This is a genomic window from Bradyrhizobium arachidis (assembly GCF_024758505.1).
Lineage (GTDB): Bacteria > Pseudomonadota > Alphaproteobacteria > Rhizobiales > Xanthobacteraceae > Bradyrhizobium > Bradyrhizobium manausense_C.
The window spans coordinates 57,672-113,127 of record NZ_CP077970.1; the positions used below are offsets into that span (position 1 = coordinate 57,672).

Here is a 55,456-nt window from a genome sequence, read left to right on the forward strand (position 1 = left end):
GGAAGCCGAGAACGCGCGGGCGCAGCAGCGGAAGTAGTCCTCGTCATTGCGAGGAGCCCGCGACAAAATTGCGTAGCAATTTTTCGCTGGTGCGACGAAGCAATCCAGACTGTGACCGTGGATACATCTCTGGATTGCTTCGCTTCGCTCGCAATGACAGCGATGTGTGGCTGAACTCGCCCTTACTCCGCCGCTTCCTCCACGCCGCGCTTCAGCGCGGCGCGGGCGGCTTCGCGGTGCTCTGACGTGATGTTGCTGGCGACGAGTTTTATCGCGGTGGCCAGAATCGCGGCGTCGTCGGTGAAGCCGAGCACCGGCAGCACGTCGGGAACGAAGTCGAACGGCAGGATGAAATAGGCGATTGCCCCTAACAGCGATGCCTGCACATGGCGCGGCGTCTGCTTGTCGAAGGCGCAGTAATAGGCCGCGAGCAGGTCCTCGGCGAACGGCAGGTGCGCCGCGACGCGCTTCGCCTTCCGCCAGAAGCGGCGGCGCACGCTGTCGCGATCTTCCGCGAGCCGGTCGGCCGGCTCGAAGCCGACACCGTGTTCGGCAGCCATGGTCGAAAACTCCCCGTTCAGTCCGGCGCGGCCGATGGCCGCATCCGTCGTCGTTCACAAGATGGGGATTGGCCGACGCCCTGCAAGATACCGGCCCGTCAGGCCTTGGTCAGGCTTTGGCGATCGCGTTCATCGCCTTGGCAAGCTCGACGTCGAGCGCGGTGACGCCGCCGGCGTCGTGGGTGGCCAGCACCACCTCCACCGTCTTGTAGACGTTGCGCCATTCCGGGTGGTGATCCATTTTCTCGGCGACAAGGGCCGCGCGCGTCATGAAGCCGAAGGCTTCGTTGAAATCCTTGAACGTGAAGGTCTTGCCGATCGCTTCGCGTCCCGGGGTCTCATTCCAGCCCGCCAGCCCACCCAAGGCCTGCTTGCGTGCTTCCGACGACAACCGCTCCGCCATGACCGCCTCCGTTCTTCAGGGGAACTTTACCCTAACAACTTTACCCCAACACCTGGCTTACGCCCGGGTTCATAGGGATTTCGGCCATCCGCTAACCATGACGTAGAAGTAACCCCGGCGGGCAAGAAATTTGCTACAATTATGGGCGTAGCTACCAGGCCAGGATGAAACCAGGCCTGAAACGCATGTTTGGGAGATCGATGACCGGGGGCACCGACCGGACCGACATACCCACGCCGACGTCGCCGCGATCGGCGGCGCGGAAAACCATGCTTGCGTCGCTCGCGCTCGTGCTCGCCGTCATCGGCACGCTCGTCGGCGGCTATTACTTTGCGATGCGTCCGGTGACGCTGAAGATCGCGGTCGGCCCGGCCAACAGCGATGACGTCAAGGTCGTGCAGACGCTAACCCAGGCCTTCGCGCAGAGCAAAGGCTATGTACGGCTGCGCCCGATCCAGACCGACGGCGCGACCGCCAGCGCCCAGGCGCTCGCGGAAAACAAGGTCGATCTCGCCATCGTGCGCGGCGACGTCGACGTTCCCAAGAACGCGCAGGCCGTCGCCACGCTGCGCAAGAACGTCGTCGTGCTCTGGGTGCCGCCGCCCGGCAAGGGCAAGAAGAAGGGTCCCAAGATCACCAAGATCGCGCAGCTCGCCGGCCATCGCGTCGGCGTGGTCGGTCGCACGCAGGCCAACGTCAACCTGCTGAAGGTGATCCTGCAACAATATGGCGTCGATCCCGCCAAGGTGGAGATCGTGCAATTCCCGGCGAACGAAGCCGCGGAGATGATCCGCGGCCAGAAGGCCGATGCCTATCTCGCCGCCGGCCCCGTCAACAGCAAGATCACCGCCGACGCCATTGCAGCCTCGACCAAGGACGGCGGCGTTCCGACCTTCCTTGCGATCGACTCGGCAGATGCGATCGCGCAGAACCATCCGGTGTACGAGTCGGCCGAGATCCCCGCCGGCACCTATGGCGGCGCGCCCGACCGCCCCGACGATGAGGTCAAGACGATCAGCTTCGCGCACCACATCGTCGCGCGCAAAGGCCTGTCGGAAACCACGGTTGCGATGTTCACCCGGCAGCTCTTCGCCGTGCGCCAGCAATTGGTGACGGAGTTCCCGCTGGCCGCGAAGATCGAAACGCCTGACACCGACAAGGACGCCGTGATTCCCGTGCATCCGGGCGCCGCCGCCTTCGTCGACGGCGAAGAAAAGACCTTCCTCGACAAATACAGCGATTACATCTGGTGGGGCCTGATGGCGCTCTCCGCCATGGGCTCGATCGGCGCGTGGTTCGCGGGCTATCTGAAGAAGGACGAGCGCGACAACAACAGCCATCTGCGCGAACGGCTGATGGACATGATCGTCGCGGCCAGGAAGAGCGAGACGGCCGAAGAGCTCGACCAGATGCAGACCGAGGCCGACGACATCCTGCGCGACACGCTGCGCTGCTTCGATCACGGCGCGATCGAGGAAGGCGGCCTCACGGCATTCAACATCGCGCTCGATCAATTCCATGCGGCGGTTGCCGACCGCAAGGCAGTGCTCTTGAGCCTGCCGCAAAACCTGCAGCGCGCCGGCGCGCAATTTCGCGCGGCAGGTAACGCATAAGCACTTGCCGGCGTAATCGCCGCGTCACATTGTCTCAATATAGCTGCGCCGTCATTCCGGGGCGCGCGCCAGCGCGAACCCGGAATCTCGAGATTCCGGGTCTCGTCCTTCGGACCCGGAATGACGTTGCCTCAGCCAGCGAATCCTCCATGAAAATCAAACTCTCCCGCCGTCGTTTCCTCTCCACCGGCGCCGGTGCGCTCGGCGCACTCGCGATGCCGCATCTGTCGCGCGCCGGCGACCGGCCGCTGATCACTCACGGCGTGCAATCCGGCGACGTTACCGTCGACGGCGGCGTGGTCTGGGCGCGTGCCGACCGGCCCTCGCAAATACTGGTCGAGGTGGCGACGACCGAATCCTTCCGCAATGCCCGTGCGCTGCCGCCGATCGCGGCGCTGCCCGAGAGCGATTTCACCGCCAAGATGCTGCTGGAGAACCTCCCCGGAGGGCAGGACATCTTCTACCGCGTCCGCTTCCGCGATCTCTCCTTTACGGCCGCCGAGAGCGAGCCGGTGGTCGGCCGCTTCCGCACCGCGCCTGCCGATCGCCGCGACGTCAGCTTCGTCTGGGGCGGCGACGTCGCCGGCCAGGGCTGGGGCATCAATCCCGATGACGGCGGCATGTTCACCTTCGCGACCATGCGCAAGCACCGCCCGGACTTCTTCCTGCATTCCGGCGACACGATCTACGCCGACGGCCCGATCCAGCCGGAGGTGAAACTCGCGGACGGCAAGCTCTGGAAGAACGTCACCATTGCCGAGAAGGCCAAGGTCGCCGAAACGCTCGACGAATTCCGCGCCGCGCATAAGTACAATTTCTCCGACGACAATGTCCGCGCCTTCAATGCCGAAGTCCCGATCTTCGTGCAGTGGGACGACCATGAGGTGACCAACAACTGGTCGCTGTCGAAGGAGCTGCCGGCCGCCTACAAGGAGCGCAACATCACGCTGCTGGCGGCGCGCGGGGCGCGCGCCTTCCGCGAGATGTATCCGATGCGCGAGAGCATCGTGGAGCCGGGCCGGGTTTATCGCCAGATCTCCTACGGCCCGCATCTCGACGTCTTCATGCTCGACGAGCGCAGCTATCGCGGCGCCAACGGTCCCAACCAGGAGACCGCGTACGGGCCCGCCAGCTACTTCCTCGGCCCGGACCAGATTGCCTGGCTGAAGCGCGGCCTGCTCAACTCGCGCGCGACCTGGAAGGTGATCGCCTCCGACATGCCGCTCAGCCTCATCGTGGCCGACACCGCAAAGGGGGGCTCGGAAGCTTTTGCGCAAGGCGACGGTCCGCCGCGCGGCCGCGAGCTGGAGATCGCCGACCTCCTGCGCTTCATCAAGATGGCGCCGATCAGGAACACCGTCTGGCTCACGGCCGACGTGCACTACGCCGCGGCGCATTACTACGATCCGAACAAGGCGCAGTTCCAGGAATTCGACCCGTTCTGGGAGTTCGTCTCCGGTCCGCTGCATGCGGGCACGTTTGGACCCAACACGCTCGACAACACCTTTGGTCCGGAGGTGCGCTTCATCAAGGCGCCGGAGCCGGGCCAAGCCAACCTGCCGCCGTCAGCCGGCATGCAGTTCTTCGGCCACGTCAAGATCGACGGCGCGAGCGGGCAGATGACGGTGACGCTACGCGACCGCGCCGACGTCGCGCTGTGGGCGACCACACTCGACCCGAAGCTCGCCTAAGCCGAACCCGGCGTCCGGATGGCCGTGAACCAACCGGCCGGCTCAGACGACCATTGCAGGCCCATCCCGTCTTCGACGTGGGCCTGATTTCGTTTGAGCCGTTTTCGAGTTGAAGCCGTGCACTCTAGCCGCCGATTGATCGTCATCGCGCTCCTGCTAACCCAAACGCCGTTCGCCTCGGCACAGGCGCCGGAAAAGGACAAGGCCACGCGGGTCCGCGAGGCCTTTGCCTCGCCTTACGGCAAGGCGATGACAGCAGAGCTCGGAAAATCGCTGCGTAGCAGTGCCGATCCGGCGTGCCTCGCGGACAAGGGCATCAACGCCGACCAGCTCGAGCCGCGTGGCCGCGACATCGTCATCAAATGGGGCACGCGGCTTGTGGAAGGCTTGTTGGCGCCCATCGACCGGCAGATCTCCGCCAAGCCATTTGCGGGCACGGCGGAACTCGAACGCCTGAAGGGCAATGCGGACGTTAAGCGCTATCTGGCCATGGAAGAACCGATGCGCCAGGCGAAGGTTCTTGACGTGGTCTTTGAGAATTTCGATCGCTACAATCTGGTTCGCCGCGTCAGGCTTCGCGCGGTATATCCCTTGGGTACCGGCAATGAAGACTTGCTTCGTCTCAATCCGAGCGATGCCACGGAAGAGGCGCTGGACAAGTTCGCGGGTGACAGCCGGTCGAAGGCGCTGAAGCGCTTCCTGCAATTGTCCGAACAGGCAGCGACTGCGGAAGCGGCGATCATCAAGGCATCTCAGACCCCGTCAATGACTCCGCTCAACTTCTTCGAGGGCGTCGAAGCCGATCTCGCCGAGCTCTGCATTCGCACTGGAAAATAGACGTCAGAGCTTGCGCGTCCGCAGCGCCGCTTCCAGCGCATCGCTCGGACACGGCTTTTGCAGCCGCGGTACTTTGGCGAATTGCGCCGGGATGCTCACCTCGGCGCCATAGCCGGTGACGAACACGAGCGGAATCTTCAACGCCGTCAGCCGTTCGGCAATCGCAAAGCTCTTCTCGCGAACCAGCTCGACATCGAGCAGTGCGAAATCGGGCTCACGCCTCTCGATCTCCTGAAGCGCGCGTGCGACGGACGCAACCGTGCGGACGTGCTTCACGCCGAAGCTCAGCAAGCGGTCTTCGAAATCGATGGCGATGATCGGGTCGTCCTCGGCGATCAAGACGTCGGCGGGATGGTCGGGGTCGTCAGGCAAAGTGGCTATGATCTCGTTGACATAGGGCTGCATGTTTCTTCCTATCCGGAAGCCTCAACACGACACCTGCGCCCAACATGTCGGAGAGTTCCAGGAACGAAACTCAGCACATCGTCGTTGGTCCGTCTGTCCACTTGTGCACACAAGTCCTGGACGAACCTCGCTAAACACGAAGGGGGGAGAAGGGGACCGACGATGGACGTGTTGACTGGCAAGGCGGCGGAGACGACCAGCCGGCCCTACAACAATCTGCTGCGGCGATTGAACGAGGCGGACTACGCGCTGATCGCACCGCATGTCGCGCTCGAGACCGCAGATGCCAACGATCTGCTCTACAATCCCGGCGACGACGTCCAGGTCGTGCATTTTCCGTGCGGGCCCGCGCTCGCAACCTTCCTCGTTGCCAACGAGGACGGGCGCGACGTCGAGACCATTCTCGTCGGCCGCGAGGGTGCGGTTGGCGGCATCGTCAGCGAGGGTTTTCTGCCGGCCTACACCCGCATCGTCGTAAAATTCGGCGGACCCTTTGCGCGCATTCACGTCGCCAAGCTGGAAGCGGCGAAGGCGAAATCGAAAATACTGAGCAACATTTTTGCACGCTATGCCGACTGCATGCTGGCGCAGATCTTTCAGTCGACCGCATGCAACGCCATCCACTCGATCGAGCAGCGCACCGCCAAATGGATTTTGGCCGCGATGGAGCGGACCGATGGCAACGACAGCGTGCCGCTGACACACGAGCAGCTCGCGACCCTGCTTGGCGTCGGGCGCAGCTATGCCAGCCGGGTGATCCAGTCGTTCAAGGCCGACGGCGTGATCGAGACGCGGCGGGGATCGATCCTGGTCCGCAATCGCGACGGACTGCGTCTGCGCGCCTGCCTGTGCAACGACGCGGTAAAGGCCCATTTCGAGGACGTGCTGCGCGGCGTCTATCCGACGGAGGAGACGAACAACAGCTCGGCGTGACGCACTGGTCCCTGCACTTCGCCCCCCGAAGTGCGGGAAGAGTGTTCGGAATGCGTATCGCTCCTGAACGAACTCACGCTAATATCCCCCCATGAGCGGGGCTGGGCTTCACATCGTCTTCGATATCGCGGCATGGCTCGCGGCGGGCGCCGCGGTGTACTGGCTGTCGCGCCGCGGGCTGAAATTCCCCTCGCAGTCGTTCGAGGTGCCCTACATCGCCGCCCTGGTGTTCGGCGCGGGCCTCGGCGCCTATCTGTTCGGATCGCTGAACCTGTGGCTATCGGGCCAGGCCGGCATCGCGCGCTCGGTCGAGGGCGCGCTTGCGGGTGGCATTGTCGGAATCGAACTCTACAAATGGTCCGCCGGCATTTCCCTGCGTACCGGTGCGCGGTTTGCGCTGCCGCTGGCGCTCGGCATCGCGATCGGACGGCTCGGCTGCTACTTCGCGGGTCTCGACGATTTTACCTACGGCACGCCGACGGCGCTGCCCTGGGGCCATGATTTCGGTGACGGAATAAGCCGTCATCCCGTGCAGCTTTATGAGAGCACCGCAATGGCGGCTTTCGCGGTCGCTTACGTGCTGGCGGTCTTGAACCGAAGCGACTTTATCGTCACTAATGGTTTCTACCTGGCGCTCGCCTATTACGGGTTGCAGCGGTTCTTGTGGGAATTCCTCAAGCCTTACGGCGCGCTGATCGGCCCCTTCACGCTGTTTCACCTGCTGTCGCTCTTCATCCTGCTCTACGCCGCCTTCATGCTGGCGACGGCATCAAAAGCGAGACCCTTACATGAACGCGCCGCTGCGTAGGTCCCGTCCCTATGTTTTCTGGGGTCAGACCCAATCGCTCTGCGAGACCTGCCTGAAGCTGGTGCCGGCCAAGATCCAGATCGTCGGCAACGAGGTCTGGTACGAGAAGCGCTGCAAGGAGCACGGCGTGCAGTCGACGCTGATCTCGACCGATGCCGCCTATTGGCGCTTGTGCAAGGATTTCATCAAGCCCGGCGACAGGCCGCTGCAATTCCAGCAACGCACCGAGTTCGGCTGTCCCTATGATTGCGGCCTATGCTCCGACCATGAGCAGCACTCCTGCCTGGCGCTGATCGAGATCACCGAGCACTGTAACCTCACCTGCCCGGTCTGCTTCGCGGAATCCTCGCCCGCGCGGACGCAGTTCACGCCGCTGCCCAAGATCGAGAAAATGCTCGATGCGCTGGTCGCAAGCGAGGGCGAACCGGACCTGGTGCAGATCTCCGGCGGCGAGCCGACGCTGCATCCGGACTTCTTCGAGATCCTGGACGCCGTGCGCGCTCGCCCGATCCGCCACGTCATGATCAACACCAACGGCCTGCGTATCGCCCGCGAAAAGGATTTCGTGGCGCGGCTCGCCGAGAACAGGCGTGGGCTCGAGGTCTACCTCCAGTTCGATTCGCTGGAGCGTGAGGCGCTGATCAATTTGCGCGGCGCGGATCTGCGCAAGATCCGCCAGCAGGCGCTGGAAAATCTCGAGCATTATGGCGTGTCGACGACCCTCGTTGCCACCATCAAACGCGGCGTCAACGACGGCGAGATCGGCGACATCGTTCGCCACGCATTGACATGGAAATGCGTGCGCGGCGTCACCCTCCAGCCGGTGCAGGATGCCGGCCGCAACGAAGCCTTCAACAAGGAGACCGACCGCATCATGCTGTCGGAGATCCGCAAGCGCGTGATCGAGACCGGTGTGTTCGGCGACAAGGACATGATCCCGCTGCCCTGCAACCCCGAAAGCATTTCGATCGGTTACGGCCTGCGCAATGGCGACAAGGTTTTGCCGTTGACCTCGCTGATCCCGCAGGAGCAGCTTCTGGCCGTGATGCCAAACACCATCAGTCCGGAAAAATATCCGGTGCTGCGGGAAAAATTTGTTGATCTGTTTTCGCTGTCATCTGGGCCGCTGAACACCAGCGAGCGGGTCTGCGAATTGCTGTGCTGCCTGCCGAGCTTCCAGGTGCCCGAAGGCCTCAGTTACGAGAATGTCTTCCGCGTCACCATCGTGCAGTTTCTCGACCGCTTCAATTTCTGCGTCGGCAACGTCAAGCGGTCCTGCATCCATTTCGTGACGGAGCAAGGAGCGATCATCCCGTTCGACACCTACAACCTGTTCTACCGCAACGGCGCCATCACCCGCATCCGCGCCGAGCTTGCCGGACAGACCTCTCGCGAGGCAAGGCAGAGCGAGGAGGCATCACAGTGAGCGATACACCGCCGCCGGTCTTGCCACCCGTCCCAACGCCCGATCGGGCACGCAGCGGCTGCCTGACCGCGCTCATGGTGATTTTCGGGATCATCATGCTGCTGCCGGGCCTCTGCGCGCTGTTGTTCGGCGGCATGTCCGTGTTCGAGGGAGGACGGATCGATACCGACATCGCGCCGCTGGTGTTCCTGGGCCTGGTCGTGGGCGCTGTCGGAGTCGCTCTGATCTGGGCGGCCATCAGGGGACGGCGGAGCTAGGCAACGATGAGCAGCACCGACAGTCCACCCCCTCCGGCGGGCCCACCGGCCAGGCGCAGCGGCTGGCGGACCGCGCTCATGATCGTGGTCGGCGTCATCCTGTTGTTCCCGGGCCTCTGCGCGCTGGCTTTCGGGGCCGGAGGCGGCCGCGACCCCATGGTGATCATGATCGTCCTGGTCTGCCTGCTGGTGAGCGCCGGAGGAATCTGGCTGATCGCGGCGGCGATTGGCGGGCGGAACGCCAAACGACCCCCGGCCGGCCCCTAACCCCCGGAAATCCCCGGGCAAAATTCAGTCAACCAACCGGCAAAGAACACATTGTTTTTTGACGGTTTTTGCATATATTGCGCCGCAAACGCGCAAGGTGTGCCCGGTCGATCTGGCCGGGCTTCCTTTTTGGGCGAAGCAGGCCCCGTTTTTCACGTTTTCAGCGTTGTCCGAGAAGAGGTCCCGGTCTGACCGGCGAGATCGCGCTTAACCCATTGTTCGAACGCAAAGAAGCTCTACCCATGAACCTCCGCAACGTCGCCATCATCGCCCACGTCGACCACGGCAAGACGACCCTGGTCGACCGCCTCCTCCAGCAGTCCGGCACGTTCCGTGAGAATCAGAAGGTTGCCGAACGCGCCATGGACTCCAACGATTTGGAGCGTGAGCGCGGCATCACCATTCTGGCCAAGGCGGCTTCGGTGCAGTGGAAGGACACCCGCATCAACATCGTCGACACCCCAGGCCACGCCGATTTCGGCGGCGAGGTCGAGCGCATCCTCAACATGGTGGATGGCGCGCTGGTGCTGGTGGACGCTGCCGAAGGTCCGCTGCCGCAGACCAAGTTCGTGGTCTCCAAGGCGCTCAAGGTCGGGTTGAAGCCGATCGTCGTCATCAACAAGGTGGACCGCCCCGACGCCCGTCCGACCGAAGTCATCAACGAGGTGTTCGACCTGTTCGCGGCGCTCGACGCCAGCGAGGAGCAGCTCGACTTCCCGATCCTCTACGGGTCGGCCAAGCAGGGCTGGATGGCCGACAGCCCCGAGGGTCCGAAGGATCAGGGCATGGAGCCGCTGTTCGACCTGATTCTGCGCCACGTCGCGCCGCCCCAGGTCGAAGAGGGTCCGTTCCGCATGATCGGCACCATTCTGGAGGCCAATCCCTATCTCGGCCGTATCATCACCGGCCGCATCACCTCCGGCATCCTCAAGCCGAACCAGACGGTCAAGGTGCTCTCCGCCGACGGCAAGCAGATCGAGCAGGGCCGCATCAGCAAGATCCTCGCCTTCCGCGGCATCGAACGGACGCCGCTGGATGAAGCCGAAGCGGGTGACATCGTCGCCATCGCCGGCCTGACCAAGGGGACAGTTGCCGACACCTTCTGCGATCCGTCCGTCGAGACGCCGCTGGTGGCGCAGCCGATCGATCCGCCGACCGTGTCGATGTCGTTCATCGTCAACAACTCCCCGCTCGCGGGCACCGAGGGCGACAAGGTGACGAGCCGCATGATTCGCGACCGCCTGCTGCGCGAGGCCGAAGGCAACGTCGCGCTGCGCGTCACCGAGGCCACCGACAAGGATTCGATGGAAGTTTCAGGCCGCGGCGAATTGCAGCTCGCGATCCTGATCGAGACCATGCGCCGCGAGGGTTTTGAGCTCTCGGTGTCGCGTCCGCGCGTCGTCTACCAGAAGGACGAGGCCACCGGCGCGACGATGGAGCCGATCGAGGAAGTCGTCATCGACGTCGACGAGGAGCATTCCGGCGTCGTCGTGCAGAAGATGAGCGAACGCAAGGCCGAGCTGATCGAGATGAAGCCCTCGGGCGGCAACCGCCTGCGTCTGGTGTTCTACGCGCCGACCCGCGGCCTGATCGGCTATCAGGGCGAGCTTTTGACCGACACCCGCGGCACCGCGATCATGAACCGCCTGTTCCACGGCTATGCGCCGTACAAGGGCGAGATCCAGGGCCGCCGGAACGGCGTGCTGATCTCCAACGAGCAGGGCGAGGCTGTTGCCTACGCCATGTTCAAGCTGGAAGACCGCGGCCCGATGATGATCGAGCCGGGCTGGAAGGTGTATCGCGGCATGATCGTCGGCGAGCACACCCGCGACAACGACCTCGAGATCAACGTGCTGAAGGGCAAGCAGCTCACCAACATCCGCACGACCTCGAAGGACGAAGCGGTGCGCCTGACCCCGCCGATCCGCATGACGCTGGAAAAGGCGCTCGCCTATATCGAGGACGACGAGCTCGTCGAGGTGACGCCGAAATCGATCCGCCTGCGCAAGAAGCACCTCGACCCGAACGAGCGCAAGCGCGCGGAAAAGGCCCGGGAAGCGGTGGCGTAAGCCTACTAGCCAAGCCAAATCGTCATGGCCGGGCTTGTCCCGGCCATCCACGTCTTCGATACTGGGTGGGAACTACGTGGATGCCCGGGACGTAGGCGAGCGCGGAAGCGACGCCGTCCTTCAGACGGCAATGCCCGGGCATGACGAAGAAATAGACGGCGCAATGTCCCTCCCCTCCTCCGTCGACGTCGCGATCATTGGCGCGGGCGCGGCCGGCCTCGGCGCCGCGCATGTGCTGAATGGCTCCGGCCTTTCCGTGATCGTGCTTGAAGCGCGCGACCGGCTCGGAGGGCGAGCCTGGACGGTACAAGCCTCGCCTGACGTGACCTTCGACGTCGGCTGCGGCTGGCTGCACTCCGCAGAGCAAAATTCCTTCGTCGCAATTGCCGAGCAGCTCGGCTTCGAACTCAACAAAGACCTGCCACCCTGGCGCGAGCGCGCCTATGGCAACGCCTTTCCGCAAAGCGAGCGTGACGATTTTATGCGCGCGCTCGACGAATTTTACGATCGTCTTAGCGAAGCGGCCGAGACCGGCGAGGATCGCCCTGCTGCCACCTGCCTCGCGCCCGGCAACCGCTGGAATCCGATGATCGATGCGATCTCGACCTATGTGAACGGCTGCGAGCTCGACGAGGTCTCGATCCTCGACTGGGACGCCTACGAGGACACCAACACCAATTGGCGCGTGCGCCGCGGCTATGGCGCGCTGATCGCAGCCTATGGCGCGCCCTGTCCGGTGGCGTTCAATTGCAACGTCACGCTGATCGATCATTCCGGCAAGCGCGTGCGGCTCGAAACGTCGCTGGGTACGCTTGCGGCAGACAAGGTGATCGTCACCGTGCCGACCAATCTGATCGCCGACGAAGCGATCCGTTTCTCGCCGGCGCTGCGAGCCAAGGTCGATGCGGCGCGCGGCCTGCCGCTCGGTGCCGACGACAAGGTGACGCTGGCGCTGGAGGACGCAGAGGTCTTTCCAAAGGAAGCGAACCTCCGCGGCGCCACTATGCGGACCAAGATGGGCACCTATCACATCCGCCCGTTCGGCCAGCCCTGCATCGAAGGCTTTTTCGGCGGTACGTTTGCGCAGGAACTGGAACGCGCGGGCGACGGCGCCATTGCCGCGCACAGCATTGACGAGATATCAGGCTTCCTCGGCAACGACATCCGCCGCAAGCTAAAGCCCCTGCGCGAGTCGCGCTGGACCCTCGACCCCTTCGCCCGCGGCTCCTATTCGCACGCAATGCCGGGCCATGCGGGTGACCGTGCGGTTCTGGCGGAGCCGGTCGACGGCCGGCTGTTCTTTGCAGGCGAAGCGACCTCGGCGAACTTCTTCTCGACGGCGCACGGGGCAAGGGACAGCGGCGAGCGAGCGGCGAAGGAAGTGCTGGCGCTTATGGCGAAGCGCTAACCGCGTTCTCTGTCGTTGCGAGCGGAGCGAAGCAATCCAGACTGCTGCCGCGGAAGCATTTCTGGATTGCTTCGCTTCGCTCGCAACGACAGCTACTCAATCACCCGCGCCCGCAACTCCGCGTCCGGCACGAAGCACGCGTCGTACTTGCCAAAAATGCGGTAGCGGTTGCGCGCGACGAGATTGTAGACCGCGTTGCGCAGCGATTTTGGGACGGCGAACAGCACGCGCACCCAAGCCCAGCCGGGCAATTGCGACAGCACCGTCAACGCAGCATCCGACTTGAGAAACGCTTTGCCGCCGTGGATCACGGTATTGGTATCGGGGTCATCAGGGTCGATCCCAAACGTCTGCGCGAGCCGCGTGCCGTAGCCCGACTGGATCGGCGTGAAGCGAAACCGCCGCGCAGTGTCGCGCTTGGCGACGAAGCGGACCCAGCGTGAGCAGAAGATGCAGACGCCGTCGAACAGGATCACGTCGTCGTCGGGCCATTCGGGCATCAGCGGTTATCCAGCATCAAAAGCGCGACCAGCATCAGCACGATCGCCGGGCCCGTCTTCACGAGTGCGCCGAGCGGCTCGATCCAGAGATCGGGCGTCAGGATCGCTGCACCGAACATGTAACCGAGCGAGGCGACGATACCGGCGATGAGCCCGATCGCGCAGGTCCGGCGGAAGGCGATCAAGACACCGATGCTCATGTCCATCAGGCTGGTACCAACAGTGATCGGGTCAACCAGCACCGGCGAAAAGCCGTGTGCGGTCAAAATGCCGGCGGCGGCGCGGTAGGAAACGAACAGTGCGATGAAGCCGGAGACGAGCCAGAACGCCACCAGACTCGCGATGATCAGCGCCTTCACCAGGAACAGCCGGGCGAACCATTTGTCCTGAACGGTCGCGGGATGGCGGCCGATCGTGTCGGACAGCGTCTTGGGCGTGATGCCGGTCGCGGCCATCCAGGACGCGGGATCGCCGGTGACACCGCGGCGCAGTTCGGCGATCGCGGTGGAGCGCATCGGCGGCGTCCAGCCGAGGCGATTGACGAAATCGCCGAGCCTTGCACCGCAATCGAGCAGGAACATCGGCATTGCGACATGCGGCCAGCCGGCGGTGCCGAAGCCAACGCGGAACTGCTTGATGACGCCGGCCATGGTGATCGGCTGCGCCTGCATCAGATCCCAGGTCACGGCCCTCACGGATGCATCGTCGATGTCGCAAGCGGCGAGCCACGCAATCGTGGCGGCGATATCCTCGACCGCGACCGGCTGGAATGGCGTCGCCATTTCCTTCTCCGGCAGATCGAGCGGAAACGCCGCGAGCGCGCGCAGCATGGCGCTGCCGCCATAGGCCGCCGGCGCCACCACGAAGCCGGGCCGCAGGATAGCGTGGGGAATGCCTGAGGCAGCGATCAGGCGTTCGGCCTCGCGCTTGGTCGCTGCGAAAGCGGTACGGTCTTCATCGGCCGCGCCGGGAATCGAGATGTGCACCAGCCGGATCGTGCGACCGCTGTCGCCGATCGCCTGCAACAGGCGCGCGACGAAATCGCGATGCACGGCGTTGGTATCGCTGCCCGGACCATCCTGGAGCACGCCGAGACAGTTCACGACCATGTCGACCGCGTGCTCGCGCATGAGGTGCGCCAATGCCGCCGCGTCCAGCGACAGGATCGGCAATTCCAGATCGAGCGCGCTCATCTTCTGCGCCGCTGACAATGTGCGGGCGACGCCGACGACGCGAAAACCTCGCGCCCGCAGATCATCGGTGACGAAGCGGCCGATCAGGCCGGAGGCGCCGAGCAGGAGAATATTTTGCGAAACCTCGCCCATCACTCCCTCAGAACGGTTTTGCGATCATCAACCACAGGATCAGCATCGTCGCCCCAAAGCCGGGGAAGCCGAATATGAACCAGCGGCGAAACAGCACGAAATAGCGCGGCGGAAGCGGCTCATGCATCTCCGCCGCCTTGCGCGCGAGGTCGCGCATCTCGATTTGCATGAAGACCACGGGCACCCAGAACAGGCCAGCCACGACATACAGCGCGAGCGAGGCCGCCAGCCAGCGGTCCGCGATCGATGTCGCCGACAGCAGCATCAAGACGCCACCCGTGACCGGCTGGAGGATCACGGCCGACAGCGTGAACAGCGCATCCGCAATGACCACGACCGATGCCGTACGGGCGATGAACGCGACATCGCGGCTCTGATGCGCCATCAGCATGAAGAAGGCGATGCCACTTCCGGTGCCCAGGATGACGATGGCGCCGAGTACGTGCAGAAATTTGACCAGGAAATACAGCGTCATGGTTTTTTGGCCGCCACCGGTGGCGTCGCTCTCAGCGCCCGGTCAAGCTCGGCGCTGACCGCTTTGACGCCGGCCTCGGTCTCGATCATCCAGTGCCCCTCGCTGCCGACAGCCGGCAGCGCACGGAAATCGACCTTGTCGCCGCCGCTGCGAAACGCGGCCACCAATTGCTGCGAGAATGCGGGCGCGAAATAGGTGTCGTTGGCGGCCACGAGCCATGTCACGGTAATGCGCGCCGCCTTGCCGAATTCGGCCGCAGCCGCAACGAGCGTGTGCGGCGCGCAGATGCGGTTCGGGAAGTCATTGGCGTGCCCGCCGCGCCCCGGCGCAAAGGCCACGATGGCCGACAGGCCCTTCGGATCCACTTTTGCCAACGCGAGCGCACCCCACCCTCCGGCGGAATGGCCGAGCACGACCGCGCCATCCTTGCGGACAAAGCTTTGGCCGCGCAAAAATTCCAGCGCGAGCGAGATCTGATCGGCGGTGGCGCGGCCGGAGCTGACATAGTCGGCCTCGTCGCAGCCGCCCTGATCCTCGGCGTAGCGGCCGCCGGTCGCACCATGGCCGAGGCGCTCCGGCACCAGCACGGCAAAGCCGCGCGCGACCAGGAATGCCGCAAGCGCGCGATATTCGGGCTGCGGCATTTGCACGCGACGCAGGACGTTCTGCGTCGTGGCATGGGCGATCAAAGCCAGGCGGAACGGCCCGTCGCCGGGCGGCCGAAACAGCAGGCCCCGCGCAGGATGGTCCGCGTCTGAAGACGGCAGGCGCCATTGCTGCCTTCGATAGGGCCCGTCCTCGCCGCCCTGCGGCCCGAGCCCGTTTTGCGCCCGCGTCGGCGCGCTTGCGAACGCGGCAAGCACGAGGATGGCGACGACGACCTTGAAGCAGCGCATGAATTGCCGGGGCGGGGTGCGGAGATCGCGGGCAGAGTAGCGGGCGCGAATCAACTTGGCCGCTGTTTTCTGCATGGGCTCACCATCGCTTGAAACCATCGCCGCCACGGCAGGTTTTGCACTGGTGCATGGCCGCCCGTGCCATCAAATGCGGCGTCCTGTCCTCTTTCGGTACAACATGGTTAAGATACTGATGCAGAAAATCCACACGTTAACCGATAATTAACGATAGCTCTTGCCGCCGGCGCGGCGACTTGGTTTGATCCTATCCATGAGCACAACCCTGATCGAGGTCCGGCCGGCCAAGCCTGCAGATGCAACTGCGGTGGCGTCTACCCATGACGAAGCCTGGCGCTCCGCATATCAGGGCATCATCCCCGGCGCCGAGCTGGAAAAGCTGATCAACCGCCGCGGTCCGCAGTGGTGGGACAGCGCGATCCGCAAGGGCAGCCGCGTCAGCGTGCTGGTGTTCGGCGACAAGATCGCGGGCTACGCCAATTACGGCCGCAACCGCGCCCGCAGCCTGCATTTCGACGGCGAGATCTACGAGCTTTATCTGCGTCCGGAATTCCAGGGGCTTGGCTTCGGCCGCCGCCTGTTCGCCGCCGCCCGCCGCGACCTGATGCAGAGCAACCTCAAGAGCATGGTAGTCTGGGCACTGTCCGACAACGATCCGGCGACCGAGTTCTATCGGGCACTGGGCGGCCGCATGGTTGCGCGCTCCTCCGAGCGATTCGGGCCGAAGTCGCTCGACAAGGTTGCCTTCGCCTGGACTAATTGATCTCGGGAAGCTCTGCCCTTCCGTTGATACCGTTGCGCTTTTTGCGTAGGCCGGAAGCGGAATTCATTATTTCGCGAAAGTTCGGTGGATAGCTGCAGCAAGCCCGCGTATGACAGGGCCAAATCGCTGCCGGGCGATTGAACGACCTCGGCATTAACGGAGCTTTGCATGCGTATCGACGCGGTCTCGATCGGGACCAAACCGCCACATGAAGTCAACGTCCTCATCGAAGTGCCGGTGGGCGGCGAGCCGATCAAATATGAAATGGACAAGGAGGCCGGCACGCTGGTGGTCGACCGCTTCCTCTATACGCCGATGCGCTACCCCGGCAATTACGGCTTCATCCCGCACACGCTGTCCGACGACGGCGATCCCTGCGACGTCCTGATCGTCAACACCCGCGCGATCATCCCCGGCGCCGTCATGAGCGTGCGCCCGGTCGGCGTGCTGTTCATGGAAGACGAGGCCGGCGGCGACGAGAAGATTCTCGCGGTGCCGTCCTCGAAGCTGACGCAGCGCTACGACAAGGTGAAGTCGTATTCCGACCTGCCCGATATCACGCTGCAGCAGATCCAGCACTTCTTCGAGCACTACAAGGACCTCGAGCCGGGCAAGTGGGTGAAGATCCTGCGCTGGGGCGGCCCGGAAGACGCGCACAAGCTGATCACCGAAGGCATCGAGCGCGCCAAAAAGAAGAAGTGACGGCACCGTCGTCATTCCACATTGCGCAGTTGCGCAATGGGGATGGTCCGAAGGACCAGACCCGGAATCTCGAGATTCCGGGTTCGATGCTACGCATCGCCCCGGAATGACGGAGGTCTAGGCACGCACGCAGGCCCATGCGCCGCTTTCTCAAGATCATTCGCAACATGGTTTTGCTTGTTGTCGCCGGCATCGTCATTCTCGCCGGCGTGCTCGCTTTCAACGTCATGACCCGCGGCTCGCGCCAGGTCCAGGTCGCCGCCGTTCCGCGTGCAACGGTCGATACAGAGGGCGCGGCAAAACGGCTGTCGGAGGCGATCCGCTTCCAGACCATCTCGAACTTCCTCAATCCGGAGCAGGACGCCGAAGCGCTACGCGGCCTGGAGGCCCATATCAAGGCGAGCTTCCCGACCTTCCATGGAGCGGCGAAACGCGAGGTGATCGGCGGCCACAGCCTGCTCTACATCTGGGAAGGATCTGATCCCAAGGCGCAGCCGATCGCGCTGCTAGCGCACCAGGACGTCGTGCCGATCGCGTCCGGCACCGAGAAGGACTGGCAGCAAAAGCCGTTTGAGGGCGCCATCGCCGACGGCTACATCTGGGGCCGCGGCTCCTGGGACGACAAGGGCAACCTCTATTCGATGCTTGAGGCCGCCGAGCAGATGGCGAAGGAGGGCTTTCGCCCGAAACGCACGATCTATTTCGCCTTCGGCCATGACGAGGAAGTGGCCGGTACACGCGGTGCCAAGTCGATCGCGGCGGCGCTCGCCGCGCGCGGCGTGCGGTTCGACTTCGTGCTCGACGAAGGCCTGCTGATTGTCGAGGGCGTGATGAAGGGCCTCGACAAGCCGGCGGCGCTGATCGGGCTGTCGGAAAAGGGCTATGCCACGCTGGTACTTACGGCGCATTCGACGCCCGGCCATTCCTCGATGCCGCCGCGCGAGACCGCGATCGGCATGATGAGCGCTGCGCTGGCGCGGCTCGAGGACAACCGCCTGCCGATGCAAATTCGCGGCACCGTCGCCGAGATGTTCGACACGCTGGCGCCGGAGATGAGCGGGTTCAACCGCGTGGTGCTGTCGAACCTCTGGCTGTTCAGGCCGCTGGTGCTGCGCGAGTTCGAGAAGACCGGCCCGGCGGAGGCGACGGTCCGCACCACGACGGCGCTGACGATCTTCAACGCCGGCGACAAGGACAACGTGCTGCCCGGCAATGCGGAGGCCACCGTCAATTTCCGCCTGCTGCCCGGCGACACCCAGGACAGCGTCACCGATCACGTCCGCACCACGATCAAGAACGAAAAAATCTCGATCGCGCCGTTTCCCGGCAACACCAATCCGCCGCCGGTCACGGGCACGTCGAGCAAATCCTATCAGGCGCTGACCCGGACCATCCGCGAGATCTTCCCCGACGTCGTCGTCGCGCCCGGTCTGATGGTGGCCGCGACCGACTCGCGTCACTATGCCGATATCACCGACAACATCTTCCGCTTCTCGCCGGTGCGCGCCAATTCGGAAGACCTCAAGCGCTTCCACGGCACCAATGAGCGCCTCAGCATCGAAGGCTATGCCGACATGATCCGGTTCTACCGGCGGCTGATCGAGAATACGGCGGGGTGAGTGTCTGTCGTTCCGGGGCGCGAAGCGAACCCCAATGCGCAATTGCGCATTGTGGAACCTCGAGATTCCGGGTTCGATGTTGCGCATCGCCCGGAATGACAACCGGTTACACCCCCGGCTTCGGCAAGCCTGCGATCGCGCAGGCGGCGCGCAGCGTGTTCACGAGCAGGCAGGCCACCGTCATCTGGCCGACGCCGCCGGGCACCGGCGTGACCGCGCCGGCGACGTTGAGCGCTTCCTGATAGGCGACGTCGCCGACGAGCCTGGTCTTGCCGTCGTCCCTGGGGATGCGGTTGATGCCGACATCGATCACGGTCGCACCCGGCTTCAGCCAGTCGCCGCGCACCATCTCCGGCTTGCCGACGGCGGCGTAGACGAGATCGGCTTGCCTTACCAGACCCGGCAGATCGCGTGAGCGCGAATGCGCGATCGTCACCGTCGCGTTCTCGTTCAGCAACAACTGCACCAGCGGACGGCCGACCAGATTGGAGCGGCCGATGACGATGGCGTTCATGCCTTCGAGCGAGGCATGCACGCTCTTGGTCAGGATGATGCAGCCGAGCGGCGTGCACGGCGACAGCGCCTGAAAGCCGCCGGCGAGCCGGCCGGCATTGTTCGGATGCAGGCCGTCGACATCCTTGGCGGGATCGATCGCATTGATGACGGCCTCGGTGTTGAGCCCCTTCGGCAGCGGCAATTGCACGAGGATGCCGTGCACGGCGGGATCGCGGTTGAGCTTTGCAACGAGCGCCAGCAGATCCGCCTGCGAGACATCGGCCGGCAGCTTGTGCTCGAACGAGGCCATGCCGGCGCCTTGCGTCTGGGTGTGCTTGGAGCGGACGTAGACCTCGGAGGCGGGATCATTGCCGACCAGGACAACTGCGAGACCCGGCACCAGATTGTGCTCGCGCTTGACCCGGGCGACCTCGTCGGCGACGCGAGCGCGCAGCTCGGCGGCAATGACTTTCCCATCGATGATCTTGGCCGTCATTTCGATTCCTTTGGTTCGGACGAGGTGAGCCGGCGCAGGGCCTCGCCCAGACGCACCGGATCGCCATCCACCGCAATCTGCTTCAATCGCGACGTGGCCCCGGACACAAGCCGCACGCTGGCCTTGGGCACGCCGAGCGACTTTGCCAACAGACCCAAGACCGCGCGGTTGGCCTCGCCGCCATCGGCGATGGCCCGCACCCGCACCTTGAGCACGCTGCGGCCGTCGGCAAGCTGCTCGATCCCGTCGATATCGTCGCGGCCACCGCGCGGCGTCACTCGAATCGCAACGCTGATGCCTGTCGCTGAATAGCGCCAGGGCTCCTTCAACGATAAGGCTCCTTCAACGACGAGGCTCCTTCAGCGACAACGCGGAGACTCCGCTCGACTGGGCTAAATCACGTTCGGGTAGATGTAGTACATGATCACCCGCTCCAGGAACATGATGATCAGGATCAGGATGATCGGCGAGATGTCGATGCCGCCGAGGCTGGGCAGGAAGTTGCGGATCGGCGCCAGCACCGGCTCGGTAATGCGGTACAGGAATTCCGCGACCGCCGAGACGAACTGGTTGCGGGTGTTCACAACGTTGAACGCGATCAGCCAGGACAGGATCGCCGAGGCGATCAACAGCCAGACGTAGAGGTCGAGCACGATAATGACGATGTCGAGAACGGCACGCATGGCGGTCAAAACTCTGGCTTCGGGGCGGGGGGCAGTGGACTTTTGCTAGATATCGGTTCCCCCCGGCTCAAACAAGGGAAGTTCCGGCGAAGTTGAGGCTAAAACCCCGTCACGCCCGTCCTTGACTTGACCTTGGCGGCGACTTAAATGGCGGCCGATTGTTGGCCGCATTCCACCAGAGCGGCCACGACGGGGCCATAGCTCAGCTGGGAGAGCGCGTCGTTCGCAATGACGAGGTCGGCGGTTCGATCCCGCCTGGCTCCACCAGCCTTCGCTCGCTTCGCGAGCTACGGCTCGGCAAGCCTGGGAAGTCCCTCGTAGCGAAGTGAGCGAAGGCTGCCACGCCATAGCCCGAAGGGCGACGGCGGGCTTCCTCCCAAATCCCCCTATTTCCCCGTAAACCGCGGCGGCCGCTTCTCCATAAAACTCGCCACGCCTTCCCGGAAATCGCTGCCGTTCAGCGCGACCATCATTTCCCGGTTGGCCTCGATCGTGGCTTCCCCGAGCGTCTGGAACGGCACCTCGTAGAGCTGCCGCTTGATCACGGCCATGGCGCTGGGCGAGACGAAATCGGCGAGGTCGCGGGCATAGGCATAGGTTTCTTCGCGCAGCTTCTCGGGTGGGCAGAGTCGGTTGACGAGACCGATCCGCAGCGCCTCCTCGCTGGAGACGCGGCGCGCCGACATCAGGAGGTCCAGCGCATTGGCATGGCCGACGATGCGCGGCAGCATCCAGGAGATTCCATGTTCGGCAATAAGTCCGCGCCGTGCGAAGGCGGTGGTGAAGACGGTATTATCGGCCGCAAAACGCAGGTCGCAATAGAGCGCGTGGACGAGGCCGATCCCGGCGGTGGCGCCATTGAGCATGGCGATGACCGGCTTGCCAATCGAAGGGTAGTAGCCGTAGCGGGTCTGCCAGTCCGGTCGGCGGTTCATGTCGAAGGACGGCAGGCTCGAGGCGCGCCTGATGTCATTGGGATCAAGCCCCATCAACGCGTCCATGTCGGCGCCGGCGCAGAAGGCGCGGCCTGCGCCCGTGATGATGATGACGCGGACATTGTCGTCGCTGGCTGCCGCCTCCATCGCGCGGCGGACGTCGCGCTCCATGATCGGCGTCCACGCATTCATGCGGTCGGGACGGTTCAGCGTGATGGTCGCGATCTTCTCGTCGACGTCATAGAGGATGTGTTCGTAGCTCACGGCGGTTTTCTCCCTTCTTGTTAGCTTAGCTTCCTATTAGCTTAGCTTCTTGCGCGCGAGCCTTTTGGCCGCGCGAGATAGGCCTGCGTTTCCGGCTGCTCGTTCAGCCAGCCGCTCCAGCGTGAAAACACTTTTGCCATGCGTGCCGGCTCGACACCGAGCTGCGCCATCGCAACGCCGCCATTGACGGATTCGCGGTACTCCGCGATCAGACCGTCGCGGATGACAAAGCGGCTCATGCCGTCGCTGTCGATGCGCTTGCCGGCAAATTGCGGGATGGTCGAGGTGAAGCTCGACAGCGACCAGGCATAGCCCTGATGGCCGTCGAAGACGGGATCGAACATCTCCCAGCGATAGTCAGTGGCGTCACGGTGAAACAGGCCTTGCATCATGTGCGCGATATCTGCGCGTCCGCGATGCGGACCGTAGATGTAATCGTAGTAGACGCCGTCCTCGGTGAAGTGCTGAGCAAACCGGGCGCCGTCGCCGGATTCCGCCGCGTGCGTGAACGCATCGAGCAGTGTTGCAAAATCCTCGCCGGTCATGGGGGCCTCCCTCGCGCATGCCTCTTGGGGGCTGCTTATGAGGACGACCCTAACACATCTGCCGATTTGGCGAGGACTGTGGCAAGCGGCGAGGTGCCGCGACTATTCTGCGGCCTGCGCCAGCACCGGCCGGCACGCAAGCCAGCCGTCGACAAACTGCTTCAACCAGGCGCGTTCCACGACGTCGTAGACGGCACGGTCTGCAAAGTGATGGTGACGCGCCCGCGCACCGGGTGCGCCAAAACCGTCATATCCGCGCGTGGTCCAGCAATGCATCATCGCGTAGGTCACGTCGGGATGAAACTGGAAGCCGAAGGCATGGCCGGCGCGAAACGCCTGCACCGGAAAGTCATCGCCCTCGGCGAGCAGCTCGGCGCCAGTCGGCAACTCAAAGCCTTCGCGGTGCCAGTGATAGACCTGATCCGGCCAATCCGGACACAGCGTGTGGCCCGCGGCGGTCGGACGGATCGGATAGTAGCCGATCTGGGTCAGCGCATCCGGATGGGGCGCAACGCGCGCGCCAAGCTGTTTTGCGAGCATCTGCGCGCCCAGGCAAATGCCGAGGAAGGGCCGTTGTTCACGGAGCGGAATTTCGATCCAGTCGATCTCGCGGCGGACATAGTCATCGGAATCGTTGGCGCTCATCGGCCCGCCAAAAATCACGGCGCCGGCGTGCCGGTCGAGCGTGTCGGGCAAGGGATCGCCGAAGCGCGGACGACGGATGTCGAGCCGGTGGCCGAGCGCACGCAGCGCATTGCCGACGCGGCCGGGTGTCGAGGATTCCTGATGCAGAACGATGAGAACGGGCAAGGGATCGCGGTGAGCGGCGGTCGCGCCTGGCGTCCTTCCCGGGAAGGGCACCAGATTTGCGCCACCAACGCTGAGGGACCGGAACGACATTGCCTTTCCGAAAAACTGAGTTCAGACCGCCAGCATAACTAAGCGATCGTTAATTTCGTGTGAGTTCGCGCACACAGGGTTCGCAAAGCAAACCACGGGCCAGTACGGGGATTTTGGCGCCAGAGCGTTTTCGAGCGAAGTGGGGACCGGTTCGCGTTCAAGAAAACGCGTCAAAACTGGGAGTCTAGCGCTTGCGCATCTGGAACCGGCCGACCGCGGCGAGGATGAAGCCGCGCGGAAAGAAGCGCAGCAGGAACGGCACGATCTTGATGCCGAGACCGGGCAGCACGGCCCGTTTATTGGCCATCAGGCCGCGATAGGCATCCCGCGCGACATCAGCAGCCGAGACATTGAGAACCGCCGAATCGACACCGGGCATAAAGCCTGCGCGCGCCTGAAATTCCGACGGGACCGGACCCGGGCAAAGCACGGTGACGCGGACGCCGCGCGGCCCAAGCTCGCCGCGCAAGGCTTCCGTGAACGAGATCACATAGGCCTTGGAGGCATAGTAGACGGCCATGCCGGGGCCCGGCAAAAAGCCCGCGACCGAGCCGACATTGAGGATGCCGCCGCGATTTTTGACGAGCTGATCGGCAAAGCGCAGACAGAGATCGGTGAGCGCGCGGATATTGACGTCGATGATGCCGAGCTGCTCCGCACGGTCGCGCTTGCAGGCTTCGCCGAACACGCCGAAGCCGGCATTGTTGACGAGATGGTCGAGCTCGACGCCTTCGGCGGCGAGGGTCGCGGCGATCTTGTCGCCGGCATTGGCCTCCTCGAGATCGCAGGCGATCACGATTGGCTTGGTACCGCCCTTGGCGGCAATCTCGCTCGCCAGCCCTTCCAGTCGATCGACACGGCGCGCGGCCAGGGCCAGACGATGGCCATTCGCAGCGAACACACGCGCCAGCTCCGCGCCGATACCCGCCGAGGCACCGGTAATCAGCGTCACACGCTCAGTCACGATGAAGTCTCTTGAATGCAAGCAAATTGGAAGAAAACAAAACTGACGAGAGCATAGGCTTAGCGAGCGGCGCAAGCCGTCTCAGCGCATGGCGTCGTGAGCACCGGATAGCGTACGCAGGAAAATGCCAAGTTTTGCAGGGCTCTTCGAGAGCCCGGCAATCATCTGAAACATTAAAGTTTCGTCATGTCGGCGATACACGCGCCGGTCGCAGGCGCGATCGGTCAGCCGCCGGCGACGGTTTCCTTGACCTGGCCGGTGCGACGGTTGGCAACGATGTGCTTCAGATCGATCCGGTCCCGCTGCGATACGGCGAGAAGATCCGACGCGCGCCAGAGCACGTTGTCCTCGAACTCGGTAACGTGGCCGTCGGCATAGACCAGCTCCCACATCATCTCGACGATGCGCTTGCGGCCTTCCTCGTCGAGCGCGCGCATGATGACGCTGGTGAAGCGATAGAGATCGACGGCTTCGCCTTCGACTTCCGTTGCAGATGCAATCAGGCGGTCGGCGGTACCGCGATCCAGACCGAAATGACTTTCGATCAGGCCGTGCAGCTTGCGCTTTTCGGTCGGTGTCGGCTCGCCGTCCAGCGAGATCACGTGGATGAGCAATGCGGTGGCGGCCAGGCGATAATCGCTATCGCCGAAGGCGCGATCCTGCGCCTGAGGGGAAACGATGTCAGAGATGAATTGGCGCAATCCGTCGAGCATTACGTCCTGCCGTATCATGATTGGGGCGCCGCGGGGGCGGCTTCGACTAGCTCTTATATGAGCGTGAAAACCAACAGGCGCAACGTGCGTCAGGTCCCCGCATTGCATTACGTTTCGGCAATCTGGGACGACACACCTAAATGGACTTACGGTATTTCGTACACCACCATCTTGTCGGCGATGCCGCGCAGCGCGGCCTGTTTTTGAATCGGCCTGATCGAGCGCTGCTCGAGAATCTCGGCCACGGCCGGCGCGTCGAGCACGGGACCGGTGATGTGGATCTCCTGGGCCGTCGACAGGCTCTGCACACGCGCCGCGATGTTGACGGTCTGGCCAAAATAGTCCTGCCGCTCGTTGAGCATCACGGCGAGGCACGGGCCTTCGTGGATGCCGATCTTGACGATGAGATCGTCCGTGCCGCGCCGCTTGTTCAACTCGTCCATGGCCGCCCGCATCTTTAGGCCCGCGACGATCGCGTGCTCGGGGCGGATGAACGTCGCCATCACGGCGTCGCCGATGGTCTTGACGACGGCGCCCTTCTCGGACGCGATGATTTCCAGGAGCGCGTGGAAATGCGCGCGCACGAGGTCGAAGGCGGCGAGATCGCCGACGCGCTCGTAGAGCGCGGTCGAGCCCTTCAAATCCGTGAACAGGAAGGTCAGCGAAGTGATCTTCAGCCGCTGGTCGACGCTGAGATTGTCGGCCTTGAACACGTCGCGAAACGTCTGGTTGGACAGCATCCGCTTCGCGGTGAGGAACGGTTTGCGCTTGCCGATCAGATGATGCATCGCCTCACCCGCGACGAACACGGACGGCAGTACGCGCTGGTCAGCCTGATTGTCGAGCGACAGCCGCAGCGGTCCGGGACGCATGGTCCGCGTGCCGCCGGTCGGCGTCGGCGTCTTGGTGTAGACCAGCGATAGCTGCTGCCGCTCCTTGATCGGCTCGCCCTGCACGTCGATGAATTGCGCCGAATGCGTCACCGGCTCGAAGATGATGATGAACTCCTTCGGCAGTTGCAGCGACAGCACCGCCTTCTCGCCCGCCGGCAGCTCGAGCGTATCGAGCGTCACCTCGTCGGCCAGCGTCGAAAAGCCTTCCACGTTGAAGTCGACGCCCGAGCTCCAGAAGATCTGCTTGTAATAATCCCAGACCGGCAGTGTGTTGGGATCATGCGCTGCGATGCGGCGCACCCGCGGGCTGACGGTGAAGGCGACCTCGACCTGCTCGTCGACAGAGGCCTCGTAGCCGCAGGCGCACAGGCCGCAATGGTAGTCGTCGGGCTTCAGCGACTTCAGCGTCGAATGCGCGCCCAGCACGCCTCCGCAGCCGGGACACAGCACGTTCCAGGTCAGGTCGAACAGCCCCAGCCTCGACGAGTGAAGAAAGCCGGAGATGACCTTCTCCTCGTCGAGCCCGCCCTGCTTGGCGAAGTCGATCGCGTTGATGCGATTGAGCTCGGGATCGGCACCCTTCTCCACCAGATGCTCGATCGCGTCGGCCACCGTCGCATCCGCGGTCTGTCTCAGCAGCGCAAACTGAGCCTTGATGTCACTCATTGCGGTACCTCTCGAGGTAAGGATCGAGCGAATGCCCGACCGGGCCTTCCGTCAGCGAGGCGTGATCGAAAACATCGGCGAATAGTCTGGCTGCGTCGTCACGACACCAATCGCCATCACCGGCTTCTTGTCGATCAGGGCGAAGCGGAACGCACCGATCAGTTTTGCGAGCGCAAGCGTCGCCTCGACCAGCGCAAATTGCGCGCCGATGCAGACGCGCGGCCCGACGCCGAACGGCAGATAAGCGAATCGGTCCGGCTGCGGTGCGCCCGGCATGAAGCGCGCGGGGATGAAGGCGTCCGGATCGGTCCAGAGCTTTTCGTGCCGATGCAGCAGCCAGGGCGAGATGAGGATGACGTCGCCCTTGCGCACCTGTTTGTCGCCGATGGTGTCGGGCGCTGCGGCCGCGCGCGCGATCAGAAACACCGACGGATAGAGCCGCATGGTCTCGTCGATGACCGCGCGGGTGAATTTTAGCCGGTCGAGCTCGAGCGCACCGGCAGCCATTGCGTTCTTCACCTCAGCGGCGACCTCATCCTGCGTCGCCGGATCAAGCGACAGCAGGTACAGCGCCCAGAACAGCGCGGTGGCGGTCGTCTCGTGGCCGGCGAGGATCATGGTCGCGGCCTCGTCGCGCAACTGTTCCTCGGTGAACGCCGCGCCGGTCTCGGGATCGCGCGCAGCGTCAAGCAGGTCGAACAGATCGCGCGGCGGCGCACCCTCCTGCTTGCCGATGGCACGGCGCTCGGTCATGACCGTCGTCATGAACTCCATCCAGCGCTTGCTGAAGCGCGCGCGGGCGAAATCCTGCGGGCTCGGCCAGCTCAACGGCAACAACAGGTCGAGCGGATGCGGCCGCGCGAGGTTCTCGCCATACTCCATGATGAGCTCGCGCAGCGTGGTGCCGTGGCGCCCCATCTCGAAAGAGAACATGGTGCGGCCAGCGATCTCCAAGGTCATGCGCTGCATGGCGTCGCGGATGTCGACCGGCTGGTTGCTATTCGCTTTCAGCTTTTCGATCGCCTCGTCGACGCCGGCGATCATGTGCGGCACCAAAGTGGTGACGGCACGCGGCACGAATGCCGGCGCCAGCGTGCGCCGCTGGTGCTTCCATTTGCGCCCTTCAGCGATCAGCACGCCCTCGCCGAGAATTGGGCGCAGCACACGGATGCCGGGTGCCGTCCGCGTGTAGTTCTCGTAATTGTCGACCAGCACATGCTTGATGGCGTCGGGCCGGTTGACGATGAAATTGCTGCGCAGGAAGAAGCGCGCCTGGATCAGATCCTCCTGATAGGCGCGCGGTCCCCAGGTGGAGATGACGCTGTCGCGCATCGCCATGATGCGGCCGATCGTCCCCATGCCTTCGGGCGCACGGGGCGGGCTCGGCGGGACCAGGGGCCGACGTGCCACCGGAACGTCAAAGGCTTCGGCGATGCTCATGGCTCTCTCCGCGGCAGACGCGCTGCAAGAAAATAGCTAGTAAGTCAGTTCGGCAACCGCAATCCTGTTCTCCTGGGCAGGCCAGGCCCGTGCCACAATCCGTTCTTCGTTGAACTCTGCCACGATGTTACGTCCAACGTCCGAGGCCGGGAGCCGCAGGGTGGCGTCTGAGTTCGTGGGTACGCCCGGCTTGACGTCGGCCGGCTCCTTGCCGTCGAACAGCACGACGTCCCGCGGCAAGCCGAAATAGCCCCGCGGCCGGGACATGATCACGACCGCGCCCGCGCCGGCATCGGCCGGCCCGAGCGGGCGTGCAGCCCGAAGATGCACGACGGCTGACGAGCGCGCGAAGGGCGAGCGATAGATATGGGTCGTCGGCGCGTCGGGCGACGTCAGGACGAATTCGAGGAACGCGGTGGGATCGACCTGCAACGGCCCCCAGCGGCCGTCGGCCGCCGTCTTGATGCTGTACAGTGGATCGCCCCTGCGCTCACCGCTTTCTGGATCGACGCGGAAGACTTCGACGGAGGCACCGGCCACCGGGCGATTGGTCGGCGTGGCGCCAGCCATCCCCGTCACCAGGCCGCTCAGCTTGACGCTCGCTTCGGGCACGATCGCGATGCGCGTCGGCTCGCGGCCGGCGATGAACTTGTAGATCTCGCGAAAAGCGCGCGGATGCAATGCGACCTCGCGATGATCGAGCACACCAAGCACAAGATTGGTGGCGCCCTTGAGCTCCGGGCCCTCTACGGTGACGCCCGTCGGCACGCCCGGTTTGCCGATGAAGCGGCCATCGGCCTGCGCATATTTGTCCATGCCGTCGCTGCGCAGCGTGAGGAACGCCGGCCCGGGCGTCACCTCGCTTTCGCCTTCGTTCAGGCCGCGCAGGAACGCGCCGCGTCCGTTGAATTCGCTGCCGATCAGATCGTCGATGGCAAAGACCCCATGATTGGGCGTGCCGCCAAGCACCGCATGACTGACGTCGCCAGCGCCGCCATTCTTGATGACGTTGCGGATGGCGTAGCCGCCGCGGGAGAGGCCGACCAGCGCGACGCGGTCTGCTCCGGTGCGGCGCTTCAGCTCGGCAATGGCCGCAGCCAGTTCGCGGCGTTGATCTTCCGCCGAGGAACGATTGGCCTGTTCCACCCGGTCATCGTCGCGCGCGTTGGGATTCGTGAAATTGATGGCCGACATGCGATCCCGCGCGACGCCATTGGACTCCATCCGCCATAACGTCGTCATCCAGACTGCATCGCAGTCGCCATTGCCATGGACGAACAGGATCGGCGGCACTTCAGCTGTCGGGGCCGCAGGCGCAGTCTGCGCCCACGCCATTGTTCCGAATTTCGCAGTCGCGAAAGGCAGCGCGCTCGCGCCCAGCAGAATCGTCCGTCGCGACAGTTTCATTCTCGTCCCTCCCTGAACTTTCAAGCGTTCAAAACCTGTCCGCTGGGTCGCTTATAACCGCCTAAACACTGGACAGCGAAGGACTTTCGCAGGCATCAGTGGAGGGGCAGGAATCGTCCGACGTCGCTCACCATGCAGGTGGAAGGGGATATGACCGAGCAGCCGAAACGTCAGAGAAGTACCGGCGACGGCATCACCGCCCCGCTGCGATATACTGTGTTCCGGCGCATCTGGCTCGCCAGCCTGCTCTCCAATCTCGGGCTCTTGATCCAGGGCGTGGGCGCGGCCTGGGCGATGACGCAGATGGCGGCCTCGGCGGACAAGGTGGCGCTGGTGCAAACCGCCCTGATGCTGCCGATCATGCTGATCTCGATGCCGGCCGGCGCCATCGCCGACATGTATGACCGGCGCATCGTGACGCTGGTCTCGCTCTCGATCGCGCTGATCGGCGCGACCGCGCTCACCGTGCTCGCCTGGCTCAAGCTGATCACCCCGGAAACCCTGCTCGCCTTCTGCTTCATCGTCGGCAGCGGCAATGCGCTGTTCGGTCCGGCATGGCAGTCCTCGGTCAGTGAGCAGGTGCCACCGGACGCGCTACCTTCGGCAGTGGCGCTGAACGGCATCAGCTACAACATCGCGCGCAGCTTTGGTCCCGCGATCGGCGGCGTCATCGTCGCGTCCCTCGGTGCCGTGGCGGCCTTTGCCTGCAACGCGATTCTTTATCTGCCGCTGTTCGTGGTGCTGATCCTGTGGCGGCGCACCACCGAGCCCTCGCGCCTGCCGCGGGAAAAGCTCAACCGTGCCATGGTCTCCGGCTTTCGCTACATCACCAACTCGCCGCCGATCAAGATCGTGCTGTTGCGCACACTGGTGATGGGTCTGATCGGCGGTGCTGTCATGGCGCTGATGCCGCTGATCGCACGCGACCTCCTGCATGGCGGCGCGCAGACCTACGGCATCTTATTGGGTGCGTTCGGCATGGGCGCGGTGGTCGGCGCGCTCAACATCCACGAGCTGCGCAAGCGCATGAGCGGCGAGTCGGCGATCCGTGCCTGCACGATCTCGATGGCCTTTGCGATGGCCGCGCTCGCGATCAGTACGGAGCCGGTGCTCACGGCGGCAGCCCTGGTGCTAGCCGGCGCCGTCTGGATGGCTGCGGTGGCGCTGTTCAACATCGGCGTGCAGCTCTCGGCGCCACGCTGGGTCGCGGGGCGCTCGCTCGCGGCGTTTCAGGCCGCGATCGCTGGCGGCATCGCGATCGGCGCCTGGGGCTGGGGTCACCTTACCGACTTTGCCGGCGTCGAGGTCGCGCTGCTGGTGGCCGCGAGCCTGATGCTGGTCTCACCGCTGCTCGGATTCTGGCTCGCGATGCCGCGTGTCGGCGCGCGCAATGAAGACGCGGACGTGCTGGCCGATCCCGAGGTGAAACTGTCGCTCACGGCGCGCAGCGGGCCGCTGGTGGTCGAGATCGAGTATCGGGTCAGCCAAGAGAACGCGCGCGCCTTCCACAATGTGATGCAGGACGTGCAGCTCTCCAGGCAACGCAACGGCGCCTATGGCTGGTCGATCGCGCGCGACATCGCCGATCCGGAATTGTGGACCGAGCGCTATCACTGTCCGACCTGGCTCGATTACCTGCGCCAGCGCAACCGCTCGACGCAGTCCGAGCGCGCGCTGCATCAGCAGGCGATCGATTTCCATATGGGGCCGGAGCCGGTGCGCATCCGCCGCATGCTGGAGCGTCCGTTCGGCTCGGTGCGCTGGAAAGAGGAGACGCCGGACCGCGCCGCAAGCGAGGTGCTGCCTGTCGTCGCGAGCGCGGCGGGAAGCAGCACGTAAATCATCACAACGTCATTCCGGGGCATCGCGCAGCGATGAACCCGGAATCCAGAGATTGTGGCGCGAGATTCCAGGTTCGCGATGACGAGAAGACTTCTACTGCCCGTGCTCGGTCAGCACCTTGTCGCATGCCTTGCTCAGGCGGGAGCGATTCTGCTTGAGGCACGACAGCACGGCCATATCGCCATTGTTCATCACGGCGCGGCAGAAGCGCGAGACATCGCGCGCGCAGGCATCGTGCCCCTGCTGCGCTGATGCGCCCGATGCAACGAGAATAAAGGGAATAACAAAAAGAAACCTGGTCATCGCGTGACGCCTCTTACCCGGACAATAGGCGGGCGAAGCTAGTGCGACGGTTCCATCACCGCAACGACTTTGTGAAGCGATGATCTTGGAGATGATCTTGGACAAGTCACCCCGGCTTGCGCCGGGGCACTTGCACGACGGTAGGGAGCTCAAGGACGTGATGGCTGCGTCGCCACCACGAAGGACCGATGTCTTACTTGGCGCTCTCCTTGGCGCTCTCGTTCGCGTCGGCGACCTTGCGGGTCGCGCTCTTGGCGAGATCCTTGTCCATCACGGCGCGGCAGCCGGGGCTGAGGTCGGCGCGGTGCTTCATCATGCAGGCGGTGATCTTCGGGATGTTGGGGATTTCCGACGAGCACAGGCGGAAGGCGTCGCCGGTGCACATCTGCTGCGCCTCGGCGGTGTAGGCGAAGCTGGAGGTCGACGAGATGATCGAGACGAGGGCGGCAAAGCCCAGGGCCAGGCTGGAGTCGCGGATCTTGGCAATCAGAGACGTATTCATTTGAAGCTCCCATTGGCACCGCATCTGCGGGGCCCGTTGTTAATGGGAACTACGATGCTCCACGAAAACCGTTTCCACTGTGATGACGGTCACGAGCGACCCGCTGACTGTGACGTCGGTCACGCTAGGAATCCACCTGAAATTCCTCCGCAATCGCCGTCGTGTTGGTGTCACGTTAACTGTTCCTTCGCATTAATGGCTGGGCGCGAGGGAAAAGCGCTTGTTTGGTTGCGTATTTGGAAAGAGCAGCGATGCGTAATGCGTTGGGCCTGATGGTGGCCAGTGTGATTGCGGCGGTCGTGATCGCCGGAGGTTGGTTTTTCTATTCCTCGCGCGCCGAAACGGCCGCTCCCCAGACCACAGCCGCGCGCAAGCCCGATACTGCGCCGGCAAAACTCACCGCAAAGGACGACGTCGAGATCACGGCGGCACTGTCCGGCAAGCAGGTCGCTGCGGCCGCGCCACCCCCGCAGCCAGCGCCTCCCCCGGCCCCCGTTGCGCAAAAGCCGGCCTGCGCCAATCCGAACGCGCTCGGCGTTGCCCGCGTGGTCGAGATCGACACCACAGGCGGCCCCGGCTTCGGCTTCGATCATTTCAAGCAGTTCGACTTCCTCACCGAGAAGGAAGTCGTGCTGACCTTCGACGACGGCCCGTGGCCGAACAACACGCCTGCGGTGCTGAAGGCGCTCGCCGATGAATGCACGAAAGGCCTGTTCTTCTCGGTCGGCAAGCATGCGACCTATCATCCGGAAATCCTGCGCCAGGTGCTGGCACAGGGCCACACCGTCGGCACGCACACCTGGTCGCACGTCAATCTGAACGGCAAGAAGATGACGGAGCAGCAGGCCAAGGATGAGGTCGAGAAGGGGTTTAGCGCGGTAAAGTACGCGCTCGGCACCAACCCGGCGCCGTTCTTCCGCTTCCCGCAGCTTCAGCACAATCCGGCGATCGTGAATTATTTCGGCACCCGCAACGTCGCGATGTTCTCGACCGACATCGACTCCTTCGACTTCAGAAAGGGCGCCACGCCGGAAAAGATCGTCGAGACTGTCATGACCAGGCTCGACAAGCTCGGCAAGGGCATCATCCTGATGCACGATTTCCAGAAGCACACCGGCGAAGCGCTGCCGACTCTGCTCGCGCGCCTCAAGGCCGGCGGCTACAAGGTCGTGCAGATGAAGGCCAAGACGACCTTCCAGACGCTGCCGGAATATGACGAGGCGCTGATGAAGGATCTCAAGGTGCCGACTGCTGCGTCGAACGCGCGCCCGATCTCGAGCGTGGTGCAAACGGTCTCGCAGTAGCGCGTCAAATCAGCGCACAGATGCGTCATGGCCGGGCTCGCGCCCGGCCATTGTCGTTTCTGGGAGAGCGCGTTTAGCTCTTACTTACCAGTAGATGCCGTGGCGATGCAGCTCGCTGATGATCCGGCCTTCGGTCCAATAGGCCTTGTGCTTCGGCTTGCTCGCCTTTGCAGTCGTCTTGGTCGGGGTTTGGGTGATCGGCTGCGCCGTCGTGGTGGTGGCAGCCTGGGTTTGCGTGGTCGCAGGCGCTGAATTTGTGGTCGGGGCCGCGGCGGGCGCCGGGGTGGAGACGGCGGAGGGCCGCTCGACATAGGCCGGCGTCTCGGCAGGCTTGGCCGCATCGGTCGACTGCGCCACCGTCATGTTGGTCGTGGTCGGCGGCGTGGCGGCCGGCTCATTGCTTGCCAGCGACAGGCTGCGGGGACCGGCAGCCTGGGCGGACGCCGAGGCGAGAACCAGGGCGGCAATCAGAAGGATTTTGCGCATGTTGTGTCTCCCGTTTTTGGCGTGGTGGCAAACTAGGAGATGCGCGCGCGGGGTTATGTGACGCGCGTCACGCAAATGCGCGGCCCCATTGAACCGACTCGAGATGAGCCTCAGCAGCCACGCCGATATCCGATCGGCCGCGCAACGCGTCGTCACGACCGCGCTATGCGCAGGACGTGACAGCCAACTCGTCGCAAACAGCCTGTGAAGAGGGGATTCAAGGCGCTGGTGCCGCAAGAGGGATTCGAACCCCCGACCCCGTCATTACGAATGACGTGCTCTACCGACTGAGCTATTGCGGCGGACCATGAGCAGGGCCGGTGCCGGCCCCCTACGCGCGCCCCTGATATCGGGCATGGCCCGAATTGGCAAGGAGAAGCGGGCCCGGGACGCCGATCAGGCGCCCCAGCGGGACCAGAATCCGCGCCAGCCACCGGCCTGGGCCTTTGGCGTGCCGATTTGTTCCGTAAATTCGTCGGCCGGACCCTCGTCATCGATGCCGGGATCGTCTGGCGCACGGACAATCGGGATGACGGCGGGAATCGGCACTGGCGCTGGCTTGCCGAGATCGGGTCGGGCCCGGAACACGGGCGTAGCCGCCACCGGCGCTGATTCGACCGGCTCCGGGGCCGGTTTGGCCGGCTCGGCGGGCGCAGGCTCGATGACCTTGGTCTCGGAAGCCCTGGTTTCGGAAACCTTTGGCTCGGAAGGCTTGGTCTCGGACGGCTTGGTCTCGGTCTCAGGCGCCTTTGCTGCGGGCGGAGAATTGTCCTGGGGTGCCGGCGCTGGAGCCGGGTCTGCCACGGATGCCTCGTGAATCGGTTCCGGGTTCGCGGCGCCAGCCGTGACCCGTTTCGGCGGCGGGGCGGCCAGCATGGCCTCCTCGAACGGGGAGGATTCGATCGTGGTGCCCTTGTCTGACGGCAGGCTCGCCACTGGCGTCTGCCACTGGAAGGCGTCGAGGCGGCCCGTGACCGGGGAGACCGGACGCCAGCGGTCGCTGACATAGCCGTCCGCGGTCCAGGCGGGGTCGTGGCGGGCGCGCACGGCGCGCAAGGTCCAGGCGCGGGCACGGCCGCTGTCGCCATGCTCGGTGCGCTCGACCTCGGCCATCAGCAGCGCGACGCGCTGGGTCGGATCGGCCACGAACGGCGCCAGTGCCTCGCGAGCGCGGGCGAACTCGGACGCATCGATCGCGGCGCGCGCGATCGCCAGCGCGCCCTCGATATGGCCAGGCGTCTTCGCGGCAAGCGTCTCGACGCGCTGCAAGCGCTGGCGGGCGGAGTCGCCGAGCTTCACATGCGCATAGGCGTCCGCGAGATCGGGATGCGGATGCGCGAGCCACGCCGCCTCCACCATCTTCATGGCACGGCGTACCTGGTGCGCCTCGCTCTCGAATTTTGCGGCGAGCACAGCCGCCGGCACCAGGGTCGGCGCGAGTTTTACCGCCTCCATCACGCTCTCGCGCGCGACGTCGCGGTCCATCGTTTCCAGTTCGAGCGCGCGCGCCGTGAGCAGCACGCCACGCTGACGGCGATAGGTCGCCCTGTCGATCAGCCCCGCGGACAGGTTGGAGCTGAGGATCGCAAGCGCGCCGCTCCAGTCGCTGCGCGCGCAACGGAAGCCGAGCACCGCATGCGACGCCCAGGTCGACGACGGTGACAGCTTGATCGCCTCTTCGGCGATCATCACGGCCGAGACCGCATCGTCGGCGCGCTGCGCCTCGATGAAGAGGCCGCGCAGACCGAGCAGGCGCGTGTCCTCGCGCTCGGCCATGGCGCGGAAGGCGCGCTGCGCCTCTTCGCGGTTGCCTTCGAGCTGCGCCGATTGCGCGTGCAGCAACAGCGCGAGCGGATCGCTCGGCGTGTGGCGGCGCGCCGCGGCCGCGTGACGGCGCGCGGCCGCCGTGTCGCCGTGTCCGATCGCGAGCAGGCCGTGGGTGATGGCGTGACGGCCGCGCGCGTGGCGCTTCTCGTGACGCCGGCGGCGCAACCGACCCGGCATGCGCCAGATCACGGTCAGGATGCTCCAGAGGAAGACGACTGCTACGGCGAACAGGCCGAGGCCGAGCGCGAACACCGGAATGCTTGGTGATGCCCGAAAAACGCCCCAGGTCATCACGACATCGCCGGGCTGGTCGGCGACCCAGGCTGCGCCGGCCCCAGCCAGAGCGATCAGGATGAGAAACAGAACGACGCGAAGCATGAAAATCCTATTGCGCAGCTTTGGCGAGATCCGCCATGGCATCGTCGGCGAATTTGCGGGAGGCGGCGAGGGCCGCATCGCGCGCATCGGTCTTGTCGAGCCATGCTTTTGCCGGCTCGCGCTCGGCCTCGGGCAAGGTCTTCAATTCGCGGCGCGCTTCGTTGAAGTCATTGCGCAGCGCTGCGGCGGTCACCCGCGCGACGATGGCGCCGCGGTCGTTGCCGACGGCATCGGTGCGCTCGATGCGGACGAGCTTTGACGCGCCGGCCTGAAGGCGTTCGACGATACCGGTGCCGCTGGTCTGCGCCTCCGCGGGCGGTGACAGCTTTGGCACGATGTTGAGCAGCTCCCGGCTCAGCGCGACCGGGGTCGGAATGCCCGACGCCGCGAAGGCGTCGAGCGGCTTCAGTGCGGCGGGATCGGCAGAGAACGAACGTGCCGCCGCAAGCTGCGCGGCATAGCCGTCGCCGTGACGAACGGCGACATCGAGCAGCGACGCCGCCACGACGCGGCGCAGCGGCTTGTCATCGGCAGGCTTTGCGTCGGCGATTTTTTCGCCCTGCTGTGCGAGCTCGGCGCGCTCGGCCTTGATGCTCTTTTCGAGCTGGGCGATGCGATCGTTGACAGCGGAGATATCCGGCGCGGCCGCCGCATCGCGCGGCGCCGCCTTCACCGCGTCCACGGTGCTCGCGAGCTTGTCCGACTGCGTACGGACCGCGGAGATATCGCTGCGCAGACCCGCAACGGTTTTCTCAAGCGCATCGACGCGCGCGGCCGCGGCTGGATCCGCGGCGGGCTTGCTGACCTTGGCCTCGACGCTGGCGACGCGGCCGCTCAACGCGTCGACGGCGGCTGACGTGACCTGCGGCGCAGCGGGCGGCGCCTGCACCGCGGGCCAGCCCAGCATCCAGCCGACCGCAATGACGAGTGCGGCCGCCACTGCGCCCGACAGCGGCGCGATCACCCAGGGCGACACTGGTGCCGGCGGAACGGCCGTCGTGGCTTCGCGCCGCTCCGGTTCGGATTCAGCCTTGACCTGCTCGCTTGCAGCCTCCGCATTTGTCTCAACGTGCTCGGGCTGCGGCTCCGGCGGCGCCTCACCCGCCTGCTGCGGTTGGGTGGAAACTTCCGTGGCTTCGAGATCGATGGTGGGCGGCGTGCGCTTGGCACGGCCGGATTCGGGGGCCAATCCTGCGTCTTCAGGCTTGTCATCGGCCATCGCCACGTTTCCCTCAACTGCAAAGCGTACTGATCCGGACCCTTTTTCGTCGGATTCGGCCCGTTCTCTTACGCCAAACGGGTCCGCAAAGCACGCTCCAAGGTTTCAAACAGGGCATTTTCGTCCGGCGACGCCGCGACGGTGACCTGTGTCGCACCCGCCTCGCGCAGGACGGCGGCGACATTCTCGGACAGGCAGCATTGCGGGATGGCCAGTGCGGAGATTTCGACGCCCTCTCCGCGCGCCGCCTCAAGGAAGGCCCGCGCGGTGCGGCGGGAATAATGCAGGACGGCCTCGATGCCGTGGGCGGCAAAGCCGTCGCAGACCTCGCGGGGCAGATGCCTGACCGGCGCCATGCGGTAGGTCGTCTGCGTGACCACATCAAAACCGTCGGCGCCGAGCTCGCCGGCGAGATCGCGCGACAGGTCAGCCCCGGCGAGATAGAGCAGCGTGCTTTTCTTCTTCAACCGCTTGTCGCGCGCGCTCGTCAGCACCGTGTCACGCAAGGCGGCCGCATCGCCGCCGGCGACGATCACCTCGACGAACCCGGCCTCGCGGGCGACCGAAGCGGTGTGTTCGCCGACCGCGAACAGCGGCAGTTTCAACAGCTTCAGTTCCGCCAATTGCGGCACGATGGCGCGGATCGCGTTGGCCGAGGAGACGATGACACCGCCATATTTGGTCTCGCCCGAATCGTGGAACGCGACGGGCTCGAACTTCAGGAGCGGCGCAAGGTGCACGTCGAAACCACGCGCGCGCAAGGCGACCGCGGTGGTCTCATTGTCAGGATGCGGCCGTGTCACAAGAATGGCCATGGTCTATATTCCCGGGCATGTCGTGGTGAAGCTTCAAGGGATAAAGACAAAGCGTGACAATTGCGCTTGGCGACCCCGGAATGCTACCGGACGTACCAGAACTCTGCTTTACGGATGAGCGCAAGGCCGCAAATTGGATAACGATTCGCCAATGCTGGTGCTGGGTATCGAAACCACCTGCGACGAGACCGCCGCGGCGGTGATCGAGCGCGCGGCTGACGGCAGCGGAACGATCCGCTCCAACATCGTGCGCTCGCAGGTGGACGAGCACGCCCGCTTCGGCGGCGTGGTGCCGGAAATCGCCGCGCGCGCGCATGTCGACCTGCTCGACGGTATCATCGAACGCGCCATGAAAGAGGCCGGGGTCGGGTTTGCCGAGCTGTCCGGCGTCGCCGCCGCCGCGGGTCCGGGGCTGATCGGTGGCGTCATCGTAGGGCTCACCACGGCAAAAGCCATCGCGATGGTGCACGGCACGCCGCTCGTCGCCGTGAACCATCTCGAGGCGCATGCGCTGACGCCGCGCCTGACCGACCGGCTCGATTTTCCCTACTGCCTGTTCCTTGCCTCCGGCGGTCACACGCAGATCGTCGCTGTCGTGGGCGTCGGCCAATATGTGCGGCTCGGTACCACCGTCGACGACGCCATCGGCGAAGCCTTCGACAAGGTCGCGAAGATGCTGGGGCTGCCTTACCCGGGCGGACCGCAAGTCGAACGCGCGGCTGGCAACGGCGATGCCGCGCGCTTTGCGTTGCCGCGGCCGATGCTGGGACGCGCGGACGCAAATTTCTCGCTGTCAGGCCTCAAGACCGCCGTGCGTAACGAAGCGAGTCGCATTGTGCCGCTGGAGCCACAGGACATCAGCGATCTCTGCGCGAGCTTTCAGGCCGCGGTGCTGGAATCGACCGCCGACCGGCTGAGCGTCGGCCTCAAACTCTTCCGCGAGCAGTTCGGTGCGCCGCACGCGCTCGTCGCCGCCGGCGGCGTCGCCGCCAACCAAGCGATCCGCAGCGCATTGCAGGACGTCGCCGACAAGGCACAGACGCAGCTCATCATGCCGCCGCCGGCGCTCTGCACCGACAATGGCGCCATGATCGCCTGGGCCGGCGCCGAGCGCCTCGCGCTCGGCCTGACCGATACGATGGAAGCGCAGCCGAGGGCGCGCTGGCTGCTCGACGCGAACGCCACGGCGCCCGCCGGCTACAGCAACACGCGCGCGGGATACTAGCCATGCCGGCATTCCAATCCGTCGCGGTGATCGGCGCCGGCGCCTGGGGAACGGCGCTGGCAACCGTCGCGGCGCGCGCAGGGCGCAGCGTCACGCTCTGGGCGCGCAACGCGGAGCACGCCGCGCGCATCGCCTCGACACGCGACAATCCGCGGCTGCCGGGCGTGATGCTCACGCCAGACATCGTGGTGACGAGCGAGCTGGCCTTGGCGGCGCGCGCCGACATGATCCTGATCGCAACGCCCGCGCAGCATCTGCGCGGCGCGGTCAACGCGCTTGCATCGCATCTGACAGGGCCCGTGCCGATCATCGCCTGCGCCAAGGGCATCGAGCACGGCACGCACAAGTTCATGACCGACGTGATCGCGGAAGCCGCGCCCGCCGCGCAGCCCGCGATCCTGTCCGGCCCGAGCTTTGCCGACGACGTCGCGCGCGGCCTGCCGACCGCAGTCACGCTCGCCGCGAAGGATGAGCAGCTCGCAAGCGCCCTGGTGCAGGCGCTGGGTTCGCCGACCTTCCGGCCCTATCACTCCACGGACGTGCGCGGTGTCGAGATCGGCGGCGCGGCGAAGAACGTGCTGGCGATCGCGGTGGGCATCGCGGTTGGACGCAAGCTCGGCGCGTCGGCACAGGCCGCACTCACCACGCGCGGCTTTGCCGAGCTCGCCAGGTTCGGCCGCACGCTTGGCGCGCGCGGCGAAACCTTGGGCGGCCTGTCGGGCCTCGGCGACCTGATCCTGACCTGCTCGAGCCCGCAATCGCGCAACTTTGCGCTCGGGCTCGCGCTCGGTCGCGGCGAGAAGGCGCCGGCCGGCAAGCTTGCCGAGGGCGAGTCGACCGCACCGGTGCTGATTGAACTTGCGGCTTCGCAAAATATCGAGATGCCGGTATCACAGGCGGTGGCGGCGATCCTCGATGGCAAGACCACGATCGACGCCGCGATTTCAGGACTTTTGACGCGCCCCTTCAAGGCTGAGGAATGAGCATGGCGTACTGGCTGGTGAAATCCGAACCGTCCGTCTGGTCCTGGGACCAGCAGGTCGCCAAGGGCGCAAAGGGCGAGGCATGGACCGGCGTGCGCAATTTTACCGCGCGCCAAAATCTCGTGGCCATGAAGAAGGGCGACAAGGCGTTCTTCTATCATTCCAACGAAGGCAAGGAGATCGTCGGCATCGCCGAGATCATCAAGGAGGCCTATCCGGATCCGACCGACAAGACCGAAAAATTCGTCTGCGTCGACATCAAGGCCGACAAGCCCTTGAAGACGCCGGTGACGATGGCCGCGATCAAGGCGGACAGGAAGCTCGCCGACATGGCGCTGGTGAAATATTCGCGGCTGTCGGTGCAGCCGGTGACGGCGGACGAGTGGAAACTCGTCTGCAAAATGGGCGGGCTGTAGTTGCTGCCGTAGACGCAGATCACGCGTCCGGCAGCGCAAACACCGCACATGGCGATGCGATCCCGCGCAGCGCATGCGTTCCGAGATCAATCAACTGCGCGTCGGTCTCGGCGGCGAGCGCGCCTGAGACGAGCACGGTCTTGCCGAGCGGCCGGCACAATCCCTCGAGCCGGCTTGCCAGATTGACGGCGGATCCGATCGCGGTGAAGTCCAGGCGGTTGGCGGCGCCGATATTGCCCCAGAGCATTTCGCCGAGATGCAGCGCCGCACCGAAGGACAAAAGCGGCAGCCCCTGCCGATGACGCTCCTCGTTCAGATGCGCCATGCCGGCTTGCGCAGCGGCCGCCGCGCGCAAGGCTGCCTGGCAGGCACGACGCGGCGGCTCATCGACTACCGGAAAGATCGCAAGCACGCCGTCACCGATGAATTTCAAGACCTCGCCGCCGAAGGCGTGAACCGCACCGGCGATGCGGTCGAACCAGGCGTCGAGTGCCGCGATGACGGCGGCAGGCGGGTTGCTTTCCGACAGCGCCGTAAAGCTGCGCAGATCGGCATAGAGCAGCGCGGCCTGAATGGTCTCGCCGAGGTCGCGGCGCAGAGGTGCTGCCAGCACGCGCGCGGCACTGCGCCGGCCGAGATAGGCTTCGAGCGTTGCAAACAGCGTGGCACGCGCGGCGAGGACGGCCAAGGGTGCAGCGGCGAAACGCGCGGCTTGCTTCAATTCGTCGATCTCGTCCGACGTGAAGGCACGTGGTCCGATCCAGCCGAGCGACGGGCCATCTTGCCGCGCCCCGATCACGTCTTCGTGCACGATGCCGCCTGCGATATCGCCGAGCCAGCGGCGGCCGGCATCACCGGGCGCTTGCGGCGCAAACGCTGCTGCGCCCGAGGCAAAGCCCAGAGCTTCGATGACCGCGCCGCTGTCGGCGCGCCACAGCCAGGTTCGTCGCGCGATCAGGGGATGCGGCACGTCGAGGGTCAGCGCACCGGCTGCGAGCGGCAGTCCGTCCGCGACCAGATGCGCACCAAGTTCCGCGAGCAGACGGTCCGCGCTCCCGGTCTCCGCTCCGGAATCGACGAGCCAGGCGAGCGTGGAGGAAAGTTTCATGACGCGATCATGGCGTCCGCCCGCCCTCTTTGTCACGGCCTATCCTTGACGATACGGGTTGGCGCCGCCATCTCCGAGAGCGCAACGGAGAACGCAGCTGCAATGACCGAGCCGTTCATAGTTCGACGCGAAACCCAGATCGCGGCCCCGCGTGCCACCGTTTTTGCTTTCCTGACGGATCCCGACAAGATTTTGAGCTGGATGGGCACCGAGGCGACGATGGAGCCGCACCCCGACGGGCTCTATCTGCTGAAGGGCATCGGCCCGCGCAGCGGCGTGGCCCGCGGCGCATTCCGCGAGGTCGTGCCGGTGCATCGTCTGGCCTACACCTTCGGCTGGGACGGCGGCCAGGAAGTGCCGCCCGGCTCCAGCCTGGTCGAGATCGATCTCTTTGAGCGCGACGGCGGCACCTTGCTGTGCATGACCCATAGCGGCCTGCCCAACGAAGCGCAGTGCATCAGCCACAGCAAAGGTTGGGCACATTATCTGGGACGGCTGACGAGCGCAGCCGCCGGCCGCAATCCGGGCCCCGACAAGGGCCTGCCGAACGAGAAGATGTAAGCTAGAGCATGATCCGGAAAAGTGTGAAGCGACTTTCCGAAAAGGTCATGCTCAAACTAAAGACCTAAACCGCTGCCGTTGCCACGACCTGCGCCAGAAGCTGCTCGCGTCGCGCCTGCGAGCGCTGGCCCTTCATGGTCGCGGCAAAGCGCTCGAGGATGCCGTCCTCGAAGGCCGTGACGATGGTGTCGTGCACGTAGCTCTTGCGGCAGATCGCCGGCGTGTTGGAGAGCTTGTCGGCCGCGGCGCGGATCGCATCCAGCACCTGCTTCTTGCGGCCGCGCTGACTGGTGGCCGGCGTGATCCGCGACAGCGATTCAACCACCACCGCCGATGCCATCAGCGTGCGAAAATCCTTCAGCGAAATCTTGATGCCGGCGATCTCGCGCAAAAACGCGTTCACCTGCGTGGTGTTCACCGCGCGCACGATGCCGTTCGCGTCGCGATACTGGAACATGCGCTTGCCCGGCACGCCGCGCAGAATGCCGATGGCGCGCACGAGCTTGGCTGCGTCGCACTCCTTCCGCACGGCCTTGCCGCCCTTGGCCTTGAACGTCAGCACGAAGCAATCGTCCTCCAGCGTGACGTTGGACTTGAGCAGCGTGGTGGCGCCGCGGGTGCCGTTGAGGCGCGCATAGGATTCATTACCCGGACGGATCGCGGTGCGAGCGATCAGCTCGATCACCGCCGAAAGCGCGAATTCGCGCGTCGGCTCGTCGCCGGACAGGAACGCCGAAACCTTGCGCCGGATTTTTGGCAGCGCGCCGACGAGCTTCTCCAGGCGATGCGCCTTGCGCTGCTCGCGGACCTTTTCCCAGTCGGCGTGATAGCGATATTGCAGCCGGCCTGCGGCATCGCGACCCACGGCCTGGAGATGCGAGCTGGGATCGGCCGAATAGCGCACCTCGCGATAGGCCGGCGGAACCGCCATGGCGTGCAGACGGCGGATGGTCCGGGCGTCGCGGATGTGCGCGCCGTTGGGGCGGACGAAGGAATAGCCCTTGCCGCGCCTGATGCGGCGGATGGTCAGCTCGTTCTGGTCGCCGAGGCGCAGCCCCAGCTCCCGGGCGAGGGCTTCCACCGTGGCCGGAGGGGTGGCGTCGTAGGTCTTTTTCGGGCTGGGGCGACGAAAAGGGGCCGGTTTGGGCCATTGTCCGAGCGCCTTTGCCAGCGCAATAGCGGCGGGATCGGCCGAAGCGGGCTGAAGAGCCCCCAAATTCTGCTGATCCATCATAGTCTTACGCCTTAGCTCCGCCTGTTACCCGTCAATGCCGTTGTTTTGGCTTTTGTTCCCGCCGGGCTTCGTTGAACCCGGTTTGGCCATTTAGGGGCTTCCGAACCGCATTGCGAGTCCCGAATCGGTGACATACGGTTTCTAAATACCGCCGCTGGCCGCATAGGGGGTTTGCAGCGGCGCTTCCCGATATCTCGGTAAAGAGCCCAGCCTCTCGCGCCAAGCCAGTCTCCGCCCCTGTTTCAGATTTGCGACAGGCCTCGCGCGCAGCTTGATCCTGCGCATGGTGGCGTGCCCGCCGAAGGTCCAGCTTGTCCTCCTTGTCGGGTGCGGTTAGCCCGACGCATACTCACGTCAATGATGATGTCGGCGTTGCGTTAAGCTTGCCGCATGTGGAGGGAAACATGTCCGAGAAGATCTACGATGTGCCGGCTGAGTGGGCGAAGCGCGCCTGGGTGGACCAGGGCAAGTACAAGGACATGTACGCCCGCTCGATCTCGGACCCGAACGGCTTCTGGGCCGAGCAGGCCAAGCGCATCGACTGGATGAAGGCGCCCCACAAGATCGAGAACGTCTCCTTCGCGCCGGGCAACGTCTCCATCAAATGGTTCGAGGACGGCGTCCTCAACGTCGCCTGGAACTGTATCGACCGGCATCTTCACAGCCGAGCAAATCAAACCGCAATCATCTGGGAGGGCGACGATCCCTCGCAATCCCGGCACATCACCTACAAGGAACTGCACGACGAAGTGTGCCGGATGGCCAACATCCTGCGCACGCGCAACGTCAAGAAGGGCGACCGCGTCACCATCTATCTGCCGATGATCCCGGAAGCGGCCTACGCGATGCTCGCCTGCGCGCGGATCGGCGCCATCCACTCCGTGGTGTTCGCGGGCTTCTCGCCGGACAGCCTCGCGCAGCGCATCAACGACTGCAAATCCAAGGTGATCATCACCGCCGACGAAGGCCTGCGCGGCGGCAAGAAGGTGCCGCTGAAGGCCAATGTCGACGCGGCGCTTGCCAAGGCCGACGGCGTCGACTGGGTCGTCGTGGTGAAGCGCACCGGCGGCAAGATCGACATGAACCCGTCGCGCGACCTCTGGTATCACGAGGCGGCCGCGATGGTGACGACGGAATGCCCCGCCGAGCACATGCACGCCGAGGACCCGCTGTTCATCCTCTACACGTCGGGCTCGACCGGCACACCGAAGGGCGTGCTGCACACCTCCGGCGGCTATCTCGTCTATGCCTCGATGACGCATCAATACGTCTTCGACTATCACGATGGCGACATCTACTGGTGCACCGCCGACGTCGGCTGGGTGACCGGCCACAGCTATATTCTCTATGGGCCGCTCGCCAACGGCGCGACCACGCTGATGTTCGAAGGCGTGCCGAACTATCCGGACAATTCCCGGTTCTGGCAGGTCATCGACAAGCACAAGGTCAACATCTTCTACACCGCGCCGACCGCGATCCGCGCGCTGATGCAGGGCGGCGACGAGCCCGTGAAGAAGACCTCGCGCGCCTCGCTCCGCCTGCTCGGCTCGGTCGGCGAGCCCATCAATCCGGAAGCCTGGGAATGGTATCACCGCGTGGTCGGCGAGGACCGCTGCCCGATCGTCGACACCTGGTGGCAGACCGAAACCGGCGGCATCCTGATCACGCCGCTGCCGGGCGCAACCAAACTGAAGCCGGGTTCGGCGACACTGCCGTTCTTCGGCGTCGTGCCTGAAATCGTCGACGCCGACGGCAAGGTGCTGGATGGCGAGACGTCAGGCAATCTCTGCCTCACCCGGTCCTGGCCGGGTATGATGCGCACGGTGTATGGCGACCACGCCCGCTTCGAGCAGACCTATTTCTCGACCTACAAGGGCAAGTATTTTACCGGCGACGGCTGCCGCCGCGATGCCGACGGCTATTACTGGATCACCGGCCGCGTCGACGACGTCATCAACGTCTCCGGCCACCGCATGGGCACGGCCGAGGTCGAGAGCGCGCTGGTCGCACATGAGAAGGTCTCGGAAGCCGCCGTCGTCGGCTTCCCGCACGACATCAAGGGCCAGGGCATCTACGCCTATGTGACCCTGATGGCCGGCGTTGAGCCAACCGAGGATCTGCGCAAGGAGCTCGTGACCTGGGTGCGCAAGGAGATCGGCCCGATCGCCTCGCCCGACCAGATCCAGTTCGCGCCGGGCCTGCCAAAGACCCGCTCCGGCAAGATCATGCGCCGCATCCTGCGCAAGATCGCCGAGGACGAGCCGGGCAGCCTGGGCGACACCTCGACGCTGGCCGATCCCGCCGTGGTCGACGACCTCGTCAAGAACCGGCAGAACAAGAAGAACGCGTCGGCTTGATTTGCAGCCGTCATTCCGGGGCGATGCGCAAGCATCGAACCCGGAATCTCGAGATTCCGGGTTCGCGACTTCGTCGCGCCCCGGAATGACGATCCAAAATTTGCACCCTCACGCACTTGTCAGGGGCGCCTCCCGCGCCGCCTGCCGTTTCCGGCCGAGTGTTGTTTTCAGGTCATTTACTTTAATTCGAACATTTCCTTTGTTCCCCGCCGTAAGGTAGGCCCCACACCGGACGTGGAAACCATCCGGTTAAGACACGCGGTTAAGAATGCGTGGGTGAGAGGCCGGCAGGACCCGGTTCAGGCGGTCTGCGCGACGATTTGAGGCCCCGCGAGGGGCGGCTGGGAAGTGGAGCAGATTATGTCGATGAGGATTGCGGTGGCATTGGCCGCCACCATCGGGGCGGGGGTCTTGATGTCGACGGCGGCCGAGGCGCGGCCGGAAATGGTGGGGATGCGCTCGGCCGAGTATTCGCCAGGCACCATCGTGGTCCGGACCAATGAACGCCGGCTCTATCTCATTCTCGATACCGATCATGCCGTGCGTTATCCGGTCGGCGTCGGCAAGTCCGGCAAGCAATGGGCCGGCACCACCCGCGTCGACGGCAAATACCGCAACCCGGCCTGGTCGCCGCCCGCCGAGGTGAAGCGCGACAAGCCGAGCATTCCCGACGTGATCCCCGGCGGCTCGCCGCGCAACCCGATGGGCGTTGCGGCAATGACGCTCGCCGGCGGCGAATATGCGATTCACGGCACCAACGTCCCGGGCTCGGTCGGCGGCTTCGTCTCCTATGGCTGCATCCGCATGCTCAACGACGACATCACCGATCTCTATTCGCGCGTGTCGGTCGGCACGACCGTGGTCGTGACGCGCTGACAGCTCCGATCAGGTTGAGGGAGAAAAGCCGCGTTGCGACGCGGCTTTTTTATTGCCAGAAGCGCCAGCCTCGCGCGCACCAGCCGTCGCGATGGCCGCCATTGTAGCTGCGGACATGGCCGCTTGCGAGAAGCGCCGCCGACACGCTTGCGGTGCGTTTGGTCGCGACATCGGCGACGACGCGGCCTTCATATTTGTCCGGTCCGATGTTGTAGATGGTAACGCCGCCCTGGCCGAGCAGCGCGCGCAGCGCGTCGGTCGCGGCCTCGGCCTTCGTCAGTTCGTCCTGGCAGGACGCCTTCAATTCAGGCGCGTCGATGCCGCGCAGGCGAACCCGCGTCACGAGATCGCGCCCCTCGCGTTGATGCACGCGCGCAAGAAAGGTGTCGCCATCGATGGTGCGGATGACGTCCACGGCCTGGCGCGTGTCCGGATTGCCGGCGTGCTGCAGGACGATTGCGGCATCCTGCGCCCGGACGTCGTCCGACCGCGACAACGGCCAGTTCAGCCCATGCCGAAAGGTCAGCACCACCGCGAACGCAATGCCGACCACAAACATCCACGGCAGCAGCCCTGCGAAACGGCGGCCGAACGGCGAACCGCGAAACGACGACCGATACGGATTGGGTCGATGCGGGATCTGATCTTGGGGGGACATCAGCCGACGCTGGACTGAGTCGGGCGAGCCGGCAAGGGAAGGTCAAGAGACGGCCTGGACTTTAGAAGTCCGAGGCGATGCCTTTGCGTTCCCAGTCGCCGTAGCGCGTGGGCTCCGGCCCTTTCGGACCCTGCATTTCCTTCGGCCGCGCCTTGTCTCGAGCCTCGGCTTCGGCCGCCGCGGCGGCCTGCCGGCGCGCCTCCGCCTCGGCCAGCGCCCGCTGGGCGGCCGGAGGCAAGGATTTCCGTTCCGGTGAAGAAGAATTGTCGCTCATCAAGAGGCTCTTTACCCCAGGACCGCGCCCCGCGCGATCCCCCAAGAGGTCGTCCAAAAGATCGTCCACGACGGTCGTCACGATCGGATGAAAAAACCAGAGGCGATTCTTACATTTGGCATATTCGCATGCCACTGATGCGGATCATCAGGCATGCGCCCTAGCGGCGGAACTGCCGCTCGCTCAGAACCTTACTTCCGCATGCCGTCTCAACGTTTCGCTCCCCCGACTGAAGTGCCTGGTCTCGCGGCACGACGTATCGCCGCCGACATCGTCGATGGTGTCCTGCACAAGCACCGCACGCTCGACGACCAACTCGACGGTGCCGGTGCCCATCCCGGACTGAAGACGCTGGCCGATCGCGACCGTGCGCTGATGCGCCGCCTGGTCGCGACCATTTTGCGCAAGCTCGGCACGCTCGGCCACGTGCTGTCGCGACTGCTCGACAAGGGCATTCCCTCCGACGCACCGCGCGCGCAGAGCGCGCTTCTCATCGGCGCCGCGCAGATCCTCTGGATGGATGTTCCCGATCACGCCGCGGTCGATCTCTCGGTCCGCCTCGTGCAATCCGATCGCCGCGCGGCGCGCTATGCCGGTCTCGTCAACGCCGTGCTGCGGCGCTGCGCGCGCGAGGGCAAGGCGCTGGTGGAAGAGGTCGCCACGCAATCGCTCGACATGCCGCCATGGCTGCTGGCGCGCTGGACCGCGCATTATGGCGAGGCCTCCGCACGCGACATGGCGCTGGCGCTCGGCCACGAACCCTCGCTCGATCTCACGGTGAAGTCCGACGCCGCGCAATGGGCGAGCCGGCTGCATGGCGAGGTGTTGCCTACGGGGTCGGTACGCACGCTGCTGCACGGCTCGGTGACCATGTTGCCCGGATTCGGCGACGGCCAATGGTGGGTGCAGGACGCCGCCGCCGCATTGCCCGCGCGTCTGTTCGGCGACATCGCCGGCAAATCCATCGCCGACCTCTGCGCGGCACCCGGCGGCAAGACGGCGCAGCTGGCGCAGGCCGGCGCCAAAGTCACCGCCATCGACCGTTCGCCGGCCCGTGTCGCGCGGCTGCGCGAAAATCTCGCGCGCCTGACGCTCCAGGCGGAGACCGTGGTCGCTGATGCCGTGGAATGGCAGGGGCCCGCCGAAGGGTTCGACGGCATTTTGATCGACGCCCCCTGCACCTCGACCGGCACGATTCGCCGCCACCCCGACGTCGCCTGGCTGCGGCAGGAATCCGACATCGCGTCGTTGGCCGCGCTCCAGCAGCGGCTGCTGCGAAAATCCGTCACGCTGCTCAAGTCGGGCGGCATGCTGATCTACTGCACCTGCTCCCTGGAACCCGAGGAGGGCGAGCAGGCGATATCAGCGCTGCTCGCCGCGGAGCCCGCGCTGCGCCGCGTCCCGATCGCCGCGTCCGAGGTCGCAGGCCTTTCCGAGATCATCACCGCCGACGGCGACCTGCGTACCCTGCCCTGCCATCTGCCGCATGCCGACCCGAGGCTCGGCGGGCTCGACGGATTTTTCGCCGCCCGGCTCGTTAAATCCTGATTTTGCACCGGATTTTGCTCCCCCGACACTGATTCGCGCGGTTTCAAGGTGGTGTCTTGCGGCCGATTTTGGGATTAAAAGGATTCGTCGGAATCCTCTCCCCCTTCAAGGCAAGGCGTGTCGGTCGCTCAACGCAGACGCATCTCGACGCTGGTCATGAACCGCTTCGCGCGGAACGTGCTTGCGCGCGCGAGCGGCGGACCGGTTGCGCTGTCGCGGCTCTGGCCCGGCCGCACCGACCGGCTGATCATCGCGCCGCATGATCTGCGCACCGCGGACGCCACCCGCGCCGCCGAGATCTATGCCGGACGCTTCGTCTTCGCCGGCAAGATCGTCAATTGCCACGGCCGCTCGATCTTCGATCTCGAGCCGCCGTCGGAAGACTGGGAGGTCGCGCTCCTCGGCTTCGGCTGGCTGCGCCATCTCCGCGCCGCCGACACCGCCCTGACCCGGGCCAATGCGCGTGCCCTGGTCGAGGACTGGATCTCCAATCCGACCAACAAGCGCCGCCCGGTCGCGCGGCGCGCCGACGTGCTGGCGCGGCGCGTGATCTCGCTGTTGTCGCAGGCGCCACTGGTGCTGGGCGATACCGACAACAAGTTCTATCGCCGTTACTTGCGCGGCCTCGCGCGTGAGATCCGCTATCTCCGCTACACCATGGTCGACATCCCCGACGGGGTGCCGCGCCTGCAAGTGTTGATCGCACTGTGCTACACCGCGCTGTGCCTCGCCAACCAGGCGCGCCACATCCGCAGCGTCTCGCGAAAACTCTCCGACGAGTTGCAGCGTCAGATCCTGCCGGACGGCGGGCACGTCTCCCGCAATCCCGGCGCGCTGATCGAGCTGTTGATCGACCTGCTGCCGCTGCGGCAGACCTTTGCCGCGCGCAACATCGCGCCGCCGCCGGCGCTGCTCAACGCCATCGACCGCATGATGCCGATGCTGCGCTTCTTCCGGCACGGCGACGGCAACTTTGCGCTGTTCAACGGCATGAGCGCGACGGCGTCGGATCTGCTCGCCACGCTGCTCGCCTATGACGACACCCACGGCGCGCCGATGGCGAACATGCCGCATACCGGTTTCCAGCGCCTCGATGCCGGACAGTTGACGCTGATCATGGACACCGGTGCGCCGCCGCCGCCCAATGTCAGCCACGATGCGCATGCCGGTTGTCTGTCGTTCGAATTGTCCTCAGGGATAAGCCGCATCGTAACCAATTGCGGCATGCCGACGACGGGCCGCGACAATTGGCGGCCCTTTGCGCGCGGCACCGCGGCGCATTCGACGCTGACCTATCACGACACGTCGTCGTGCCAGTTCGTCGAATTGTCGGCGATGAAGAAGCTGCTGCACGGCGCGCCCGTCGTCAGCGGGCCGTCCGAGGTCGAGAGCTATCGCGAAATCGTGCAGAACGGCACGCTGCTCACGGCCTCGCATGACGGCTATCTCGCAAAATTCGGCGTGATCCATCGCCGTGTCGTGATGGTCGCCGATGACGGTACGCGGCTCGACGGCGAGGACACGTTGTCGCCGCCGCAGGGCGGGCGCCTCAAGGGCGCCAACGCCGATTTCGCGCTGCGCTTCCATTTGCACCCGGCAGTGAAAGCAAGCCGCTTGTCGGATGCCCGCGGCGTCATGCTGGTGCTGCCGAACCGCGACGTCTGGACGTTTGAAGCGCTCGACGACAAGGTCGACCTCGAGGACAGCGTGTTCCTGGCCGGCAATGATGGCCCCCGCCGCACCGCGCAGATCGTGATCCGGCAGGACGCCCGCCAGGCCCCCTCGATCCGCTGGAGTTTTGTCCGCTCGACGGCCTCGCCGGCGGTCACCAATGCCCGCCGCAACGCGCGGCGGGAGCCGGAACTTCCGCTGTGAACGCGCGCGATTCGCACCGTTCCGCGTTATTGTAGAGATCGCCGAAAGCTGCTAACGAGCCTTCGCTCGCGCGACTGGCGACCTTGGATGGAGCACCATCGGGAAGCGCGGGACATATCTGCCGCGCGCCTGGGCATAGGGACTCCCTGAACAGAGGATCTTGCTCATGACTGACCATCCCCGCCGCGTCACCCGCGCCCTTCTCTCCGTTTCCGACAAGACCGGCCTGATCGAGTTCGCCCAGGCGCTCGCTTCGCACGGCGTCGAGCTGGTTTCGACGGGCGGCACCGCAAAAGCGATCGCCGCCGCCGGCCTCAAGGTGAAGGACGTCTCCGAACTGACCGGCTTCCCTGAGATGATGGACGGCCGCGTCAAGACGCTGCATCCGAAGGTGCATGGCGGGCTGCTCGCGATCCGCGACAATGCCGAGCACGCTTCCGCGATGAAGACGCATGGCATCGCGCCGATCGACCTGCTCGTCGTCAACCTCTATCCGTTCGAGGCAACCGTCGACAAAGGCGCCGGCTTCGAGGAGTGCATCGAGAACATCGATATCGGCGGTCCCGCGATGATCCGCGCCGCCGCGAAGAACCATGACGATGTCGCCGTCGTGGTCGAGGCGCAGGACTATCAGGCCGTACTCGACGAGCTCGCCGCCAACAACGGCGCGACGACGCTGAAGCTGCGCCGGCGCCTCGCCGCCAAGGCCTATGCACGCACCGGCGCCTATGACGCCGCGATCTCGAACTGGTTTTCGCGTCAGCTCGAGATCGATGCGCCCGACTTCCGCGCCTTCGGCGGCCGGCTGATCCAGGCGCTGCGTTACGGCGAGAACCCGCACCAGACCGCGGCGTTCTATGCGCTGCCGGACAAGCGCCCGGGCGTCTCCACCGCGCGGCAGTTGCAGGGCAAGGAGCTGTCCTACAACAACATCAACGACACCGATGCGGCCTATGAGTGCATCGGCGAATTCGATGCCAAGCGCACCGCGGCCTGCGTGATCGTCAAGCACGCCAATCCCTGCGGCGTCGCCGAAGGCCCCGACCTGGTCAGCGCCTATCGCCGGGCGCTCGCCTGCGACTCGACCTCAGCGTTCGGTGGGATCATCGCGATGAACCGCGCGCTGGATGCGGACACTGCGCGCGAGATCACAAAGATCTTCACCGAGGTGATCATCGCACCGGATGCCAGCGAGGAAGCGATCGCCATCATCGGCGCCCGGAAGAATTTGCGCCTGCTGCTCGCAGGCAGCCTGCCCGATCCGCGCGCGGCCGGCTTCACCGCGAAGACGGTCGCGGGCGGTCTGCTGGTGCAGAGCCGCGACAACGCTGTTGTCGACGACATGACTTTCAAGGTGGTGACGAGGCGCGCGCCGACCGACGCTGAAATGCGCGACCTGAAATTTGCGTTCCGGGTCGCAAAGCACGTCAAGTCCAACACCATCATCTACGCCAAGGATCTCGCCACCGTCGGCATCGGCGCGGGCCAGATGAGCCGGGTGGATTCGGCGCGGATCGCGGCACGCAAGGCCCAGGACGCGGCCAACGAATTGAAGCTTGCGGAGCCGCTGACCAAGGGCTCGGTCGTGGCCTCAGATGCGTTCTTCCCGTTCGCCGACGGCATGCTCGCCTGCATCGAAGCCGGCGCCACCGCCGTGGTGCAGCCCGGCGGCTCGATGCGCGACGACGAGGTGATCAAGGCCGCCGACGAGCACGGCATCGCCATGGTGTTCACGGGGACGCGGCATTTCAGGCATTGACCGGTTGTCGTCCCGGACAAGCGCAGTTCCTGACAACGCATGGCGTTGTCAGGAACGAAGCGCAGATCCGGGACCCATAGCCACAGGAAGTGGTTGTGGCACAAGATGCGCGTTACCGAGTCTTCGTCAAACTCGATCCTGTGGTCATGGGTCCCGGATCTGCGCGCGCTTGAGGCGCGCTTGTCCGGGACGACAGGGGAGTTACTTCTCTTTCACCCGCATCAACAACCCGAGCCCCGCGACGAAGAACACCACCAGCACCGCCATGCCGGCTTTCTGGCTGGCGGTGGCCGCAGTGATCATACCGATCAGCAGTGGGCCGACGAAGGACGTCACCTTGCCGGTCAGCGCGAACAAACCGAAATACTGGGCGATGCGGTCCTTCGGCGCGAGGCGGATCAGCATGGTGCGCGAGGCCGCCTGCAAGGGACCTCCGGCGGCGCCGATCAGGCACCCCAGCACGAGATAGGCGCGTTCGGCCGCGCCCGAGAACAGGGGGCCGCCGGGCACGGGCGGCGCGACCTTGACGAACAGGACGCTGTCCTTGTCGACCATCAGGATCGCAGCCAGCGACAACAGCAGGATCAGCATGCTGCCGGCGATCACGCGCTTGGGCCCCAATGAATCGTCCAGCTTGCCACCGAGCCAGGCGCCGAACGTGCCGGCGATCGCCAGCATGATGCCAAAAGTGCCGATCTGGATCGTGTGCCAGCCAAAGGTGCCGGCCGCGTAAATGCCGCCGAAGGCGAACAGCGATACCAGGCCGTCGGTGTAGATCATGTTTGCGAGCAGGAACGCCGCGAGCGATTTCTGTTTCGGCAACTCAGCGAGCGATTGCTTCAGCTCCGACAGTCCTTCGCGCAAGGCCTCACGCATCGGGCGCTTGGCCGGATAATCCGGCGTGAACAGGAACATCGGCGTCACGAAGATGACGAACCACAACGCCGTCAGCGGTCCGGTGATGCGGTCGCCCTGATGCGAGACCGGGTCGAGCCCGAATAGCGGTTCGAAGCCGAGCAGCGTGCGGCCGGTCTCGGGATTGGCGGCGAGGAAGCCGAGCACGATGATCAGACTGACGATGCCGCCGACATAGCCGGTGGCCCAGCCGGTGCCCGAGAGCCGGCCGATCCGTTCCGGCGGCACCAGCGTCGGCATCATCGCATTGTTGAAGACGGTGGCGAACTCCGCACCGACGCTCGCAAGCGCGAGCGCCGTGAGCAGCGGAGGGATGATGCTGGCATCGCCGGGCTTGCCGATCCACATCGTGCAGGAGCCGATCACCAAGAGTGTGCCGAAAGCGGCGATCCACGGCTTGCGGCGACCGGAGGCGTCCGCAATTGCCCCGAGCACCGGCGACAGAAGCGCGATGGCCATGCCGGCGGCCGCCATCGCAAATCCCCACAGCGACTGCCCGGTCGCGGGGTCCGGCGCGATGTTGGTGGCGAAATAGGGGGCGAAGACGAAGGTCGTGATCAGCGTGAAGTAGGGCTGCGCGGCCCAATCGAAAAAGATCCAGCTGACGACGGCAGCACGTGGCGGATAGGTCCGCCTGGCCATGCTCACCTCCGTGGCGATCGTCGTCATCGTCTATTCCTCATCACGAACAGGCGTTTTGCCTGACTTTGCGCAAACCGTATAGCATCATGTCACACGGTGGGGTTGGTCCGAAGGCACGGCGAAAGTGTGATGATGTCGTCTTATCAAACACGGCGAAAATTCCTCGCGACGATCGCGTTTCTGCTTGCGGGAATCCTGCCCGCCACCGCGCAAGAACGGCGCGTCTATGTACCGCCTTCGCTCGACTCGGTCCACGCCATCAGTGCCGAACATGGCATGGTGGTGGCACAGGAGAAGATATCGGCCCAAGTGGGCGCCGATATCCTGCGGCGCGGCGGCAACGCCGTGGATGCCGCTGTCGCCACCGGCTTTGCCATGGCCGTCACCTATCCGCGCGCCGGCAATATCGGCGGCGGCGGCTTCATGGTGATCCACTCGGCGGAACGCAAGGAAGCCGTCGCGATCGACTATCGCGAGACCGCACCGGCCGCGACCACGGCAAACATCTTCCTCGGCGACGACGGAAGGCCCGACATCGCCAAATCGCGCGATTCGGCACTCGGCATCGGTATTCCCGGTACGGTTGCCGGATTGGCACTGGCGCTTGAGAAATACGGCTCGGGCCAGTTCACGCTGGCCGAATTGCTGCAACCGGCAATCGCGCTGGCGCGCGACGGTTTTGTCATCAGCGATGACATGGCCGACACCCTGCCGAGCTGGCACCGGCGGCTGGCGCGCTGGCCCTCCTCCGCAAAAATCTTTTCGCGGCCGGATGGCACGCCGCTCCGCGAGGATGATCGCCTGGTGCAAAGCGATCTTGCGGAAACGCTGATGGCCATTGCTGCGCAAGGGCCCCGCGGATTCTACGAGGGGCCCGTTGCCGAGAAGCTCGCCAAGGCCATCAGCGACGCCGGCGGCATCATCACGTCGGACGATCTCAGATCGTACCGAGCCGTGATCCGCGAGCCCGTGC

55 protein-coding genes, 2 tRNA genes and 1 riboswitch (2 of these 58 only partly in view) are annotated in these 55,456 nt (G+C 65.0%); of the genes, 27 read left to right on the forward strand and 30 right to left on the reverse strand.

All coding sequences use genetic code 11. The features are described 5' to 3' along the window. Positions 1-37, forward strand: partial view of a TAXI family TRAP transporter solute-binding subunit gene (locus KUF59_RS00245; protein WP_212456479.1) — the 3' portion only. Its footprint begins 1,130 nt before the window's first position; the window shows 37 of its 1,167 coding nt (coding positions 1,131-1,167); the start codon falls outside the window, past its left edge; it ends in the stop codon at positions 35-37. 145 nt (positions 38-182) lie between these two features. On the opposite strand, the gene KUF59_RS00250 is transcribed toward KUF59_RS00245, so the two are convergent. Then, positions 183-560: a YkvA family protein gene (locus tag KUF59_RS00250; RefSeq protein WP_212456478.1), complete on the reverse strand. Its 378-nt coding sequence runs from the start codon at positions 558-560 to the stop codon at positions 183-185. A 109-nt stretch (positions 561-669) separates the two neighbouring features. Beyond that, positions 670-963, reverse strand: coding sequence for a 4a-hydroxytetrahydrobiopterin dehydratase (locus KUF59_RS00255; RefSeq protein WP_212456477.1), 294 nt, complete (start codon positions 961-963; stop codon positions 670-672). Positions 964-1,127: 164 nt separating this feature from the next. Between KUF59_RS00255 and KUF59_RS00260 the strand changes: the two genes are divergently transcribed. The 3 genes from KUF59_RS00260 to KUF59_RS00270 all read left to right on the forward strand — a co-directional run bounded on the left by KUF59_RS00260 (position 1,128) and on the right by KUF59_RS00270 (position 5,104). Next, positions 1,128-2,576 (forward strand): TAXI family TRAP transporter solute-binding subunit, encoded by a 1,449-nt coding sequence (locus KUF59_RS00260; RefSeq protein WP_258768076.1) that lies wholly within the window; start codon positions 1,128-1,130, stop codon positions 2,574-2,576. Between the two features lie 149 nt (positions 2,577-2,725). Then, the gene (locus KUF59_RS00265; protein WP_212456475.1) at positions 2,726-4,267 is read left to right on the forward strand and encodes an alkaline phosphatase D family protein; all 1,542 of its coding nucleotides are present in this window, start codon (positions 2,726-2,728) and stop codon (positions 4,265-4,267) included. Positions 4,268-4,384: 117 nt separating this feature from the next. Continuing rightward, positions 4,385-5,104, forward strand: coding sequence for a hypothetical protein (locus tag KUF59_RS00270; RefSeq protein WP_258768077.1), 720 nt, complete (start codon positions 4,385-4,387; stop codon positions 5,102-5,104). A 3-nt stretch (positions 5,105-5,107) separates the two neighbouring features. On the opposite strand, the gene KUF59_RS00275 is transcribed toward KUF59_RS00270, so the two are convergent. After that, positions 5,108-5,509 (reverse strand): response regulator, encoded by a 402-nt coding sequence (locus tag KUF59_RS00275; protein ID WP_212456473.1) that lies wholly within the window; start codon positions 5,507-5,509, stop codon positions 5,108-5,110. 162 nt (positions 5,510-5,671) lie between these two features. Between KUF59_RS00275 and KUF59_RS00280 the strand changes: the two genes are divergently transcribed. The 7 genes from KUF59_RS00280 to KUF59_RS00310 all read left to right on the forward strand — a co-directional run bounded on the left by KUF59_RS00280 (position 5,672) and on the right by KUF59_RS00310 (position 12,677). Continuing rightward, on the forward strand, positions 5,672-6,442 hold the full coding sequence (locus tag KUF59_RS00280) for a Crp/Fnr family transcriptional regulator (protein ID WP_212456472.1): 771 nt from the start codon (positions 5,672-5,674) through the stop codon (positions 6,440-6,442). A gap of 91 nt (positions 6,443-6,533) precedes the next feature. Continuing rightward, the gene (locus KUF59_RS00285; RefSeq protein ID WP_212456471.1) at positions 6,534-7,250 is read left to right on the forward strand and encodes a prolipoprotein diacylglyceryl transferase; all 717 of its coding nucleotides are present in this window, start codon (positions 6,534-6,536) and stop codon (positions 7,248-7,250) included. Continuing rightward, positions 7,231-8,676 carry a radical SAM protein gene (locus tag KUF59_RS00290; RefSeq protein WP_212456470.1) on the forward strand — a complete coding sequence of 482 codons (1,446 nt, stop codon included), beginning with the start codon at positions 7,231-7,233 and terminating at the stop codon, positions 8,674-8,676. The genes KUF59_RS00285 and KUF59_RS00290 overlap by 20 nt, the downstream gene beginning before the upstream one ends. Continuing rightward, the gene (locus KUF59_RS00295) at positions 8,673-8,933 is read left to right on the forward strand and encodes a hypothetical protein (protein WP_212456469.1); all 261 of its coding nucleotides are present in this window, start codon (positions 8,673-8,675) and stop codon (positions 8,931-8,933) included. Before KUF59_RS00290 ends, KUF59_RS00295 begins: the two co-directional genes overlap by 4 nt. A gap of 78 nt (positions 8,934-9,011) precedes the next feature. Then, positions 9,012-9,200 (forward strand): hypothetical protein, encoded by a 189-nt coding sequence (locus tag KUF59_RS00300; RefSeq protein WP_309500907.1) that lies wholly within the window; start codon positions 9,012-9,014, stop codon positions 9,198-9,200. A gap of 242 nt (positions 9,201-9,442) precedes the next feature. Continuing rightward, on the forward strand, positions 9,443-11,269 hold the full coding sequence (gene typA / locus KUF59_RS00305; protein WP_212456467.1) for a translational GTPase TypA: 1,827 nt from the start codon (positions 9,443-9,445) through the stop codon (positions 11,267-11,269). 163 nt (positions 11,270-11,432) lie between these two features. Beyond that, positions 11,433-12,677: a flavin monoamine oxidase family protein gene (locus KUF59_RS00310; protein WP_212456466.1), complete on the forward strand. Its 1,245-nt coding sequence runs from the start codon at positions 11,433-11,435 to the stop codon at positions 12,675-12,677. A 92-nt stretch (positions 12,678-12,769) separates the two neighbouring features. On the opposite strand, the gene KUF59_RS00315 is transcribed toward KUF59_RS00310, so the two are convergent. Genes KUF59_RS00315 through KUF59_RS00330 form a run of 4 tightly spaced genes read right to left on the reverse strand, consistent with a single transcriptional unit; the run spans position 12,770 to position 15,873 of the window. After that, positions 12,770-13,177, reverse strand: coding sequence for a thiol-disulfide oxidoreductase DCC family protein (locus tag KUF59_RS00315; RefSeq protein ID WP_212456465.1), 408 nt, complete (start codon positions 13,175-13,177; stop codon positions 12,770-12,772). Beyond that, positions 13,177-14,502: an SDR family oxidoreductase gene (locus tag KUF59_RS00320; RefSeq protein ID WP_212456464.1), complete on the reverse strand. Its 1,326-nt coding sequence runs from the start codon at positions 14,500-14,502 to the stop codon at positions 13,177-13,179. The genes KUF59_RS00315 and KUF59_RS00320 overlap by 1 nt, the downstream gene beginning before the upstream one ends. A 7-nt stretch (positions 14,503-14,509) precedes the next feature. Beyond that, on the reverse strand, positions 14,510-14,977 hold the full coding sequence (locus KUF59_RS00325; RefSeq protein WP_212456463.1) for a DUF2269 family protein: 468 nt from the start codon (positions 14,975-14,977) through the stop codon (positions 14,510-14,512). Beyond that, a complete protein-coding gene (locus KUF59_RS00330) occupies positions 14,974-15,873 on the reverse strand; it encodes an alpha/beta hydrolase family protein (protein ID WP_212456558.1) in 900 nt (299 codons plus the stop codon). Before KUF59_RS00330 ends, KUF59_RS00325 begins: the two co-directional genes overlap by 4 nt. Positions 15,874-16,144: 271 nt before the next feature. On the opposite strand from KUF59_RS00330, the gene KUF59_RS00335 reads away from it, so the two are divergent. The 3 genes from KUF59_RS00335 (at position 16,145) to KUF59_RS00345 (ending at position 18,975) form a co-directional block, all read left to right on the forward strand. Then, positions 16,145-16,654 (forward strand): GNAT family N-acetyltransferase, encoded by a 510-nt coding sequence (locus tag KUF59_RS00335; protein ID WP_212403421.1) that lies wholly within the window; start codon positions 16,145-16,147, stop codon positions 16,652-16,654. A gap of 168 nt (positions 16,655-16,822) precedes the next feature. Next, on the forward strand, positions 16,823-17,356 hold the full coding sequence (ppa, locus tag KUF59_RS00340) for an inorganic diphosphatase (RefSeq protein ID WP_212456462.1): 534 nt from the start codon (positions 16,823-16,825) through the stop codon (positions 17,354-17,356). Between the two features lie 137 nt (positions 17,357-17,493). After that, positions 17,494-18,975 (forward strand): M20 family peptidase, encoded by a 1,482-nt coding sequence (locus KUF59_RS00345; protein WP_212456461.1) that lies wholly within the window; start codon positions 17,494-17,496, stop codon positions 18,973-18,975. Between the two features lie 106 nt (positions 18,976-19,081). Here KUF59_RS00345 and folD read toward each other — a convergent pair whose 3' ends face one another. From folD to KUF59_RS00360, 3 genes are all read right to left on the reverse strand, one after another. Further along, entirely contained in the window at positions 19,082-19,966 is an 885-nt protein-coding gene (folD, locus tag KUF59_RS00350; RefSeq protein WP_212456460.1) for a bifunctional methylenetetrahydrofolate dehydrogenase/methenyltetrahydrofolate cyclohydrolase FolD, read from the reverse strand. Beyond that, a complete protein-coding gene (locus tag KUF59_RS00355; RefSeq protein WP_212456459.1) occupies positions 19,963-20,295 on the reverse strand; it encodes a DUF167 domain-containing protein in 333 nt (110 codons plus the stop codon). Before KUF59_RS00355 ends, folD begins: the two co-directional genes overlap by 4 nt. Before the next feature lie 63 nt (positions 20,296-20,358). Beyond that, entirely contained in the window at positions 20,359-20,649 is a 291-nt protein-coding gene (locus KUF59_RS00360; protein WP_212456458.1) for a YggT family protein, read from the reverse strand. Between the two features lie 191 nt (positions 20,650-20,840). Between KUF59_RS00360 and KUF59_RS00365 the strand changes: the two genes are divergently transcribed. Next, positions 20,841-20,916 (forward strand) — tRNA-Ala (locus tag KUF59_RS00365). A gap of 119 nt (positions 20,917-21,035) precedes the next feature. On the opposite strand, the gene KUF59_RS00370 is transcribed toward KUF59_RS00365, so the two are convergent. The 8 genes from KUF59_RS00370 to KUF59_RS00405 form a co-directional block, all read right to left on the reverse strand. Further along, the gene (locus KUF59_RS00370) at positions 21,036-21,848 is read right to left on the reverse strand and encodes an enoyl-CoA hydratase (protein WP_258768078.1); all 813 of its coding nucleotides are present in this window, start codon (positions 21,846-21,848) and stop codon (positions 21,036-21,038) included. 41 nt (positions 21,849-21,889) lie between these two features. After that, the gene (locus KUF59_RS00375) at positions 21,890-22,393 is read right to left on the reverse strand and encodes a nuclear transport factor 2 family protein (protein ID WP_258768079.1); all 504 of its coding nucleotides are present in this window, start codon (positions 22,391-22,393) and stop codon (positions 21,890-21,892) included. Positions 22,394-22,495: 102 nt separating this feature from the next. Then, positions 22,496-23,293, reverse strand: a complete 798-nt coding sequence (locus KUF59_RS00380; protein ID WP_212456455.1) for a glutamine amidotransferase — start codon at positions 23,291-23,293, stop codon at positions 22,496-22,498. Between the two features lie 184 nt (positions 23,294-23,477). Further along, positions 23,478-24,257 (reverse strand): SDR family NAD(P)-dependent oxidoreductase, encoded by a 780-nt coding sequence (locus tag KUF59_RS00385; protein WP_212456454.1) that lies wholly within the window; start codon positions 24,255-24,257, stop codon positions 23,478-23,480. A 224-nt stretch (positions 24,258-24,481) separates the two neighbouring features. Beyond that, positions 24,482-24,970, reverse strand: a complete 489-nt coding sequence (locus KUF59_RS00390) for a tellurite resistance TerB family protein (protein WP_212456453.1) — start codon at positions 24,968-24,970, stop codon at positions 24,482-24,484. A 146-nt stretch (positions 24,971-25,116) separates the two neighbouring features. Then, positions 25,117-26,529: an adenylate/guanylate cyclase domain-containing protein gene (locus KUF59_RS00395; RefSeq protein WP_212456452.1), complete on the reverse strand. Its 1,413-nt coding sequence runs from the start codon at positions 26,527-26,529 to the stop codon at positions 25,117-25,119. A 51-nt stretch (positions 26,530-26,580) separates the two neighbouring features. Further along, positions 26,581-27,969, reverse strand: coding sequence for a cytochrome P450 (locus KUF59_RS00400; RefSeq protein ID WP_212456451.1), 1,389 nt, complete (start codon positions 27,967-27,969; stop codon positions 26,581-26,583). A 36-nt stretch (positions 27,970-28,005) separates the two neighbouring features. Beyond that, positions 28,006-29,376 carry a hydrolase gene (locus tag KUF59_RS00405; RefSeq protein ID WP_212456450.1) on the reverse strand — a complete coding sequence of 457 codons (1,371 nt, stop codon included), beginning with the start codon at positions 29,374-29,376 and terminating at the stop codon, positions 28,006-28,008. 150 nt (positions 29,377-29,526) lie between these two features. Here KUF59_RS00405 and KUF59_RS00410 point away from each other — a divergent pair, with 150 nt between their 5' ends. Next, entirely contained in the window at positions 29,527-31,215 is a 1,689-nt protein-coding gene (locus KUF59_RS00410; protein WP_212456449.1) for an MFS transporter, read from the forward strand. A gap of 96 nt (positions 31,216-31,311) precedes the next feature. Here the strand turns inward: KUF59_RS00410 and KUF59_RS00415 are convergent, their stop codons facing one another. Both KUF59_RS00415 and KUF59_RS00420 read right to left on the reverse strand, forming a co-directional pair. Next, positions 31,312-31,521, reverse strand: coding sequence for a hypothetical protein (locus KUF59_RS00415; RefSeq protein WP_212456557.1), 210 nt, complete (start codon positions 31,519-31,521; stop codon positions 31,312-31,314). Positions 31,522-31,714: 193 nt separating this feature from the next. Then, a complete protein-coding gene (locus KUF59_RS00420; RefSeq protein WP_212456448.1) occupies positions 31,715-32,023 on the reverse strand; it encodes a hypothetical protein in 309 nt (102 codons plus the stop codon). Between the two features lie 251 nt (positions 32,024-32,274). Between KUF59_RS00420 and KUF59_RS00425 the strand changes: the two genes are divergently transcribed. Further along, positions 32,275-33,327, forward strand: coding sequence for a polysaccharide deacetylase family protein (locus KUF59_RS00425; RefSeq protein ID WP_212456447.1), 1,053 nt, complete (start codon positions 32,275-32,277; stop codon positions 33,325-33,327). An 84-nt stretch (positions 33,328-33,411) separates the two neighbouring features. Here the strand turns inward: KUF59_RS00425 and KUF59_RS00430 are convergent, their stop codons facing one another. From KUF59_RS00430 to KUF59_RS00450, 5 genes are all read right to left on the reverse strand, one after another. After that, on the reverse strand, positions 33,412-33,813 hold the full coding sequence (locus tag KUF59_RS00430; protein ID WP_212456446.1) for a hypothetical protein: 402 nt from the start codon (positions 33,811-33,813) through the stop codon (positions 33,412-33,414). Between the two features lie 226 nt (positions 33,814-34,039). Further along, positions 34,040-34,115 (reverse strand) — tRNA-Thr (locus KUF59_RS00435). A gap of 94 nt (positions 34,116-34,209) precedes the next feature. Beyond that, a complete protein-coding gene (locus KUF59_RS00440; protein ID WP_212456445.1) occupies positions 34,210-36,018 on the reverse strand; it encodes a heme biosynthesis protein HemY in 1,809 nt (602 codons plus the stop codon). Positions 36,019-36,025: 7 nt separating this feature from the next. Next, positions 36,026-37,237 carry a COG4223 family protein gene (locus KUF59_RS00445; protein WP_258768080.1) on the reverse strand — a complete coding sequence of 404 codons (1,212 nt, stop codon included), beginning with the start codon at positions 37,235-37,237 and terminating at the stop codon, positions 36,026-36,028. A 68-nt stretch (positions 37,238-37,305) separates the two neighbouring features. Then, on the reverse strand, positions 37,306-38,052 hold the full coding sequence (locus KUF59_RS00450; RefSeq protein WP_212456443.1) for a uroporphyrinogen-III synthase: 747 nt from the start codon (positions 38,050-38,052) through the stop codon (positions 37,306-37,308). A gap of 151 nt (positions 38,053-38,203) precedes the next feature. Between KUF59_RS00450 and tsaD the strand changes: the two genes are divergently transcribed. Genes tsaD through KUF59_RS00465 form a run of 3 tightly spaced genes read left to right on the forward strand, consistent with a single transcriptional unit; the run spans position 38,204 to position 40,676 of the window. Then, positions 38,204-39,277 carry a tRNA (adenosine(37)-N6)-threonylcarbamoyltransferase complex transferase subunit TsaD gene (gene tsaD, locus KUF59_RS00455; protein ID WP_212456442.1) on the forward strand — a complete coding sequence of 358 codons (1,074 nt, stop codon included), beginning with the start codon at positions 38,204-38,206 and terminating at the stop codon, positions 39,275-39,277. Positions 39,278-39,279: 2 nt separating this feature from the next. Beyond that, positions 39,280-40,260 (forward strand): NAD(P)H-dependent glycerol-3-phosphate dehydrogenase, encoded by a 981-nt coding sequence (locus KUF59_RS00460; protein ID WP_212456441.1) that lies wholly within the window; start codon positions 39,280-39,282, stop codon positions 40,258-40,260. 2 nt (positions 40,261-40,262) lie between these two features. Further along, on the forward strand, positions 40,263-40,676 hold the full coding sequence (locus tag KUF59_RS00465) for an EVE domain-containing protein (RefSeq protein WP_212456440.1): 414 nt from the start codon (positions 40,263-40,265) through the stop codon (positions 40,674-40,676). 19 nt (positions 40,677-40,695) lie between these two features. Here KUF59_RS00465 and KUF59_RS00470 read toward each other — a convergent pair whose 3' ends face one another. After that, positions 40,696-41,784 carry an adenylate/guanylate cyclase domain-containing protein gene (locus KUF59_RS00470; RefSeq protein WP_212456439.1) on the reverse strand — a complete coding sequence of 363 codons (1,089 nt, stop codon included), beginning with the start codon at positions 41,782-41,784 and terminating at the stop codon, positions 40,696-40,698. 102 nt (positions 41,785-41,886) lie between these two features. Between KUF59_RS00470 and KUF59_RS00475 the strand changes: the two genes are divergently transcribed. Continuing rightward, positions 41,887-42,345, forward strand: a complete 459-nt coding sequence (locus KUF59_RS00475) for an SRPBCC family protein (protein WP_212456438.1) — start codon at positions 41,887-41,889, stop codon at positions 42,343-42,345. A 64-nt stretch (positions 42,346-42,409) separates the two neighbouring features. Here KUF59_RS00475 and KUF59_RS00480 read toward each other — a convergent pair whose 3' ends face one another. Further along, positions 42,410-43,579 (reverse strand): DNA topoisomerase IB, encoded by a 1,170-nt coding sequence (locus KUF59_RS00480; protein WP_212456437.1) that lies wholly within the window; start codon positions 43,577-43,579, stop codon positions 42,410-42,412. 404 nt (positions 43,580-43,983) lie between these two features. Between KUF59_RS00480 and acs the strand changes: the two genes are divergently transcribed. Together acs and KUF59_RS00490 are read left to right on the forward strand one after the other, a co-directional pair. Further along, positions 43,984-45,936, forward strand: coding sequence for an acetate--CoA ligase (acs, locus tag KUF59_RS00485; RefSeq protein ID WP_212456436.1), 1,953 nt, complete (start codon positions 43,984-43,986; stop codon positions 45,934-45,936). Positions 45,937-46,296: 360 nt separating this feature from the next. Beyond that, complete coding sequence (locus tag KUF59_RS00490; RefSeq protein WP_258768081.1) at positions 46,297-46,812, forward strand: L,D-transpeptidase; 516 nt, start codon at positions 46,297-46,299, stop codon at positions 46,810-46,812. Between the two features lie 49 nt (positions 46,813-46,861). Here the strand turns inward: KUF59_RS00490 and KUF59_RS00495 are convergent, their stop codons facing one another. Beyond that, positions 46,862-47,470: a thermonuclease family protein gene (locus KUF59_RS00495; RefSeq protein WP_249140076.1), complete on the reverse strand. Its 609-nt coding sequence runs from the start codon at positions 47,468-47,470 to the stop codon at positions 46,862-46,864. A 61-nt stretch (positions 47,471-47,531) separates the two neighbouring features. Further along, positions 47,532-47,744 carry a DUF1674 domain-containing protein gene (locus KUF59_RS00500; protein ID WP_212456434.1) on the reverse strand — a complete coding sequence of 71 codons (213 nt, stop codon included), beginning with the start codon at positions 47,742-47,744 and terminating at the stop codon, positions 47,532-47,534. 201 nt (positions 47,745-47,945) lie between these two features. On the opposite strand from KUF59_RS00500, the gene KUF59_RS00505 reads away from it, so the two are divergent. The 3 genes from KUF59_RS00505 (at position 47,946) to purH (ending at position 52,926) form a co-directional block, all read left to right on the forward strand. Further along, the gene (locus KUF59_RS00505) at positions 47,946-49,292 is read left to right on the forward strand and encodes an RsmB/NOP family class I SAM-dependent RNA methyltransferase (protein ID WP_212456433.1); all 1,347 of its coding nucleotides are present in this window, start codon (positions 47,946-47,948) and stop codon (positions 49,290-49,292) included. 156 nt (positions 49,293-49,448) lie between these two features. Beyond that, complete coding sequence (locus KUF59_RS00510; protein ID WP_212456555.1) at positions 49,449-51,167, forward strand: heparinase II/III family protein; 1,719 nt, start codon at positions 49,449-49,451, stop codon at positions 51,165-51,167. 60 nt (positions 51,168-51,227) lie between these two features. Next, positions 51,228-51,309, forward strand: a riboswitch (ZMP/ZTP riboswitch). A 24-nt stretch (positions 51,310-51,333) separates the two neighbouring features. Further along, entirely contained in the window at positions 51,334-52,926 is a 1,593-nt protein-coding gene (gene purH / locus KUF59_RS00515) for a bifunctional phosphoribosylaminoimidazolecarboxamide formyltransferase/IMP cyclohydrolase (protein ID WP_212456432.1), read from the forward strand. 201 nt (positions 52,927-53,127) lie between these two features. On the opposite strand, the gene KUF59_RS00520 is transcribed toward purH, so the two are convergent. Next, positions 53,128-54,510 carry an MFS transporter gene (locus tag KUF59_RS00520; RefSeq protein WP_212456431.1) on the reverse strand — a complete coding sequence of 461 codons (1,383 nt, stop codon included), beginning with the start codon at positions 54,508-54,510 and terminating at the stop codon, positions 53,128-53,130. Positions 54,511-54,612: 102 nt separating this feature from the next. On the opposite strand from KUF59_RS00520, the gene ggt reads away from it, so the two are divergent. Further along, a protein-coding gene (gene ggt, locus KUF59_RS00525) for a gamma-glutamyltransferase (RefSeq protein ID WP_212456430.1) crosses the window boundary here: on the forward strand, positions 54,613-55,456 show its 5' end (the start). The gene runs 905 nt beyond the window's last position; the window shows 844 of its 1,749 coding nt (coding positions 1-844); it begins with the start codon at positions 54,613-54,615; its stop codon lies beyond the right edge, outside the window.

Bases quoted from the DNA above. Each gene is read 5' to 3' on its own strand.
- KUF59_RS00430 (WP_212456446.1), bottom strand. From the start codon at position 33,813: ATGCGCAAAATCCTTCTGATTGCCGCCCTGGTTCTCGCCTCGGCGTCC.
- KUF59_RS00345 (WP_212456461.1), top strand. From the start codon at position 17,494: ATGCGCCGCTTTCTCAAGATCATTCGCAACATGGTTTTGCTTGTTGTC.
- acs (WP_212456436.1), top strand. From the start codon at position 43,984: ATGTCCGAGAAGATCTACGATGTGCCGGCTGAGTGGGCGAAGCGCGCC.
- KUF59_RS00445 (WP_258768080.1), bottom strand. From the start codon at position 37,237: ATGGCCGATGACAAGCCTGAAGACGCAGGATTGGCCCCCGAATCCGGC.
- KUF59_RS00375 (WP_258768079.1), bottom strand. From the start codon at position 22,393: ATGACCGGCGAGGATTTTGCAACACTGCTCGATGCGTTCACGCACGCG.
- KUF59_RS00460 (WP_212456441.1), top strand. From the start codon at position 39,280: ATGCCGGCATTCCAATCCGTCGCGGTGATCGGCGCCGGCGCCTGGGGA.
- KUF59_RS00440 (WP_212456445.1), bottom strand. From the start codon at position 36,018: ATGCTTCGCGTCGTTCTGTTTCTCATCCTGATCGCTCTGGCTGGGGCC.
- KUF59_RS00315 (WP_212456465.1), bottom strand. From the start codon at position 13,177: ATGCCCGAATGGCCCGACGACGACGTGATCCTGTTCGACGGCGTCTGC.
- KUF59_RS00380 (WP_212456455.1), bottom strand. From the start codon at position 23,293: ATGTCGTTCCGGTCCCTCAGCGTTGGTGGCGCAAATCTGGTGCCCTTC.
- KUF59_RS00400 (WP_212456451.1), bottom strand. From the start codon at position 27,969: ATGAGCATCGCCGAAGCCTTTGACGTTCCGGTGGCACGTCGGCCCCTG.
- KUF59_RS00390 (WP_212456453.1), bottom strand. From the start codon at position 24,970: ATGCTCGACGGATTGCGCCAATTCATCTCTGACATCGTTTCCCCTCAG.
- KUF59_RS00360 (WP_212456458.1), bottom strand. From the start codon at position 20,649: ATGCGTGCCGTTCTCGACATCGTCATTATCGTGCTCGACCTCTACGTC.
- KUF59_RS00490 (WP_258768081.1), top strand. From the start codon at position 46,297: ATGTCGATGAGGATTGCGGTGGCATTGGCCGCCACCATCGGGGCGGGG.
- KUF59_RS00275 (WP_212456473.1), bottom strand. From the start codon at position 5,509: ATGCAGCCCTATGTCAACGAGATCATAGCCACTTTGCCTGACGACCCC.
- KUF59_RS00480 (WP_212456437.1), bottom strand. From the start codon at position 43,579: ATGATGGATCAGCAGAATTTGGGGGCTCTTCAGCCCGCTTCGGCCGAT.
- KUF59_RS00500 (WP_212456434.1), bottom strand. From the start codon at position 47,744: ATGAGCGACAATTCTTCTTCACCGGAACGGAAATCCTTGCCTCCGGCC.
- KUF59_RS00280 (WP_212456472.1), top strand. From the start codon at position 5,672: ATGGACGTGTTGACTGGCAAGGCGGCGGAGACGACCAGCCGGCCCTAC.
- KUF59_RS00405 (WP_212456450.1), bottom strand. From the start codon at position 29,376: ATGAAACTGTCGCGACGGACGATTCTGCTGGGCGCGAGCGCGCTGCCT.
- KUF59_RS00250 (WP_212456478.1), bottom strand. From the start codon at position 560: ATGGCTGCCGAACACGGTGTCGGCTTCGAGCCGGCCGACCGGCTCGCG.
- KUF59_RS00510 (WP_212456555.1), top strand. From the start codon at position 49,449: ATGAACCGCTTCGCGCGGAACGTGCTTGCGCGCGCGAGCGGCGGACCG.
- purH (WP_212456432.1), top strand. From the start codon at position 51,334: ATGACTGACCATCCCCGCCGCGTCACCCGCGCCCTTCTCTCCGTTTCC.
- KUF59_RS00310 (WP_212456466.1), top strand. From the start codon at position 11,433: ATGTCCCTCCCCTCCTCCGTCGACGTCGCGATCATTGGCGCGGGCGCG.
- KUF59_RS00395 (WP_212456452.1), bottom strand. From the start codon at position 26,529: ATGAGTGACATCAAGGCTCAGTTTGCGCTGCTGAGACAGACCGCGGAT.
- KUF59_RS00410 (WP_212456449.1), top strand. From the start codon at position 29,527: ATGACCGAGCAGCCGAAACGTCAGAGAAGTACCGGCGACGGCATCACC.
- KUF59_RS00320 (WP_212456464.1), bottom strand. From the start codon at position 14,502: ATGGGCGAGGTTTCGCAAAATATTCTCCTGCTCGGCGCCTCCGGCCTG.
- KUF59_RS00465 (WP_212456440.1), top strand. From the start codon at position 40,263: ATGGCGTACTGGCTGGTGAAATCCGAACCGTCCGTCTGGTCCTGGGAC.
- KUF59_RS00425 (WP_212456447.1), top strand. From the start codon at position 32,275: ATGCGTAATGCGTTGGGCCTGATGGTGGCCAGTGTGATTGCGGCGGTC.
- KUF59_RS00325 (WP_212456463.1), bottom strand. From the start codon at position 14,977: ATGACGCTGTATTTCCTGGTCAAATTTCTGCACGTACTCGGCGCCATC.
- KUF59_RS00475 (WP_212456438.1), top strand. From the start codon at position 41,887: ATGACCGAGCCGTTCATAGTTCGACGCGAAACCCAGATCGCGGCCCCG.
- folD (WP_212456460.1), bottom strand. From the start codon at position 19,966: ATGACGGCCAAGATCATCGATGGGAAAGTCATTGCCGCCGAGCTGCGC.
- KUF59_RS00330 (WP_212456558.1), bottom strand. From the start codon at position 15,873: ATGCGCTGCTTCAAGGTCGTCGTCGCCATCCTCGTGCTTGCCGCGTTC.
- KUF59_RS00415 (WP_212456557.1), bottom strand. From the start codon at position 31,521: ATGACCAGGTTTCTTTTTGTTATTCCCTTTATTCTCGTTGCATCGGGC.
- KUF59_RS00495 (WP_249140076.1), bottom strand. From the start codon at position 47,470: ATGTCCCCCCAAGATCAGATCCCGCATCGACCCAATCCGTATCGGTCG.
- KUF59_RS00265 (WP_212456475.1), top strand. From the start codon at position 2,726: ATGAAAATCAAACTCTCCCGCCGTCGTTTCCTCTCCACCGGCGCCGGT.
- KUF59_RS00290 (WP_212456470.1), top strand. From the start codon at position 7,231: ATGAACGCGCCGCTGCGTAGGTCCCGTCCCTATGTTTTCTGGGGTCAG.
- KUF59_RS00520 (WP_212456431.1), bottom strand. From the start codon at position 54,510: ATGACGACGATCGCCACGGAGGTGAGCATGGCCAGGCGGACCTATCCG.
- ppa (WP_212456462.1), top strand. From the start codon at position 16,823: ATGCGTATCGACGCGGTCTCGATCGGGACCAAACCGCCACATGAAGTC.
- KUF59_RS00260 (WP_258768076.1), top strand. From the start codon at position 1,128: ATGAAACCAGGCCTGAAACGCATGTTTGGGAGATCGATGACCGGGGGC.
- KUF59_RS00255 (WP_212456477.1), bottom strand. From the start codon at position 963: ATGGCGGAGCGGTTGTCGTCGGAAGCACGCAAGCAGGCCTTGGGTGGG.
- KUF59_RS00505 (WP_212456433.1), top strand. From the start codon at position 47,946: ATGCCGTCTCAACGTTTCGCTCCCCCGACTGAAGTGCCTGGTCTCGCG.
- KUF59_RS00450 (WP_212456443.1), bottom strand. From the start codon at position 38,052: ATGGCCATTCTTGTGACACGGCCGCATCCTGACAATGAGACCACCGCG.
- KUF59_RS00470 (WP_212456439.1), bottom strand. From the start codon at position 41,784: ATGAAACTTTCCTCCACGCTCGCCTGGCTCGTCGATTCCGGAGCGGAG.
- KUF59_RS00335 (WP_212403421.1), top strand. From the start codon at position 16,145: ATGAGCACAACCCTGATCGAGGTCCGGCCGGCCAAGCCTGCAGATGCA.
- KUF59_RS00285 (WP_212456471.1), top strand. From the start codon at position 6,534: ATGAGCGGGGCTGGGCTTCACATCGTCTTCGATATCGCGGCATGGCTC.
- typA (WP_212456467.1), top strand. From the start codon at position 9,443: ATGAACCTCCGCAACGTCGCCATCATCGCCCACGTCGACCACGGCAAG.
- KUF59_RS00420 (WP_212456448.1), bottom strand. From the start codon at position 32,023: ATGAATACGTCTCTGATTGCCAAGATCCGCGACTCCAGCCTGGCCCTG.
- KUF59_RS00300 (WP_309500907.1), top strand. From the start codon at position 9,012: ATGATCGTGGTCGGCGTCATCCTGTTGTTCCCGGGCCTCTGCGCGCTG.
- tsaD (WP_212456442.1), top strand. From the start codon at position 38,204: ATGCTGGTGCTGGGTATCGAAACCACCTGCGACGAGACCGCCGCGGCG.